This window comes from Hymenobacter sp. 102, from assembly GCF_049949205.1.
Lineage (GTDB): Bacteria > Bacteroidota > Bacteroidia > Cytophagales > Hymenobacteraceae > Hymenobacter.
The window spans coordinates 2,722,433-2,779,157 of record NZ_CP188172.1; the positions used below are offsets into that span (position 1 = coordinate 2,722,433).

A 56,725-nucleotide genomic window follows, 5' to 3' on the forward strand; every position below is an offset into this window, starting at 1 on the left:
CCTCTACCCGCAGTTCCGCGACACGGCCACCATCCGGGAGCGGTTTGTGTGGCGCTGGTACTACGCCTTCCAGCACCTCGGCGACCTGGCCGTGGCCCCGCAGGCGGCCGCCTACGCCACCGGTTTGCAGGCGCGCCACAACCTGGCCGAAAGCTTTAACCTGTTGTCCCCGGCCATCAACGCCCAAACCAGCTTCAACGCCCTGGCCGGCTCCGACCTGCCCACTCACCTCGCGTTCCAGCGCAGCGTCACCCGCTACCACGATGCGCTGCGGGCCTTCTACTACCCGTTCCTGTTCCGCAAAGTCGCCTTCACCCACGATGATTTTGCCCGGGAGCCCCAGCATTCCTTTACCAGCCAACCCGAACTGGCCACCGCCCAACGCGGCTTGCTGAAGCTGCTGCTGAGCGTGGTAGCGGTATTCGGGCTGGGTCTGGCGCTGCTGGGGGTGCGCCCGGTGCTGCCGCGCTAGGGCCGAAAGGTTTGACAAGGAATAAACCTTTCGGCCTTAAAACGGCTTATTCCGGCAGTATGAAGAACTACCTGCTGGCTATCTTTTTGCTGTTTGCGGCGGCGGGCTGCGCGCTGAAGCCGACCAACAAGTACGACGTGTTCACGGAGCGGGCCCAGCTGCCGCAGGAGGAAGCCGTGCACAAGCAGAATTCCCTGGAGTGGTGGTACTTCACCGGCCACCTGCGCGACGTGAAAACTGGTGAGCAGTTCGGGGTGGAGTACGTGTTTTTCCATTTCAACCTGAACGGCAAGCGGGATTGGCAGATGGTCAACTTCGCCCTCACCGATCCGCAAGCCCGGCAGTTCCACTACGACTATAAGGTGGAGCGCCTGCCGCAATTGCTGGAACCCCAGCTACCCATCAGCCTGCAGACCAAGAAGAATGATCAAACCTGGACCCTGGACGGGCAGGAAGGTCGCTACCACTTACAGGGCCGCATGGCCGCCCACCAGGGCCACGCCCTCGACCTGCGTACCACCCCCGCCAAGCCGGTGCTGCTGCACAGCAGCACCGGCTACGAAAACTACGGCGACGTGGCCAAAGCCGGCTATTACAGCTACCCCCGCCTCACAGCTTCCGGCACGCTGGAAGTGAACGGCCAGGTGCACGAGGTGGAAGGTGAGTTATGGTACGACCGGCAATGGAACTGCAACAGCGTCACCAACAAAGGCATCGGCTGGGACTGGTTTTCCTTGCAGCTGAACGAACCCGAACCCGGCGCCGCAGCGCCCACCCGCCACGATATCATGACGTATCTACTGTTCGACCGAAACTCCGACCGGAGCGTGAGCGGCGGCACCTACAGCGCCCCCACCCAGAACGTAGACCTCAAAGCCCAGGATTTCCAGCTCGAAGTTCTCGACTATTGGACCAGCCCGCATTCTAAACTGCGCTACCCCAGCAAGTGGCGCCTGCGCATCCCCAGCCAGGAGTACGACCTCACCATCACTCCGCTGGTAGCCGACCAGGAGCTCACGCTCAAACTATTTGCCGGCATCAAGATGCACTACTGGGAAGGCATGTGCCGGGTAGAAGGCACCCACCACGGCCGCCCCGTGCAGGGCAACAGCTACGTAGAGCTGACTAACCGCGGCAAGTAGCGCGAAACGGCGCGCTACCCGTTCAGAATCACCCGGAAGGTGGTACCGCGGCCTACTTCGCTCCATTTCACGAACAGTTTACCCTTGTGGTAATTCTCGATGATGCGCTTGGCCAGGGCCAGCCCCAGGCCCCAGCCCCGCTTTTTGGTGGTGAAGCCCGGCTGAAACACCCGCTCCATTTTGCTCTTGGAAATGCCCTTGCCGGTATCCGTTATATCAATGGCAATCTGGGACTTGTTGCGGATGGGGCGGCGCAGGTGAATGGTAATGCTGCCCTTGCCATCCATGGCGTCCACCGCGTTTTTGCAGATGTTTTCAATCACCCAGTCGAACAGCGGAATGTTCACCTGGGCGGGCGTATCGGTGGGCAGGTCGGTTTTCACCTCGAAGGTTACTTTCCGGGAAACCCGGCTTTGCAGGTAGGCAATGGCATTCTGGGTTACCCGCAGGATATTTTCGTCCTTGAGCACCGGCACCGAACCAATGTTGCTGAACCGCTCGGTAATGATTTCCAGCCGCCGGATGTCCTTGCCCAGCTCCTCCACAATGGGCTCGTCCCGGAACCGCTCCGACTCCCGCAGGTAGGCCTGCCAGCCCACCAGGCTGCTGAGCGGCGTACCTAGCTGGTGGGCCGTTTCCTTGGCCAGGCCCACCCACACGCGGTTCTGCTCGGCCCGGCGCGAGTAGCTGAAAGCGAAGTAAGCAATAACCCCCAGGCACCCGATAATGGCCAGCTGCACCAACGGGTACAGCCGCAGCTGCGTAAGCAAATCCGACTCCTTATAATAGATGTAGTTGCGCAGCCCGGCCCCGATTTCGATAATGATGGGCGGGTGCTGCTCCTTCATCAGCTCAATTTCCTGGCGCAACAACTTGTTGGAAGCCTGCTCCGATGCGCCTTTGGGCACGTTCACGTTGCGGGCATCCACAATATTGCCCTCCCCATCCGTCACAATTACCGGAATAGTAGTGTTGGCCCCGATAATCTCATCCATCAGAAACGACAGATTGGAGGTTTCCTCGGTGTTGATGATGTAGCGCTGGGTTTTGGCGTACAGGTCAATCTGCTCCTGTTCCCGCTCCGAGAGGCGCTGTACCAGCACGTTGGTGTAGATAACGGTGGCCGCCCCAATCAGCAGGGCCACGGCCACAATAACGAGCTTGATGCGGGACTTTTGGTCGTAGATGGGAATGGGCAGCACGGGCACAAAAATTCGGAAGTCAGCAGGGCCGGATACGGCCGCCGCCCCGGCGAAGATACGTTTCCGGCCTCCGCCAGGACCGGGCCAGCAACGCCGGCCGAATGATTTTCGTCAGTTTCAGCCGGAATAATCGTGTATTAGCCGGTTTAAACCCGGTTTCTGTCCCAATTTCGGCTACCTCCGAACCCCAAGCACGTTCCAACTGTTTTTACCTAGCAATTTGTAACGTATTTTTGCCCCCTGATTTCCGCACTAGCAACTGCTATGCTTCAACCTTTCAAGGCTCTAAGTCTGTCTTTCAAAAAAGCTCCCCTTGAAATTCGGGAGCTGATTGCGTTGGATGAGGCTGCCTGCCGGCGTTTCCTGCACACCCTGCACCACGAGCTTGGCCTGACCGACCTGCTGGTGCTCAGCACCTGTAATCGTACCGAAGTATATTATTCGGCGGAGCGGGACCAGAGCCCGGCCATTATCGAAGCCCTCGGTCAGCTGAAAAACCTGCCTGAGGTAACGGAGTACTTTCCCTACTTTGATGTCCTGAACGAACAGCAGGAGGCCGTGCGCCACCTGTTTGAAGTGGCCATGGGCCTTGACGCCCAGGTTGTTGGCGACCTGCAAATCAGCAATCAGGTAAAGCAGGCCTACCAGTGGTCGGCGGATGAGGACGCCGCCGGTCCCTTCCTGCACCGGCTGCTGCATACGGTGTTCTTCACCAACAAGCGCGTGCAGCAGGAAACCTCCTTCCGCGACGGGGCCGCCTCCACTTCCTACGCCGCCCTGGAGCTGGTAGAGGAGCTGACGGCCGACGTGGCTAACCCCCGCGTGCTGGTAGTGGGCTTGGGTGAAATCGGGGCCGATGTTTGCCGCCACCTCGGCGACAGCAAGGTGTTCACTGATGTCACCATCTGCAACCGCACCCGCTCCAAAGCCGACGAGTTGGCCCAGGAATGCGGCCTGCAGGTGCTGAATTTCGAGAATCTGGTGCAGGGTATGAAGGAGGCCGACGTGATTATCAGCAGCATTTCCCGCCAGGACCCGTTCTTCACCCGCGACATGGTGGAGCGCCTGGAGGTGCTGAGCTATAAGTTCTTCGTTGACCTTTCCGTGCCCCGCAGCATTGCTACCGATGTGGAGCAGGTGCCCGGCGTGCTGGTGTATAACATTGATGCCATCCAGAGCAAGGCTTCGGCCGCCTTGGAGCGCCGCCTAGCCGCCGTACCGCAGGTGCGGGCCATTATTGAGGAAAGCATCCTCGGTTTGCAGGACTGGAGCAAGGAAATGCTGGTGTCGCCCACTATTCAGAAGCTGAAGAATGCCCTGGAGCAGATTCGGTTGGAGGAAATGGACCGCTACCAGAAGAAAATGACCCCCGAGGAAACCAAGCGCATGGACGACATCACCCGCTCCCTGATGCAGAAAATCCTCAAGCAGCCCGTGCTACAGCTGAAAGCCGCCTGCAAGCGTGGCGAGGCCGACCAGCTCATCGACGTACTCACCGATCTGTTCGACCTGGAGCGCCAGCCCAACGTGGCCTAATCCACTGTCATTGCGAGCAGAGCGAAGCAATCCTTCCTTTCTCGAGTGCCGAACCTAGAGTAAACTGAAAGCCCCTGACGTTTGTGCTAACGTCAGGGGCTTTTGGATAAATCGGGGCTTAGCTCTTCGCGAAGAAAAGATTGCTTCGCTTCGCTCGCAATGACCACTTAAATCGTGTCGCAGCAGTCCTCCAAGGAGTCGATGACGTCGAGCAGCTTGGGAATGGAGAGGGAGTAGTAGATTTTGGTGCCCACTTTGAATGACGACAGGATACCCCGGTCTTTCAAGGTGATAAGATGTTGGGAAGCAATGGCCTGAGGCAAATCCAAGGAACGGTAAATTTCCGTGACGGTCATTTTCTCCTCCTTGCCCAGCAGGTCCACGATGGCCAACCGTTTGGGGTGGGCCAGCACTTTCAGCATAGCGGCGGCCTTATCTACTTTTTTGGATTCTACTCGGGAAAGCAAAGGTTTCATATATCGTTACAACGGTGGTGGTACCAGTGAGTGGATATGCAGGAATATGCGTAATACGATATTTCAACCCCGCAAAGTTCCTCCCAGTGTACCAGGGGCAAAAAAAAATTATAAAAGCGGCAAAATTGGATCCGTACGCCCTTTTTACGCCTATGCACCCAGAACAGACAATTTCTGCCGGGTAAGGCTGCGTCGCTCCCGGTTCCAGGTCCAGTTTGAGTTGATTTATACCGGATTTGCTCTGGCCGTATTTAGTAGCTGTTCGCGCTGGGCCAGGTTGGTTGCCGCCGGGGCTGCTTACCTTTGCGCCCCTGAGTTCCACCCCACCCCATCTACTACTTCCTCATGAAAGACCTGCTAGCCAAGTTTGAGAATAAGCGCCCCGAAATCGTGTTTGAATGGAAAGACGCCGAAACCGAAGCGGAGGGCTGGGTGGTCATTAACTCCCTGCGCGGTGGGGCGGCCGGCGGCGGCACCCGCATGCGCAAGGGCCTGGATAAGCGCGAGGTAGAAAGCCTGGCCAAAACCATGGAAGTGAAGTTTACCGTGTCGGGCCCGGCTATTGGCGGGGCCAAATCGGGCATCAACTTCGACCCCCAGGACCCGCGCAAGCGCGGCGTGCTGGAGCGCTGGTACAAGGCTGTTATTCCGCTGCTGAAAAACTACTACGGTACCGGCGGCGACCTGAACGTGGACGAAATTCACGACGTGATTCCGATTACGGAGGACTACGGCCTGTGGCACCCGCAGGAGGGCATCGTAAACGGACACTACCGCGCCACTGAGCCCCAGAAGATTCAGAAGCTCGGCCAGCTGCGCCAGGGCGTGGTGAAGGTGCTGGAAGATGCCACCTTTACCCCCGACCTCAGCCGCAAATACACCGTGGCCGACCTGATTACCGGCTACGGCGTGGCCGAGGCCGTGCGCCATTACTACCAGCTGTGGGGCGGCCGGGCAGTGCAGGGCAAGCGCGCCATCATTCAGGGCTGGGGCAACGTGGGCGCGGCAGCTGCCTACTACCTGGCCAGCCAGGGTGCGCGTATCACCGGCATCATTGACCGGGCCGGCGGCCTGCTCAAAGAAGATGGCTTCACGCTGGAAGAAATCCGGGAGCTCTTTCTGCGCCGCGAAGGCAACGCCCTCACGGCCGACAATTTGCTGTCGTTCGACGAGGTGAATCAGCGCATCTGGTCATCGGGGGCGGAGATTTTTATTCCGGCGGCGGCTTCGCGGCTGGTGACGCGCCAGCAGGTAGAGCAGCTGGTGGCCGGCGGCTTGGAGGTGATTAGCTGCGGGGCCAACGTGCCGTTTCAGGATCCGGAAATCTTCTTCGGCCCTACCGGCGAGTTTGCCGATGCGCACACCAGCGTCATCCCCGATTTTATTGCCAACTGCGGCATGGCCCGGGTGTTTGCCTACCTGATGGAATCCAACGCTGAAATCACCGACCAGGCTATTTTCCAGGATACGTCCCGCATCATCCGGGCGGCGCTGGAGCGCACCCGCCACCAGGGCGACTCCCGCACTGGCATTGCCCAGAAATCATTTGAAATGGCTTTGCGCCAGTTGGTATAGCTAGAATATGGTGAATGTGCCCGTTCGGGTAAAAACTTTTCATTTTTCGCATTCACCACATTCAACCACGTTTCTCACATTCTTTCATGAGCATCCAGGAAATCCTTAACTACCGCTTTCTGGGCAACAATGTGGCGGCGTACCTGTGGTGCGCGGGTATTCTGCTGTTCGGGTACGCGTTCAAAACGCTGCTTTCCCGGCTCCTGTCGAAGCTCGTGTTTCGGTTTATCCGCAAGCGCACGGAGGGCGTATCGGAGCAGCAGTTTCAAGCGCTGCTGATTCAGCCACTGTCCATTGTTATCTTTTTGGTGACGGCCTACTTTGCGTTTCAGGTACTGGACTATCCGGTGCGCAGCTCCGAGCTGGAGCACAACGAGCCCTGGGCCAAGCGCTTGTTGTTCCGGCTGTTTCAGATGGCCGTTATCTGGGGTATTGGCTGGGTATGGCTACGCATCATCGATTTCCTGGTCCTGGTATTTCAACGCCGCTCCGAGAGCAGTTCTTCCCGCCTCAGCAACCAGCTTATTCCCTTTGCTAAGGATTTGCTGAAAGTGCTGGTGCTCACCATTACGTTCCTGGTCATGCTGAGCAAGGTATTCGGCGTGAACGTAACGGCCCTCATTGGCGGCTTGGGCATTGGTGGCCTGGCCGTGGCCTTCGCCGCCAAGGAAAGCCTGGAAAACCTGATTGCCTCGTTCACTATTTTCCTCGACCGGCCCTTCGCCGTGGGTGACCTAGTGGATGTGGGTGGGGTAACCGGCACAGTGGAAAAAGTGGGTTTCCGGAGTACCCGCCTGCGCACCGCCGAGAAAAGCTACGTGACGGTGCCCAACAAGAGCATGATCGACAAGCCGCTGGACAACCTGTCCTTGCGCACGGCCCGGCGCGTGAACTTCACCCTGGCCCTGAGCCACGCGACCACCAGCCAGCAACTTCACCGCATCGTGCAGGACGGCAAGCTGGCCATTGAGGACAACCCCCTGGTGACCAAAGAGGTGCAGATTCAGTTCTCGGCCCTGACCCCGGCGGCGAAGGAAGTCACGGTGCAGTACTTCGTGGAAACTACTAACTACGACGAGTACCTGCAGGTGAAAGAGGAACTGAACTACCGCCTTATTGAAGCTGTGGAGCAGGCCGGCGGCACCTTTGCCAGTACCGGCACCACCATCGTGCAGGTGAACGGGTTGCCGGCCTAGCCACGCCTATGGCTTCATACCCAAAAGAGGCGCTGAACCCACGGGTTCAGCGCCTCTTTTGGGTATACCTGCTTATCGGAACTTCGGGTTAGCCACCCGGCGGGGGCGCTGAAAATCAACGGTTTTATCCTTAGGATATTCTACCGTGAAGGTAAAGCGCAGGCGCTGGCTGGCCCCCGGTGCCAGGCTCACCAGCCAGGTAAGCCGGCCATTGGTCTCATCCAGCTGCGCGCCGCCGGCCTCATCCAGCTTCACGCGCAGGTCGCCTTCCTGCGACACCGGAATCTGATCAAGCACCCGTACCCGCACGGGCTGGGCGTGGCGGTTGCGCAGGTTAATCTCGTACGTTACGCGGCTAATCTGCTGGCCCCCCAGCCCCGCCTTCCCGTTGAAATCCAGCGTTTTGGTCCGGCTCACCAGAATCTGGTCGTCGTGGCCAAGGCTGATTTCCAGGGAATCGTTGAAGGCGCGCGGGTCTATTTCGGTGGTGCCCACGTAGGAGCCCCGGTAAAATACGCTGGCTAGCATCTCCTGCGTAGGCAGGTTCACCTTGTCCCAGCCGGTTACTTTGGCTTGCAGGTACACTTTATCGGAGAGCTTGGGAATGGCCAGGTACTCGGGCCGGGCCGGCAGCACTTGTTCCGGTAGCTGAATCTGGTACGTTTCCCGGGCGGCAATGCTTACCGGCTGCGGCACCACGTACGCACTGCTGGGCTCCACCGGGGCCGCGGCGCTGCCGGTGGCCTTGCCCTTCACCACAAACTTATCTACCCGGCCTTCGCCCCCCAGGCTGCGCTTGAAGTTCATCGACCACGTGGTAAGCTCCGGGCGGGTTACGTCGTTTTCCACCTCCTCGTTTTTGATGGCCAGCTGCACGTTGGTCCAGGGCAGGCCCGAGCCGTTGTACACCTCCGCCCGGGTACGCAGCCGTAGCTCCCGCCCCGATTCCGGCACTCTGATTTCCGGCATAGCCTCCCAGTTGCTGCGGCTTTCAGTGTAGCGCAGGGTGAGCTGCACCGTAGCCGGGCGGGCCAGGCTCAGCGTAACGCGCACTTGGGGCCGCGCCCCCGCGCCGGTGCGCAGCCGCTCCTGCTGGCGGCTAAGCTGCTCGCGCTGAGCCGTGAGGGTTTCCGTCTGGGTCTGAATATCCGGCAGGCGCGTCCGCAGCAGCGTGGCCCCTCTCTGGATTTCCGCGCTCCAGCCGGTCTGCATACCGGCGGGCAAGGTGCGGTTGGCCAGCAGGAAGGCTTTTTCCTCCTCCAGACCTTTCAGCTCGGCTTCCAGCCGCCGCACCCTGGTTGCCAGTAGCGTGACACTGTCACGCACCACGGTGCTTTGCGCGGTGCGCTCGTAGCTACGCTCCACGGCTATGAGCTCCGCGTTGTCCGAAGCTTCTACCTGAATACTCTCCGTTGACATATCGGCCACGTCCTCCACCACTACCACCGTACGGCCCGCCGGCAGGGCTACGGTGCCCTGGTGCTGTAATTCTGCCTGGTTCAGAGCCAGCGTAACGGAACGCAGGGGCAACCGGATTTTGGTAGGTTGCTGAGCCTGTACACTACCGGTCCCAATCAGGCATAGCAGTAATAGAAGTGACTTCATAGATAGTAAGAATAAAAAGCGGCGCAGAGCTGTCCCAATAAAAAACCCTTCAAGATGCACAACTCCGGCGGTACGGCCACAAAAAAAGCCGACTACCCGTAGGGGTAGTCAGCTTTTTCAGAAAAGACAGAATACGGGAAACCTTACCGGCCACCCAACAGGCCGCCCAGCAAACCGCCCATGCCGCCGTTCATCAGGCCACCCAGCCCGCCGCCGCCGTTGCTGCGGGGCTGCGAGTTGGGCTGTCCGCCCAAGCCGCCCAGAATAGACATTAATGAGCCTAAACCGCCGCTGCCCACGTGCGAGCCTTGCTGCGGGTAGTTGCCGTACGCATCGGTTGGTCGGGACTGGCCGCCGCCGAGTACACTGCTGAGCAAACCGCCGCCCAGCAGGCCGCCAAGTAAGCCTCCCATGCCGCTCTGAGCGGCACCACCGAGCAGGCCGCCCATGGTACCCCCACCCATCATACCACCACCTATGCCGGAGCTTTGGCCACGGCCGCCCATTACTTTCGAAATAACCATGGGGGCTACTACGCCGAGTAGTCCGGCCATTAGGGCACCTTTCGGAATGCCCACGCTATCCAGCTTATCGGTGATACCACTGAAGAAGCCCTGCTTGGCGGGGTCGTTGGCATCGTGCGGCACCTGGGCAGCTTGGTCTACTACCTGGTTAAGAGCCTGGGTTTGCTGGGGCGTGATGTTGAGATAAGCGGCTATTTTGTTTACCATCGCCTCCTCATCGTTGGCGTACGAGCCGTCGGCGCGGGCAAAGCTGATCAGGTCGGTAACCAGCGAAAAACGCAGGTCGCTGCCGCGCAACGCGTCCAGGTTGCTTTTGATTGATTCGTTGGTGGCATCTTTGGCCGAGGCCAGCACCTGCTGGGTTGCCCCGCCGCTCAGACCGGCCTGGTGGGCCAGCTGCTGCAAAAATTCAATTTCAGCCGCCGATGCTTCCCGGTCGGCGGAAGCCAAACTGGCTATTACGCTCAGATAAGCGGCTTTTTCCTGGTCAGAGTAATTCTGGAGTAGTTGCGTATCGTTCATGGCGAGAGGAGTTGGAGTGGGATGTAATTCGCCCTTCTTAACGCACTGCCAGCAGTTGAGGTTGACCCGTGCATCGGATGTCCGGCTTTTAAAATTCGAAATACTCTCCTGCCTGGGGTTGAGCCGGTTTTTTTACCGGCTTTTTCAGTTCGAACGAGGGACGCCCAGCCGGCCGGGTACCGGGCGCGGGCTCCGGGGCCGCGGACGAAGCTGGCAGCGGCATACCGGCGGCTACCGGCGGCTCACGGAGCCGGTCCGGGGCCGTTTCGTACCGAACGGTAAACCGGTCTTCGGTTCCCTGAATGGCCAGGCGCAGACCCGGCCCATCGGCGCGGGCGGCGGCCCGGGGCAGCAGGCCCGGCAGCAGCGGAATCTGCACGTGGTAGTCCATCTGCTGATCGAAGGTGTGCGTGCCCGTCACCCGGATGAGGGAAGCCGCCCGCACGTTGGAGCGGATTTCCATTTGCGGAATATACACCGTGCGACTCTGCACATACAGGCTGTTGCGCAGCTCGGCAAAGCGCAGGTGGCGCAGCGTGGCCCGGTCGGCCACCAGGCTCAGCCGCTGCAACGGCTCAAAGCTGAGCAGCTGCCCGTTGTGGATGGTGGCGTGCACTTCGGCTTCCAGCCGCTCCGTCAGTGGCGTAAGGCGGCCGTCGAAGTACGTGTCCGACTCGGCAGTGGCCGTGAGCCGCCCACGCAGGTGGCGGGCCGTGAGGAACTGCTGCCCGAAATCCTCGAACACGTAAAACAAACTATCCAGCGGCAGCTGCTGGCAGCTGGCTACGGTGCTGGCTTTCAACAATGCCGGCCGGCGGGCATCTACCGTGCCCCGCACGCTTACCAGCCCCCCGGCGGCCCGCAACGCCACGCCTGCTGAGCTGAATACCTGCTTGCGAAGCCGCAGATTGCCGCGCAGCTCCCGGCCCCGCAGCCGCCGGAACCGCACGTGCCGCGCCTGAACCTGCAGATTGAGGGCCACGGTAGCCGGCACGTGCAGCCCTGCCGGTCCAGCACCCGTACCAGCGCCGGGGGCAGAGTTGCCCGCCGGCTGATATACATACAGCAATTGGTTGAACTCCAACAGGTTCGACGTCACGGCAGCCTCTACGCTGAGCGGCTGACCGGCGTGGCTGGCCCAGCCGGCCACGTTGCGCAAGGTGCCATTGGCCTGAAAATCAGAGCTACCCAGCCAGCCACGCACATTCTGCAAAGCCACATCGGCCCCGCGCAGTTGCAGTTGGCCGCTCAGCCCGGTGAAGGGCTGCCGGAAGTCGCGCAGGCGCAGACTCACGTTGCGGAACGTGAGCTGCCCCGTTGCCTGCCGGGCGGTGGGCCGCTGCCGGATTTCCTGCCACGGGCCCCTCAGCTGCAAGGCTATCTGGGCCGTTCCCCGCGCCGACTGCACTGCCGCCACTGGGAAAAACTGCACGGCCCGCGCCAGGTCCATATCAGCCCGGACATTCAGGACCAGCTGCGGATTCTGAAAGTTCTCCAGATGCAGCGCTCCGCTGAACGGCCGCCCCGCCAGTTGGCCGTGCACGTTTTGCAGGCTTAGCACCGCCGTCCGGGCCGAGCGGGTAGCTCCGTTGTCAAACGTACCCGTGAGGCTGACCTGCTCAACCGCCTGCCGGTATTGGGGGTGAAAGAACGACGCTTGCCGGCACCCAAACTGCATCTGCACAGCCGGCTGCCGCCTTCCAGACCACTCGCCGCGCACCGTACCCTCGAAATACACCTGCCCCCGGCTACGGTAGCCGGCCACCGCGCGCGTGAGCCGGGGCGGCAGCAGCGCCAGCACCGATTGTACATCGGCCCCGGTAGCCCGGCACCGTAGCTGCAATACTGGTGCGGCCTGGTACGCAATGGTGCCAGCCAGCTCATAGCGAGCTAGCCCGATACCAATAGAGGAAGGCTGAATGGTCAGCTGCTGCCGCGCCCGGTCAATACGGACGGTAGCCTGAAGCTGCACCTGTTTCTGCTGAAAGTAGTCGTCGGTGCCGAGCCGCACGGTGCGTACGAGGGTGGTGCCGGTGGCCGCCACGGTTACCACCGGGCCGATAATGGCTACCTCGGCCCGCACGCCGGGGGTATAAAGGGCTACCTGCTGCTGCCGGCCGGCGTCCTCGTACACCATCGTCACCCGCTCCAGCTGAATGCCTTCCAGTGCCAACGCAAATGGCGCATCGCCGGGCTTGGTAGCGGCCGAATCAGGGCAGAGGATGTGGTAATTGCCCATGCCTTGCCGGTTGCGCCGGATATGCACCCGCGCATCCGACAGGGTAATTTCCCGGATGCGGTACTGTCCGCTGAGCACATCCCAGGCATTGAAGGCGCAGTACAGCCGCTTCGCCCGCGCCAGCTGCACGGTATCCTGGGGTAAGGAACCCTGCATCCGCACGTCGTGCAGCGTTACGGAAAGGCGAGGAAACTGGTCCAGGGCCGATATTTCCAGGCGGCTGGCTTGCACAGGCACGCACAGGTAACGGTTGAGGCCCGTTACGAACAGCTGAATTACCGCATCCTGTCCCAGCCACAAGCCCAACCAGCCCAAGCTTAGCACGGCCAGCACCGTGAAACAGAAAATTTTCAGAAACCGACGCACGCTTTTCCTTCTGCTGAAATTTCTGATTGGCAGTTAGTTGCCGATAAACAAACGAACTACTGCAAAAAATCTTCAGCCAAAGATGGCAGAAAGAGTTGCGTTTTCGAAAACAGCCCCCCATATTTGCCATCCCAAACAGGACACGCCCATTGGGAGATTAGCTCAGCTGGTTCAGAGCATCTGCCTTACAAGCAGAGGGTCACTGGTTCGAACCCAGTATCTCCCACTTTTTTAGAGTACGCTTACCCCCTCGGGAGATTAGCTCAGCTGGTTCAGAGCATCTGCCTTACAAGCAGAGGGTCACTGGTTCGAACCCAGTATCTCCCACAAATTAAAGGACTGCCACAAGTGGCAGTCCTTTTTTGTTTTTCAGCTACTGCCGCGCCCGGTGGTGGCCGGGTAGCCAACCCAGCCGGCCAGCCACCAGCAGCGGAAACAGCAGCAGGGCCGGCTCGGCGAAGAACCGCCACCGGAACCCCACGAAAAACACCAGGCTCAGCAGCCACGCGGCCACCAGCGGCGTGAGCAGCAGCCCATCGGCGGCTTGGAAGCGCAGGCCCCGGTAGCCCAGCACCGTCAGCAGCAGGGCCGCACCGAAGGCCAGCAGCGTGAGGGCCGTAAAGGGGTTCCACGGGGTGCGGGGGGCATCGGCAATGAAGTTTTCGGGGGAGAAGAACAGCAGGGTTTTGCGCAGCAGCAGCCGGGCTTCCGCTCCGGGGTGCCCGGCCACCCACTGCCGGGCCAGCCGGGCCCGGGCCTGGCTTTCCTGGTACTGGTTCAGGGAATCGAGCTGCGGAATATGCCGGCGCACAAACCGGTCGAACGGGCCCTGCCGGTCGTCCCAGTCGAACATAAATCGGCCCTGGGTGACGCTGTTGTGGCCCTGCAGCAGCTCAAACCCGGCCTGGTTGCTGAGCGTGTAGGCCCCAAACATGCGGTAGTTTTTCAGGAAGATGGGCGCGTGCGCCGCTACCAGGGCCAGCAGCAGCCCTAGGCTGAGGGCCCAGGCAGCCACGCGCTGCCGGGCCGATTGCCGCGTCATCAGCCCCAGCCACACGGCAACCAACAGCCCGTACACCGCCAGCAGGTAGCCCCGCAACAGGCACGAGAGTACCACCGCCCCGGTGATGAGCAGAGCATCGGGCCAGCGCAGGGGCCGGCCGCCGTGCAGGCGCAGCAGCTTGTACACCACCAGTAGCAGCAGGGGCAGGGCCAGGTTTTCAAACCACCAGAACGCCCCAATGTAGTACACCACCCCCGGCGACACGGCCCAAAGCAACGCCCCCAGCCAGCCCACCTCCGGCTGCAGCCCCAGGTACTGCAAGGTGCGCTGCACGTACAGCCCGCCCACCAGATACAGTCCCGCGGCGGCGGCGTACACCAGCAGCGTAAGGTAGTGCCGCGGCAGCCCGGCCCGGCTCCAGCCCACGTACACGAACACCGGGAAGCTGGCGTGGAAGGCATCGGGCCGGAGTTGCTGGCGCTCGGGGTCCAGGCTCACGTAGCCGCGGCCGGCCAGGTAGTTATCGGCAATGCGGCCGTTACGGCGCTCATCGTAGTTCCACTCCAGGCCGGGATTCAGGCCCAAATTGAGCGCCAGCCGAAGCATCAGCAGCAAAGCGGCCACCGGCCATACGTATCGAGGAATGGAGCGCAGCACGAGCAGCGGGGTAAGGTTGCGGATGAATTGCCGAATTTAGCGGCGTTTCCTGAGCATACGACGCCGATGGGCTTTTTCCCCACCTTGTGGCGCCCCCGCCGGTTCAGCTGGATGGTGGGCGCATTTTTTGGATTGCTGACGCTGCTGGGCGTGGCCCTGTACCGCGACTATGGCGTAGGCTGGGATGAGCAGTTGGACCGGCTCAACGGCATCATCAACGCCAAGTACGTAGCCCTGCAGCTAGCCCCCGAGCTGGCCCGCCGCCAAGCTACCTTCGCCCAGATACCCGATATGCGCGACAACCAGGACGCCGACCACGGGGTACTGTACCAGCTGCCGCTGGTGGTGCTGGAAAAGGTGGTGGGCGTGGAGGACTCGCGGGACGTGTATTTTTTCCGACACCTGGTTATCTGGCTTACCTGCGTGGCGGGCACCTACGTGGTGTACCGGGTGGCGGCCCGCTACCTGGGCAGCCGGCCCTGGGGGCTGCTGGTGGCCGGGGCGCTGGTCCTGTCGCCGAGGCTGTTTGCCGAGTCGTTCTACAACTACAAGGACGTGGTGTTCATCGGTTTTTTCGCGTTGGGCATTGGCACGCTGTGGTGGTGGTTGCGGCGGCCGGGCTGGGGGCGGGCCGCCGTGCACGGTGCCGTCGTGGGGGCGGCCATTGATGTGCGTACTATGGCGGTGCTGCTGGTGGGCTTCACGGTGGGCTTTGCCGTGCTGGAAGGCTGGGCCCGGCCCGCCATCCGGCGGCAACTGTTCGGTAGCTTTCTGCTGCTGGTGCCGGTGCTGGCGGTGGTTATCGTGATGGGGTGGCCGTATCTGTGGGAAGCCCCGGTGCAGCACTTCGTAGCCGCCTTCACCAGCTTCAGCCGCTACCGGGCCGATATGCTAACGGTGTATCTGGGCCAGGAACAATCGGTGCGGGACCTGCCCTGGCACTACCTGCCCGTGTGGATGCTGGTCACGACGCCCCTGCCCTACGTAGCCCTGCTGCTGGCCGGCCTGGCCGTGGTGGGCCGGCAGGCCATGCGGGGCCTGAGCACCTGGCTGCATACTACCGCCGGCCGACAGGATGCCCTGGTACTGGCGTGGCTGCTGGGGCCGCTGGTAGCCATTGTGGTGCTGCGCTCGGTGGTGTACGATGGGTGGCGACACGTGTACTTCGTGTATCCGGCGCTGCTGCTGCTGGCTGGCCGGGGCGCACAGGCGTTGTGGCGCGACTGGCATGCTACCTCGCGCCCGGCCCTGCGCCGGGGGGGCTACGGGGCCGTGGCGGTGCTTGCTCTGGGCCTGGGCCACACGCTGCTGCGCATGGTGCTCGACCACCCCTACCAGAACATGTATTTCAGCTTCCTGCCGGGCCCGGTGGCGGAGCGCCTGTTTGAGCGCGACTACTGGGGCCTGTCGGGGCGGGAGGGCGTGGAGTGGATACTGGCCCACGACTCCAGCGCCGTGGTGCCGGTGGCTACCGAGCCCCGCACCGCCCTGATGCTGCACAACGCCCAGCTGCTGCTGCCTCCCGCCCAACGGGCCCGGCTGCGCATGGTACCGGTGGCCCAGGCCCGGTATTTCCTCACCACCTACCGCTGGCACCCCGGCCCCTACCCCGACTCCGTGGGCCGGCCCGTGTACGTTCGGCGGGTAAATGGCCTTACCTTGCTGTCGGTGCTACGCCGACCCACGCGGTAACGCTGGCCGCCACGGCTAGCCTTTTCTTTTCCGGCCTGAGCGGCTCTTGTTCCGCCTTTCTGATACTCAGCCTCATGCCCCTGCTCGAAGTAACTTCTCCCGCGCTGGCCCGACAGTTTCTGGACCTGCCCGCCCGCCTCTACCAGAATCAACCCCAGTGGATTTCACCCCTCGACCACGAAATTGAGGCGGTGTTCGACCCAAAGAAGAACCCCAACTTTGCCCACGGCGAGGCCATCCGGTGGGTGCTGACCGATGCGGCCGGTACGGTTATCGGCCGGGTGGCGGCGTTCATCAACCGCCACACGCCCCAGACTGACCCCACCCAGCCGGTGGGCGGCATGGGCTTTTTTGAGTGCATCGACGATCAAGCGGCAGCCAACGACCTGTTTGAAGCCTGCCGCCGGTGGCTGGCCGAACGGGGTATGGCGGCCATGGACGGGCCCATCAACTTTGGCGAGCGAGACCGGTTCTGGGGCCTGCTCACCGATGGCTTCACCGAGCCCAACTACGGCATGTTCTACCACCAGCCCTACTACCAGCGGCTGTTTGAGGCGTACGGGTTTCAGCTCTATTTCAAGCAGTACACCTGTTACCGGGAGGTGGCCACGCCCCTGCACCCGGCCTTCGATAAGGCGGCGGAGCGCTACGCCCGGGAGCACCCCGAGTTCAGCTTCCGCCACGCCAACAAGCGCGACACTGAGAAGCTGGCCCGCGACTTTCACCACGTGTACAACCTGGCCTGGGCCAACCACAGCGGCGTAAATCCCATGAGCTTGGATAAGGCCCGCGACCTGGTGAAGCAGATGAAGCCTGTGTTGGACGAGCGGATTCTGTGGTTTGCCTACGCCGGCGAGGAGCCGGTGGCCTTCTTTGTGAGCCTGCCCGAGCTCAACCAGATTTTCAAGCACGTGGGCCGCAACTTCAACCTGTGGGGTAAGCTGCGTTTCCTGTGGGAGAAGCGTAAGTACGAGCAGCGCACTGATAAGAAGCTGTTCGGGGTGATTTTCGGGGTGGTACCGGCCTGGCAGGGCAAGGGCGTGGAAAGTGCCCTGATGGTGCACGCCCGCCAGGAGTTTCTGCGGGCAGGCTACGCCGATATCGAAATGAACTGGATTGGCGACTTCAACCCCCGCATGCTGGCCCTCACCCGGTCCATCGGGGCGCGCATCTACAAAACCCACGTCACCTACCGCTACCAGTTCGACCGCACCCGCCCCTTCGAGCGGAGCCCCATTATTCGGTAGCAATACGGTCATTGCGAGGAGGCACGACGAAGCAATCCGTCCTTTTCAGCGTGACAAGCCTTAAATAACTGCTAAACCATCATCATTCGGTCGTATAGGTACTTCTAGCGCCCGAAATAATACCAGCCCCCAAGAATGCTTTTCGACACGCAAAAGCCCCGGTCGTTTCGCACGTCCGGGGCTTTTGAGTAGGTCAACGTTCCGCGCACAGAAAAGGAAGGATTAGCTGCGCTGTCCTTCGGGTGCTTCGGCTCTGCCTCGCAATGACCGCTACGCCCGGAACCCCGCATCCAGCCGCAATACCTGCGGGATGAGCAGGTGCGCGTCGTCGTTGTGGACGACGTGCTGGGCGCGAGTCATTTTTTCCTCTTCGCTAAGCTGTTTGCCGATGATGTTCTGCACATCATCGGGGGTGCGGTGCGGGTCGCGGCGCAGCACGCGGGCCTGGCGCAGGGCCTGGGGGGCAAACACGGTAATCACCTCATCGAGCTGCTGGTACGCGCCCGATTCGTAGAGCAGGGCGGCTTCCTTGAGTACGTAGGCGTGGCCCTCGGCCCGGCGGGCAGCGGCCCACTGGGCAAAGTCGCGGCCCACGTGGGGGTGCACCAGGGCGTTGAGGCGGGCCAGCTGGACCGGGTCGGGAAAGGCCACGCGGGCCAGGTACGTGCGGTTAAGCTGGCCCTCGGCAGTGAAGGTTTCGGGGCCGAAGGCGGCCGTCAGCTCGTCGCGCAGCTGCGCATCGTGGGCCATTACCCACTTGGCCCGGGCGTCCGAATCGTACACCGGCACGCCCAGCACCTGAAACAGGCGGCACACTACGCTTTTACCCGAGCCGATTCCGCCCGTAATTCCAATCAGCCGCATGTTTTGTTAAGAGTTGAGTTATGAATGATGCGTTATTAAGCAGGGCATAAGCCTATTATACGGACACTTAGCAGGCAAGAAAGTAGAAAGAATGGTGTAGCGTTGCTAGGTACGCCAACGCGGCACCCCTATTTCATCATTCAGCACTCATCACTCAACTCTCCTTACTCGCTGTGCACCCGTACACCGCGCGTAAGTACAAGGTAGCCGCGGGCCTGGGCGGGCTTCTCGGCCAGGAAGGGTCGCAGGCTGGAATCCTGATTGATGAACTGCCCGAAATGCAGCTGCACCCGCACCTGCTGAGGCCGGAACCCCACCGTGTCTTCCGGAAAAAACTGCAGCCGCACGCGCACTCTGGCCGGCGAAAAACGGTACGCGCGGCCCGGCGGCGCATCCAGCAGCTCGGGCACCACCTCCACGGGCACCGTTATCATGGGCCGGCGCAGCAGCCGCACCCGCACGTCCTGCACGTTGGTTTGGACCAGCTCGGGCCCACCAATGGGCACCCGAATATCCCCGGTGCTGGAACCGGCCGGGGCCTGGGGCAGGTGCACCGGATACGGGCTGGGCAAGGTGCTGATTTTGCTTTCCGGCCCCCGAAACACCACCTGCGCGGGCTCGAAACGGGCATCGTAGGGCAGGGCCAGACCGTTGGTGGCCGGGCTCAGACACAGGGGCAACCGGCGGCTCACCAGCCGGTCCAGTTCCACCCACAGGGTATCGGAGAGCAGGTAGTTGAACTGTAGGCCTTCCATGGCCTGCTGCAGGGCCGGCCGCAGGGTGCGCGCCGTGAGGTAACGGGTGGCGGCGGGCGTGCTCAGCGTCAGCTCGGCGGGCTTCACGTCCAGCAGCAGCTGGCGGCGCAGCAGCTTCCAGCCCCGGCCGGTTACATTTACCGGTACCTCAGTGGGCAACGGTTGCACCGGAATAAACCGGCTTTCATCGTAACGCCAGGCCAGCGGATAGGTAATGCGGGTGGTGTACGTTTTGTTGAGGGCATTAAGCAGCCAGAAGGTGCTGGCAATCAGAAAGCACGCCGTAACAGCCCGCCAATAGCTCCGCTCCTGCCCGAAAAACGGGTCTACGAACCAGCGCAGCCAACGGGTAGGAACAGATGACACAGCAACAGACAGCTTGGTGAGTTGCCGGCAAGGTACTAACCCAGCGGTTAAAGAACGAGTACCCCGGAGCACGGCTTCGGCCTCGCTGCAAAAGGCGGGTAGCCCCGCGCGCGGGCCGGAGCCGCGCTCCGGGGTACTCGTTCTGGGGGCCGGCTAAGCAGGGTTGCTTAGCTGGCAGGCGTAGGGTTTTTGCCCGCCACTTCGCGGGAAATGGCCGAGCGGTCGAAGCGCAGGCGCACGCCTTTATCTACTTCCACCGTCACGGTTTCTTCGCTCAGGTCCACCACTTTGCCGTGCAGGCCTCCAATGGTTACCACGTTGGCCCCTTTGGCCAGAGCGGCCCGAAACTTCTTGGCATCCGCAGCTTTGCGCTGCTGGGGCCGGATCATGAAGAAGTACATCACCACCACCATTCCCACAATGGGCAAGTAGCTGATCAGACTGCTGGTGGGGGCGGGAGCCGCCTGCAGAAATAAGGTTGCGAGCATGAGCTACAAATTCAGGAAAGAACGAAAAAAAAAGAAAGAGCCGACGAGTTGGGGCCAACCGGTTTGCCCAGCCGTGCCTCACCCCGCCAGCTCCTTTCCCGCATACGTCGTTTAACGGGTCGGGCCGTTCTGACCGTCGCCGAGAATGTTGGTCTTAATTACCACTTTGGTAATGCTGGGCTGGGTGTTGGCCTGAATGGCTACCTCCTTGTTCTGGATGCCCATCTTACCGTGCGAGTCGAACTGCACGTCAATGGTGCCTTTGGCGCCGGGGGCAATGGGCTCCTTGGTCCAGTTAGGCGTGGTGCAGCCGCAACTGGCCGTAGCATTCTCAATCAGCAGCGGCGACTTGCCAGTGTTCGTGAACTCAAAGGTGTGCTTTACTACCTCACCTTGCTTGATGTCACCGAAGTCGTGCTCCGCTACGGCGAAGGTCATTACCGGGGCGTTCGGGTTCGGGGCCTCCGTTTCGTTGGTCACGTTGGGGTTGTCAACGGTGGGGTTGGCAGCAGCCTCGTTGGCGGTGGCGGCCGCGGCGTTCATGCCCTCAGCGCCCACCTCGGCAGTTTTGTTGTTGTTGCAGGCCCCCAGCAGCAGCGCGCCGGAAAGCAGAACGGCAGAAAACAGCGTACGTTTCATAAGAATCAGGAAAAGAAGCCCGTCGGTAGTCTTCAGGGCGTTAAAGGTAATATGATGAGCGTTGAATTATGAATGCTGAGGGCTGAATTATGGTTCGCTCCACTTCAGCACTCATCTCTCACAACTCAACTCTCATACAAACTACTTGCCCAGGTTGTCGATGATGGCTTGGGCAAACTCCGAGGTGGAAGCCGAGCCGCCCAGGTCGCCGGTGCACTTGGCTTTGTCCTGCAGCGTCAGCTCCAGGGCTTTCTCAATTTTATCGGCCTGCTCATGCTCGCCAATGTGGTGCAGCATCATCAGGGCCGACCGAAGCAACGCAGTGGGGTTGGCTTTGCCCTGGCCGGCAATGTCGGGGGCCGAGCCGTGCACGGCCTCAAAAATGGCCATGTCGTCGCCAATGTTGGCACCCGCTACCACCCCCAGGCCGCCTACCAGGCCGGCGCACAGGTCGGAGAGGATGTCGCCGAACAGGTTGGTGGTCACAATCACGTCAAACTGCTCGGGCTTGCCCACCAGCTGCATGCACATGTTGTCGATAATTTTCTCCTCGTACTGAATCTGGGGAAACTCGCGGGCGGCCTCCTGAGCGGCATCCAGCATGATTTTGCCGGGCACTTTCAGGATGTTGGCTTTGTGAGCCAGCGTTACCTTTTTGCGGCCGTGCTTGGCGGCGTAGGCAAACGCCGCGCGGCAGATATTGCGGGCACCCTTCACGGTTACGCGGGCAATAGAGTCGCCAATGCCATTCTGCTCATCCCAGATTTCCAGACCGGCGTACAGCCCCTCGGTGTTTTCGCGGAATAGCACCAAATCGATACCCTCATAGCGGGTTTTGATGCCGGCCGTGGTTTTGCTGGGGCGCACGTTCTGATACAGGTCGTACTTCTGACGCAGCGTGACGTTGATGCTGCGGAAGCCCTTGCCCACGGGCGTGGTGATGGGGCCTTTCAGGGCCACTTTGTTTTTCTCCAGCGACGTGAGCAGAGCCTGCGGAATCAACTCGCCCGATTGGTCGAAGGTGGTCTGGCCTGCGTTCTGTTCTTCCCACTGCACGGGCACCTGGGCCGCCGCGAAAATATCGGTTACTGCTTTCGTGATTTCGGGGCCGATGCCGTCGCCGGGGATGAGCGTGATGAGATGCATGCTATTGAGTTGGGTTAATGGGCAAGAGGAAGGCGAGCCGGGCAGCGGAGGAGAGCAGCTCGCGGGGGCACTAGGCGGGGCGGACCGCAACAACCGGCCCAATCCCACAATTTTGCACAAAGGTACCGCCTACCGGCGGGTGCTGAAAATGAAAATGTGCGAACGGGCCCCGATAGTTCAGGAGCACATTCGCACATTCGCACATTTCCCACATCTGGCTATACCGTTTTGCGGGAGTTAATCTGATTGATGAGCTGGTCCACGTCGCCGAGCAGCTGTTCGGCCTTACTCTTGGCGTCCTGAATCACACGCTGGCCCTCGCTCTTGGCGGAACTGGGCCCCTGATCGGCGCGGCTGGTCACCAGGTTCTCGGTGAGGTCGGCCAGGGTTTCGCGGTATTTCTCCAGCTGATAGCTCAGCCAGCTGCGGGTTTCGCGGCCCTTTTCGGGCGCGTACAGAAGTCCGATTACGGCCCCGGTGAGGGCGCCGCCGGCGAAGCACAGAATGCCGGTGGTGGTTTTGCTACTCATATTTCTTGCTCTAGAAGTGAGTACAGGTGGATGATGACGTGAGAATTGGGAGTACCCAATACTACGCAAAAAAGCGCCGGAAGATATAGGTTAGCTGGTAGCTATTGGCTGCTGGCCGTTAACCAAGCTAATAGCCAGCAGCTAACAGCCAATAGCTAAACATACTACTGGTTATCCAGCAGCCCGCGGCCCGATTTGCGGATGGCCCCGCTGGCCGTTAGGTCCTGAGCCAGCTTGTCCAGAATACCGTTTACGAACTGCTTGCTCTTGGGCGTGCTGTACATCTTGCTGATTTCGATGTACTCGTTGATGGTCACTTTCACCGGAATAGCCCGGAACAGGTGCATCTCGCAGAGGGCCATCTTCAGCAGAATCTTGTCGGTAAGGGCCACGCGCTCCACGTCCCAGTTCTGCACCGATTCGGCAATCAGCTGCTCGTACTTCTCGTCGTCGGCCAGGGTTTGCTGGTAGAGGCTTTCGGCAAACTCCTTGTCTTCCTGCCAGTTGGCCGACAGGGACATGAGTACCAGGTTTTCGTCGGCGGCCTCATCAAGCATCTTCACCGTCTTGATTACCAGGTTTTTCACCACGGCGCGGTTTTCCTCCCAGTTCAGGTCGTCCTCCTCAATGTAGGCCGGCAGGCTCTCACCCTTGAACACGTAGGTTTTGTAGAGGTGCTTGAGGATTTCCTGATCTTCCTCGTAGCTGCCAGCGGGAGCAGCCAGGTAGCTCAGCAGCTCCGGGTCCTGCTTCATCTCGTTGCGCCAGGCGGTGCGCAGAGCCTCCAGCTCGTCTTCCCCGTGCCAGCGCATAGCGCGGCGGATAGTGAGGTCCTGCAACTGCAGATTGCCGATGAGCTTTTCGATGGCCTTGTTCTCCAGCAGGCGCGTGGCGTCCAGCAAAGGCTCCTTAGCGGCCGTGAGGCGGCGGGAGTCGCGCACCCGCTCCTCCTCAATCACCTGCAACAGCGCCTCGGGGATGTTGAGCAAATGAATGTACTGGTTATGAATGCTTTCGGCCGCGTACACCATCTGACCGGCGTAGTAGGTAGCATCCTTAGCCGTGGCTTTCTGGTAGTAGTTGATGGCGTCCTTCACCGCGTCGTTTACGTCGGTGTCATCGGTGGCTTCCGGCTGCTCACCGGTTTTGTGCCACTCCTTGAAAATGAGCTCGGCCATTTTGCGCTGGCCCTGCAACAGCTTGCGGTCCTGGGGCTCCGGCGAGTTCAAATCGGGCGCGAAGGCATCCGCAATCCGGTCAATGGCGAGTAGAAAATCGGACCCAACAGCCTGATGATAGGCGTATAGGGCTTGCATGACCTTGATGCGGAGCGTGCGACGGTTGAGCATTCTTTCGAAAGTGAATGAGTAAATGAGTGAATGAGTGATGTAATGAGTGGATGATGTGCCGGAAGCCCCTTCCACTCATTCACTCATTCGCTCATTCACCGTTTAGTATGTTGATTTAACCTTGCCGATGGCGGCAATGCGCTCCTCGGCCTGGCGGGTAGCGGCGGCCTGGGGGTGGCTGCCTTCCTGCTCGGCCTTCTGGAGCACCTGGGTAGTGATGTCGTAGATGCGCTCCGTCTGGGTCATCACCGACTGGCGGTTGCCACCCTGTACTTCGGAGCACACGTTGATGAGGCCGCCGGCGTTGATGAGGAAGTCGGGGGCGTAGATGATGCCGCGGCGCACTAGCTCGGGGCCGTGCACGTCTTCGTTGGCCAGCTGGTTGTTGGCGCAGCCGGCTACTACCCGGGCTTTCAGGCGGGCAATGGTGTCGTCGTTGAGGGTGGCCCCCAGGGCGCAGGGCGAGTAGATGTCCACGTCCTGGTCGTAGATTTCATCCAGGCCCACCATGCGGGCGTTGAAGCGGGCGGCGGCTTCCAGGGCGCGGTCTTCGTAGTAGTCGCAGAGCACCAGCTGGGCACCTTCCTTCTGCAGGTATTCCATCAGGTAGGTACCCACGTGGCCCACGCCCTGCACGGCAATGCGCTTGCCAGCCAATGAGTCGGAGCCGAAGGCTTTGTTAGCGGCAGCCTTCATGCCCATATAAGTGCCGTAGGCCGTTACCGGCGAGGGGTCACCGCTGCCGCCCATGCTCTCGGGCAGGCCCGATACGTGCTTGGTTTCCATGCGGATGTACTCCATGTCCTTGGTGGTCATGTTCACATCCTCGGCCGTGATGTACTTGCCGTTGAGGTTCTGCACGAAGCGGCCGAACTTGCGCAGCAGGGCCTCCGTCTTCATGGTTTTGGCGTCGCCGATGATGACGGCTTTGCCCCCACCCAGGTTCAGGCCCGAAATGGCGGCTTTGTAGGTCATACCGCGGCTCAGGCGCAGCACGTCGTTCAGGGCTTCGGCCTCGGAGGTGTAGTGCCACATGCGGGTACCGCCCAGGGCCGGCCCCAGCACGGTATTGTGAATGCCAATGATGGCCTTCAGTCCGGTTTCGTGGTCGTGGCAGAATACTACCTGCTCATGCTGGTGCTCGGCAATTTGCCCAAAGACCGACGTTTCGGTCAGCACGTTCGTTTCTACCATTGCTGTTGGGGGTGGAAAAAGAGGTGGGTGGGGTGGTTGTTGTACCTTTGGGCGGCGCTTCGGTGGCGGCAGGTGCCGGGTGCTTCGTTAAACGAATGGCAACGCCTCGAGGCTGTTTTCCCGTCGTTCAATGAAACCCACAGCTCCTGCTCCGGTCGGAGTGCTTTCCGCAATGCGGGTGCAAAAATACGCCGATTTTCGGATTTCAGCCATTCACGGGGTGTCTTTCCGGCGGTTTAGACGTTTGGCTGCTAAGTTGTTAACCCCCGCTTTTTCGGCTTACGCAAACCGTTTAGCAGTCTTTTAACTTTCTACTACCCAATCTGCTAGTTTTTATCCGGCCCCGTTGAAAATATGGTAAAAGAGTACCCTTGACTGCTTTGCTTTCTCCCGGAAGCGCAACCGTGCTTCCGGACTTCTTGCCTGACAACCCTACCCTTGCTGGCTGCGTCTTTTCACTTTCTCTCTTTCCATCGTGCGCGCACTTTCCGCTACCAATAAATATCTGCTCCGCTATAAGTGGCACTTCCTTGGGGGCGTACTGTTTGTAGCTCTGAGCACGCTGCTGGCCATTTTCCCGGCCCAGATTGTGCGCTACGCGTTTGATCTGGTGGGCGAGGGTATCGACCTGTACCACCTCTACGCCGGCACCCGGGCCCAAAGCCAAGTGTATGAGCTGTTCGGGCGCAACGTGTTGCTGTACGGGGTGCTCATTCTGGTGATGGCCCTGCTGCGCGGTATCTTCCTGTTCTTCATGCGCCAGACGCTCATTGTGATGAGCCGGCACGTGGAAAACGACCAGAAAAACGAAATCTACCAGCACTACCAGAGCCTGCCGCTGAGCTTCTACCGCCGCCACAGCACCGGTGATTTGATGTCCCGGATTTCGGAGGACGTGGGGCGGGTGCGCATGTACATCGGGCCGGCGCTCATGTACTTTATGCAGCTGGTCATTCTATTCCTGCTCATCGTGCCGCTCATGTTCATGGTGAACGTGAAGCTGACGCTGTACACCCTGCTGCCGCTGCCCATCCTGAGCGTGAGCATCTTCTACGTAAACAACCTCATCGAGAAGAAGTCCGACGAGATTCAACGCTCTTTGGCCGGCATGACCACGTTTGTGCAGGAGGCGTTTTCGGGCATCCGCGTGATTAAGTCGTTTGTGCGGGAGGAAGACTCGCGCCAGCAGTTTGCGGTGGCCTCCGAAGAATACAAGCAGAAAAGCCTGAGCCTGAACTTTGTCAACTCGCTGTTTTTTCCGCTGATTCTGTTCCTGATTGGCCTGAGCACCATCATCACCGTCTGGATTGGCGGGCAGGAAGTTATCCGGGGCACCATCACCACGGGCAGCATTGCCGAATTCCTGATTTACGTAAACCTGCTTACCTGGCCCGTTACGGCCTTGGGCTGGACCAGCTCCCTGGTGCAGCGGGCCGAGGCCTCGCAGGCCCGCATCAACGAGTTCCTGCACCAGCAAACCGATATCGTGTCGCGCCGCAACCTGGAGCTGGACATTCAGGGCGACATCGTGTTCGACCACGTGTCGTTCACCTACCCCGATACCGGCATTCAGGCTTTGCGCGACGTGTCGTTCCGCATCCGGCCGGGCCAGACGCTGGCCGTCATCGGCAACACCGGCTCGGGCAAAAGCACCGTGGCGGCCCTGCTCTCCCGCCTCTACGACGTAACCGAAGGCAGCATTCGGGTGGACGGCGAGGACGTGCGCGACCTGTCGCTGCGCACCCTGCGCGGGCAGATTGGCTACGTGCCCCAGGATGTGTTCCTGTTTTCCGACACCATTCGCAACAACATCAACTTCGGGCTGGATGAGCCCGACGAGGCCCGCATGCTGCAGGCCGCCAAGGATGCCAACGTGTACGAAAACATCCTGCGCTTCCCTCAAGGCTTCGATACCAAGGTGGGCGAGCGGGGCATTACGCTGTCGGGGGGCCAGAAGCAGCGCGTGAGCATTGCCCGCGCCCTAGTGAAAGAGCCCAAAATCCTCATCCTCGACGACGCTCTCTCGGCCGTGGATACCAACACCGAAAACGCCATTCTGGGGGCGCTGCAGCGCATTATGCACAACCGTACCAGCCTCATCATCAGCCACCGGGTCAGCTCGGTGAAGCTGGCCGATGAAATCCTGGTGCTCGACGACGGCCAGATTGTGCAGCACGGCACCCACGAAGCCCTCATGCAGGACCCCAACGGCCTCTACCGCGCATTGTACGAGCGGCAGCTCCAGAGCGAGGAAGCGTAGCCGTCGTTGCCAGGAGGCACGACGAAACAATCCTTCCTTTTCGCAACGCACACCGCTGACTTACTCAAAAGCCCCTGACACCAGTACGGACGTCAGGGGCTTTCTGCTATTCGGGGCTTGGTGCTCCGTGAAGGACAGATTGCTTCGGCTGCGCCTCGCAATGACGGGAAATCAATTACTCATTAGTTGCGCGGCTTGCCAGCCGCTGCCGGCACCCATGGCCACGCCCATGCCGTTGCAGCGCACCGCCACGAACAGTCCCGGCTGCACCTGCTGGATAATCGGTTCCAGTTCCTGCCCGAAGGCCATTACACCACTCCACCGGTAGTCGATGCGGGGGCGGCGGCCGGGCACGATGACGTCGTGCAGTAGCTGCTCCAGGTACTGCTGCACCCGCGGGGTGAGGCCGGGCTCGGTGGTTTCCTCAGCCTGAAAATCGAGGTTGCGGCCGCCGCCCAGCAGCACCCGCTCGCCCACCTGCCGGAAGTAGGTATAGCCTTTATCGTAATGGAAGGTACCGGGCAGGTGCAGGCCGGGAATAGGCTCCGTTACCAGCACCTGCCCGCGGCCGGGCACCACATCCAGCGCCGGCAGCAACTGCTGGCTGAAGGCGTTGGTAGCCACCAGCACTTGCCCGGCCGTTAGCTCCAGCCCGCTCAGCTGCACCCGCACGCCACTGGCTCCCCCCTCCACGCCCAGTACCGGACAGCCGTGCAGCACCATTACACCCGCAGCCCAGGCGCGCCGCAGCAGGGCCTGCATCATCCGGCCGGTATCAAGGCTGCCTTCAGCGTTGTTTTCCAACATTACCGTGGCACCACCCAGGCCCAAGGCCGGTAGTTGGGCCGAGGCGTTGCGGAAAATAGTCTGCCGCCCGACAACGGGGGCCAGCAGTTCATTGTAGTAAGCTATTTGCTCCCGGCAGGCGGCGGCCAGCTCCGCTTCGGCAGCCCGAAACAGCTCGTATCCGCCCTCGGGCCGGTAGCCGATGGCCTCGTCGCCGAGCAGCTCCCGCAGGCGGCGCAGGCCCTCCCAGCGGGCCTGCACCACGCGCAGCAAATCGTGGGGGCCGCCGCGGGCTTCCTGCTCGCGCAGCTCCGAAATGCTCCCAAAGCAGGCAAACCCCGCATTCTTGGTACTGGCTCCGTTAGGCAGCGTATCCCGTTCCAGCACCAGGACCCGGGCCGCGGGCCGCAGCTGCCGGGTATAAATGGCCGCCGTGAGCCCCACCAGCCCCGCCCCAATTATTACCACCTCCGCGCCTTGCAGAAACGTTTGGTGCTCCCAGTACGACAGGTTATTCATGCGTAGTGCCCTATTCTAAATGGCAGCCGGAAGTTCGGGCAAAGCAAAAGCCCCGCAAATAAAATTGCGGGGCCTTTGCAAAGACAATGGCGGAGCCAGTGCTTACTGACCCACCATCACGCGCTTGAGGCCGCGCCGCTCCCCGGAAGTGCACTGTACGATGTAGGAACCGGCGGGCAGATTGCTCACATCCAGCACTGCCGCGGCATCCCCCGAAATCAGGTCCCGGGTCAGCACGGGGCGACCATCGGTGCCGTTGAGCTCCACGCGGGTGGGGCCGGTGGCATCGGTACGCACCGTGAGGCGCTTAGTAAGCGGGTTGGTCTCAGCCCGCACTTTCAGGGCGTTAGTATTGGGTGTGGGGTCCGCCATCTTATCTGTGATGAGGGCTGGAGCGGCCACCGCAACTACCGAAGCGGGAGCGGCATCGGCAACTGGCTTGGGGGCCGGGGCTGCTACTGGTTTGGCAGCCGGAGCAGCAGGTTTAGCAGCGGAGGTAGCCGGTTTAGCAGCCGGCTTGGCGGCGGCCTTGGTTTGTGCCTGCGCAAATTGCCCGGTCAGGAGCAGTGCCAGCAGGCAGCCCAGCAAAGTAGAAGTTTTCATACGCGTTCCTATCAGATTACGTGAACGATACGGGTAGACGAAGATACGAAACTATACCCCCATATCGGATTGGTCGAGCGTAAAGTGTGCGACGAGTACCTGTGACAATAAACGCGCCAGAGTAATTTTTTATTTCGGGCGGGCTGTTTTCCTACGTTTCCAACGTGCACATTCTGAAACAACTACCGCCCATTGGCCCGGCAGCAACGCGACCAGCCAACGCAAAAAGCAGAAAAAAACACCCGCAGAGTTGCGTAGATATCATTTAGCGGGTTACATTTGCATCACAATTCCTCGGGGTGTAGCGTAGCCTGGTATCGCGCCAGCATGGGGTGCTGGAGGTCGTAGGTTCGAATCCTGCCACTCCGACCGAAGAGTTTATCTGATCGAAAAGCCTCTGGGAACCCCACCCGGAGGCTTTTTTCGACAGAACAGTACGAGTACCCGATTTTTCCTTCGGGGTGTAGCGCAGCCCGGTAGCGCGCGTCGTTCGGGACGACGAGGCCGTAGGTTCGAATCCTGCCACCCCGACTCTGGTACTCTCTCCTTTAAAAAGCCCGCTGAACTCCGGTTCGGCGGGCTTTTTTGCTTTGCTATATATTGTTGGTCTGATTTATGCTAAAAAAGTTCCATTGACCATCCTTTTTTTATTCACTCTTCTAATTCACCCCTATGAATCGTTTTTGGTTACTTGCTACCAGCCTCATCCTGTTGACTTTAGCAGCCGAAGCACAAATTACAAAGGGTACCAGGCTGCTGGGTGGTAGCGTGGGATACAACCAATCCAAAAATACGTCGACATCTCGCAACCCAACATTTCCGGCAACGCAGCCTGAATACGAGCAGGCTAACCGTTCTTTCAACGTAAGCCCACGGGTGGGTATATTTATAGCTGATAATCTGGCCGCCGGTCTTTCTATTGGCTATTCTTCCCAGAAAGCCACGGCACCTTATTACGACTATTATTCCAGCGGTAACCCTGTAACTTACCAGCGGATCGACCGCAGTAATACATTATATGCCGCTCCCTTCCTCCGCTATTACTACCTGCCTACAGCTACGTTTGGCGTATACGGGCAACTCACGGCCAGCTACGGAATGGGCAAGAATACATCGGAAAATTCGGCTCCTAACCAGTCAAAAAACGAAGCAAAAAATTCCGGTTTCGGGATTGGCATCAGCCCGGCCTTGGTATTTTTCCCAATAGATAAGTTGGGGTTGGAACTGGCGTTTGGTGGAATTGGCTACGAACGCAATACCGTGAAAACAGATGCGGCTCGGAACCAGCTAGAAGGAAAAACTACTTCCTCCCGCTTCGGCGCTAATTTTGGCTTGGATCAGCTAAGCCTAGGGGCCTCTTATTATTTTGGCCGATAACGCCTCTGCCCCCCATCAACCAGAGCGCCCGCCCGGATATATATTCTGGGCGGGCGCTCTGGTTGATGGGGGGGTTGGAAGTGGTTACTTCACTACGGCCAGTACTTCCGGCTCGCTTTGCTCCGGAAAATGCTCCAGGTACACGTGCTGCAAGGTGAGTTTCTGCGCTTCGGCGGCATCTTTCACGCCGGTGTAGAGCTTGTCGGGGGCAATGAGGTAGCTGGCCTGAATACGGGCATGCAGCACGCGCTGGCCCGCTGGGAAGGTGCGGTACTGGTAGCCGGCGGGCAACTGCTGGGAAGTGGTATCGGCCACGAGCACGCCCACGAACACCCGGGCTGAGTCGCGGGAGCTTTCGGGGCTGTTGTAGAAGATATTGCCGAAGTCGCCGCGCAGCTTACCGGCTTTGCGCAGGTTATAGGCCTCCCGGGTCAGGTCGCCAAAGGCTTCGTCCTGGGCCGGGCCTTCGTAGTAGCGGCCAGCCAGATAGTAGGGCTTGGCAGTAGTTTCGAGGGTTACGGTTGCCGCTTTAAATCCGCCCATACGCCAATACGCCACAGCAAAGCCAGCGGTAAGGAGCAGGGCCAGGGCCAGGAAAATCTTGTTCATTCTAGGGGAAGAAGTAAGGAGGCGGGTGGTTTTTTCGGTTAGGAGATGCAAAGAAACAATAGAACGTCGTGCTGGCTGTTCTCCCTGACCTATTGCAGCACATCCTTGTACTGCATCTGGTAGAGCGTGGCGTAGAAGCCCTGGTGGCGCAGCAGCTCCTCATGGGTACCGGCTTCCTTGATTTCGCCCCGGTCAAGCACGATGATCTGGTCGGCTTTCTGGATGGTGCTCAGGCGGTGGGCAATGACAAGGCTGGTGCGGCCCTGCATCAACTTCTCAATAGCCTGCTGAATCAGCTCCTCGGTTTCACTATCCACCGACGAGGTGGCCTCGTCCAGGATGATGATGCGGGGCTGGTACACCATGGCCCGCACGAAGCTGATAAGCTGGCGCTGCCCCACGGAAAGCGTGGCTCCGCGCTCCATCACCTGGTAATCGAGGCCGCCGGGCAGGCGCTCGATAAAGCGGCGGGCTCCCACTAGGTCGGCGGCGGCCCAGATCTGCTCGTCGCTAATGTCCTGCTTGCCCAGGGTGATGTTGTCCCGAATAGCCCCGGCGAACAGAAACACATCCTGGAGCACCACCCCGATGTGGCGGCGCAGGTCCTTGAGGTCGTACTCGCGCAGGTCGTGACCGTCGATGCGGATGGTACCCCGGTTGATTTCGTAGAAGCGGCTGAGCAGGTTGATGATGCTGGTTTTGCCGGCCCCGGTAGCGCCCACGAAGGCAAACGTCTGGCCGGCCTTCACCGAGAAGTTTACGTCGCGCAGCACCCATTCCTCGTCGTTGTAGGCAAACCACACGTGGTCGAAGTCCACGTCGCCACGCAGGTCGGCGGGGGCGTAGGTGCCGTTGTCGGCAATGAGCTCCTTACTATCCAGCAGCTTCAGCAGGCGCTCCGTGCTTACCAGGCCCAGCTGCAGAGTATTGAACCGGTCGGCAATCTGGCGGATGGGCCGGAAAAACAGCGCGTTGTACATGATGAAGGCAATGAGCGCGCCCTTCGAGATGGTACCCTCAATCTGCCCCTGGGCGGCGTACCACACCAGCAGGCCCACGCCGGCGGCGGCCAGCACCTCGGCCACCGGGAAATAGATGCTGTAGTAGAGCACCGAGCGGATGTTGGCGCGGGTGTGCTCCTGGTTGATGGCCTTAAACTTGCGCAGCTCCCGCTCCTCGTTGTTGAAAATCTGCACCACGTTCATGCCCGTGAGGTGCTCCTGTACAAAGGAGTTGAGGTTGGCTACGGCCGTGCGCACCTCCTGAAACGACTTCTTCACCTTCTCCTTGAACACGTAGGTGCTGAACAGCAACGGCGGAATCACCGAGAGGCTGATGAGCGTCAGTCGCCAATCAATGTAGAACATGAACGACACGATGAACAGCAGTTGCAGAATGTCGCCAATCATGGCCGCCAGCCCCTCGCTGAACACGTCGGAGAGGGTTTCCACGTCGGAGATGTTGCGCGTTACGAGCTGACCGATGGGTGTCTTGTCGAAGAACTTGAGGCGCAGGTCGAGGATGTGTTTGTACAAGTCCACCCGGATGTCGCGCACAATGTACTGGCCCAGCCAGCCCCCGAAGTAGGTTTGCAGGTAGCTGACAATGGCGTGGGCCACCAGCAGCACCAGCAGCAGCCCAAACATGCGGTTAAGCCCCTGCCAGTCGCCCTGCTCAATGGTCACGTCCACCATCCGCTGAATCAGGAAGGGCCGCAGGGTGCCCAGCACGGCAGTGGCAATGGTGAGGAAAATCAGAAAGTAAAATACCCGCTGATAAGGCCGCACATACACCATCAGCCGCCGCAGCACCTGCCAGTCGAAGATATTGCCGCTTTTGGGGGCGGTAGTTGCTTGCTCCATTTCGGTTGTTGGGTGGTAATGGTTAGAAGGTAACCGGCAGATGGGAGAAAAGTAGCGCGCAGCTCCGCTTCGCTCGTGCGCGAAGCGAGTAGCAGGTGTGTGGTTCTCCCACGTGGGAACTCGCTCCGCTCGTGCGCGAAGCGGAGCTGCGCGCTACCTGGCGAAGTACGGCAAACCAGTGGGCAGCGCTGCATCAGCCAAGATTTCAGCTGGGTATTCGACGCGGCACAGGAACAGCCCGTTGGCCAGGGCCGCGCCGCCGGCGTACACGCGGTTGAGGCTGCGGAATATTTCTCCGAACTCCCGGGGGCTCATTTTGCCCCGGCCCACGCTCAGGAGCGTGCCCACCACCAGCCGCACCATGCCCCGCACAAAACGGTTGGCCCGGATGCGGAACACCAGCCCGCCCGGCTCCGCGTGCCAGCCCGCCTCGAAACAGGTGCAGTTGTAGTGCTTCTCGGCCCCTTTCACTTTGGAAAACGTGGTGAAGTCGTGGGTACCAAGCAACATAGCCGCGGCCTCGTTCATGGCCGCTACGTCGGGGGCCCGGTCAAGGTAAAGGCTAAAGTTGGCAGCAAACGGGTCGGGGGTGAGGCGTACGTGGTACTCGTAGGTGCGGGCCGTGGCGCTGAACCGGGCGTGGGCCTCGGGTGGCACCGGGTGCAGCACCTGGCAGCGGATACCCACCGGCAAGGCCCGGTTGAGGCGGTAGAGCAGCGTGGCTTCGTCGAGCCCCGGGGGCAGGTCGGCATCAAAATGCGCTACCTGGTGACTGGCGTGCACGCCCGAGTCGGTGCGGCCGCTGCCCAGGCAGTACACCGGCTGCCGCAGCACCTGCGAGAGGCAGCGGTCCAGCTCCTGCTGCACGGTAATCACGCCCGGCTGAATCTGCCAGCCGTGAAACGCGGTGCCATCATAGGCCAGGTGAAGAAAATAGCGCATTGTTAAGCTTGAGAATTCGGAAAGCTTATATCTAATGACATTTATTCACAATCAGCGTGTCTCGTACTATGAACTCGTATTTATTTTTTTTCAAAAAATAAATACCCCTGACTTTGATATAATTACTATCACACACTCCTATGATCTTGACATAAAAATAAGCGGTATCACCTTCGTTCATATCAGATTTACTGTAGGAAAGTTCCTGCCCTCTGTTCTCTGCTAAATTCTCCATTACAGCGGCATTATTCTCTATATCGTCACGAATAGAAAACAGAAAATCGGGTGTAACAGAATATCCGTAAGCCAATACAACTATTACGCCTATTACTATAATTGATATAATAGTAATTAATAGCGCAGTATGTATTTTTCTTAAAACGGATAAATAATCTTCCAGCCTCATACCACCAGCGCGTAGAGCAGGGAATCCAGCATCTGGCCGTCTTTCACGATGCTGCGGAGCATACGGGCTTCTAGCTCGTAACCGGCTTTTTCGAGCACGCGGCCGGAAGCGGGGTTGGTGGCGAAGACGGCCGCGTAGAGCCGGCACACGTCAAAATTAGCCAGCACATAAGCACTGAGCGTACGTACGGCCTCCGTGACGATGCCCCGCCCCCAGCAGGCCGGCGTGAGCCAGTAGCCGATTTCGGCGGAGCGGCGGCGCACATCCGACTTGAAGTGTACCCCAATGCCACCCACGGCTTCCCCATCTACCTCAATGGCCAGAAACAGGTCCCGGGAGCTATCCGCCACCAGGCTTAGAAAAAATTCCGCGTCCTGGGGCGTGTAGGGATGCGGGAATGTGTCGCGCAGGTTGCGGGCAATCCGCTCGTCGTTGGCGTGGCGGGCCAGGGCGGCAGCATCCGAAAAGCGCCAGGGCCGCAGCCGCGCTCCGGCCACTGGCAGGGCAAGCGTCGGGGTCAGCAGGGAGTCGGCCATTAGGTGAATGCGGGAAATGGGGTGACAAAGCGGTGAATGTGAAAAATGGGGTGGGGTGACGTTGAGCATCCCACCCCATTTTTCACATTCATCACATTGTCAACTTACATCTTTTCGTAAATCACGGCGGCACCCTGTCCGACGCCCACGCACATGGTGGCCAGGCCGTAGCGTACTCCTTCGCGGCGCTGCATCTCGTGGAGCAGCGTGGCCGAGATGCGCGAGCCGCTGGCTCCCAGCGGGTGGCCAATGGCAATGGAGCCACCGTTCACGTTCACTTTAGCGGGGTCCAGGTCCAGGTCGCGCATGCAGGCAATGCTCTGGGCGGCGAAGGCCTCGTTCAGCTCAATCAGGTCCATATCCTGCAGGGTGAGGCCGGCGCGCTGCAGCACTTTCTGAGTGGCGGGCACCGGACCGATGCCCATAAACGCGGGGTCAACGCCGGCTACGGCCGAAGCCACCACCCGGGCCATCGGCTTCAGGTTATAGCGCGTGAGAGCCTCCTCGCTCACCAGCAGCAGCGCGGCGGCACCGTCGTTGATGCCGGCCGAGTTGCCGGCCGTTACGGTGCCATCTACCTGGAAAGCCGGCTTCAGCGTAGCCAGCTTTTCGAGGCTGGACAGGCGGGGCGGCTCGTCCTGGTCGAACAGCGCCGTGTTGCCTTTGGGCTGCGGAATGAATACCGGCACAATTTCCTTGCGGAAGCGGCCTTTCTCGAAGGCCCGCTGGTATTTGCGCTGGCTCTCAAAGGCAAACTGGTCCTGCTCCTCCCGGGTGATACCGTAGCGGCGAGCCACATTCTCGGCGGTTTCGCCCATGGCGTAGGGGTGGTGCAGCTTGGAGAGCTTGGGATTCACGAAGCGCCAGCCCAGGGTGGTGTCGTGGGCGGTGAAGTCGCGGGCGAAGGCCGTGGCCGACTTGGCCATTACGAAGGGCGCGCGCGTCATGCTCTCGGCCCCGCCGGCCAGGTACACGTCGCCTTCCCCGGCCCGGATGGCCCGGGAAGCATCCATGATGCTTTGCAGGCCGGAGGCGCAGAGGCGGTTGACGGTGTTGCCGGGCACCGTAATGGGCAGGCCGGCCAGCAGCGCCGCCATGCGGGCCACGTTGCGGTTGTCCTCGCCGGCCTGGTTGGCGGCCCCGATAATGACGTCCTCAATGGCGGCTTTATCCAGGGAAGGGTTGCGGCGCAGCAGCTCCCGGAGCACGTGGGCGGCCATATCATCGGGGCGGACGCTGCTCAGCTCGCCGCCAAATTTACCAATGGGGGTGCGGACGGCGTCCACAATGTATGCAGTTGGCATCGGGTTAAATGCGTTATTCCGGTCGTAGTTGGCTACTTTTGCCGGCCCCGCAGGGCGGTCATTTCCTAAGTAGAACTGTCAAAACACAAAGATGATACAAAGAATCCAAAGCGTATTCCTGCTGCTGCTGGCCCTGGGCATGCTGAGCCTGCTGTTTCTGCCCCTGTGGAGCAAAACCGACCCCGCCAGCCAGCAAACCGTGGTGCTCACGGCCACGCATTTAGGCTACCAGCACGCCGATGCCGGTATGTCGGTACCCCCGGCCAGCCCCTGGCCTATTGCGGCGCTGGCCGTAGCTTCGGCGGCCGTGGCGCTGCTGGAAATCTTCCAGTTCCGCAACCGCTTCAACCAGCTCAAGCTGGGCATGCTCAACATTTTGCTGATTACGGCTACCATCGGGGCGGCCTTTTACTACTCGGGCATCGGGGAGCAGATGCTCAACATCAAGATTCCCGGCACGTTTGAGGCTGGTTTCTACATTGCCACTCTCTGCCTGCTGCTGAACCTGCTGGCCTCCCGTTTCATCCGCCAGGATGAGAAGCTGGTGCGCAGCATGGACCGCCTGCGGTAGCGAGCTGTTTTTAGCACAAGCCTGAAAACGCAACGGCCGGACTTTATGAAAGTCCGGCCGCTGCGTTTTCAGGCTTGTGCGGATGATTACTGTTTAGCGCCGAATAGGATACCACCGGTAATGGTAAATCCTTGATGCCGCAGGGTATAGTCGGTACCGTTGTAGCTGCGCACAAAAAAATCTCCCAGATCGGGCGAATAGCGGCCAGTTAGGCTGAAGGCAAGCCGCTCCGACTGCTTCCACAGCAGTCCACCGCCCAGGGCCACTCCGGGCACAATATTGTTGTTGGTATAAGTATTTCCCGAAGAGTAGTAGTTCGGATTCGTTTTCCGCTCATTCAGGGCAAAATTCAATACGCCCCCACCCTGCACGAACATAGCCAACTGTCCGGTTTCCGGCACCTGCAGATGCAGCAACAGCGGAATTTGCAAGTAGTGCATACTAATCGGGTCCTGGTCACTGAAGACCCCGCCGGCCATCTGTCCGCCTTTGCGGACGTAGTTTAGCTCCTCCTGCAGCCACAGAACGCCGTGCAGCTGTTGGCGGGCCAGTACGCCAACTGTTACAGCTTCAGCCGGTCGGTTTTCGGCGGAATAGTTGCCATAGTAGCCCGTAGATTGCCTGGTAAAGTAGTCTACTTCTGAGCCGGACAGATGGTGGTTGCTGTAGCCAATCTGCACGCCCCAATAATGCGGCTTGGCGGGAGTTGCCGCTCCAACAGCGGGAGTTGACTCCGTGGTTTGAGCCGCAGCAACGCTGCCAGCTAATAAAAAGACCGTGCTACAGAATAAAAATGAGCGCATATACAAGAAAAAAGTGAGCATACACCCTGTATGCTCACTTCAAAACTACTGCGCAGGCCTCGGCTTTCCTTGCAGCACCAGCAGCTACAACGCCTGCACAATGTGCAGCAGCTCCTGCTGAGTACTCAGGGTTTTGTCCTTGGCGTACCAGCCGTGAATTTTCTCGGCGTACTCTTCATGAGTGGCCCCGGCGGCTTTCAGCTCCAGCAGCAGGTTCTGAGCCTCGTTGGGGCGGGGGCCCCAGATGGTGGCCTCCGTAAGGGTATCGGCGTGCAAAATGAGCAGCTTGGGAATGGAGCGGCTGCCGTTGGTGAGGTAGCGGTCCATCAGGTCCAGGTTTTCGTCGCGCAGCAGGTAGTGGGTGCGCAGGCGGCCGTGGCTGGCCCGGGCTATTTTCTCCAATACCGGCACTATCTGGGCCGCGTCGCCGCACCAGCCTTCCGTGATGATTACCCACTCGTAGCTGCGGGTGAGCTTGTCCAATGCAGCCTGCATTTCCGGGGTCAGCTCGGCCTTTTTATCCAGCCGCTCCATGCGCTGAATGTTGAGGCGGGCGTAAGCCGTCAGCTCGTCCGATTGGTTTTCGCCGGTGGTTTTGCCCTCAGCCATCAGCGTATCAATCAGCGCACGGTACGCATCGTAGGAATACGCCTGGGCCAGGCGTTCGGGACTGATAACGGGGGGTTGCGCGGGAGGATTCATACAGAGTTGCGGCTCAAAAAACGGTGGAGAAAGTGTTTGCTGAAGATAACAAACGAAAAACCCCTACGGTTGGCCGAAGCTCCACCGCAGGGGTTTTCAAAAACTGCTGACTCGGGTATCCTTACAGGCTGGGCACATCGGCCATTTCGGCCTTCGCCGACAGCTCCCGGCAGTAGGTGATAAAGTCAGTATTGATGGGCTCCAGGCCGGCCGCGCGCAGCTCCTTGGCCACTTGCGCCCGGTGGTAGTTGCCGTGTACCGGCACGTGGGTCAGAATATCCGACACCTGGCTGGTATAGCCTTCCCCGACGGAGTTGGTGTAGGTGATGAGGCGCTCCAGTTCAGCCCGATTAGTGGTGGTAGCCTCCACGCCGTACTGGTGGAACCGCTCAGAGGTTTGCGCGTGCCAGTGGTGCAGGCCAGCCAAATCGTGCTCCTGCCACACTTTTACGGGGCTGGGCGTGCTGGTGAGGCGGCCCAGCCAGATGGCCTGGGCATTGAGTACGTGGCTGAAGATGCGCAGGGCACCCTGCGGCAGGGTGGCACCCTCGGCCACGAGGCCGTCGAGGTGGCGCAGCAGGGTAGCATTAGCCCACACAGAGTAGGCCCCCAGCTTTTCGATGGTATTGATCATGGTACTAGAAGTGAGTACAGAGACATGAGAATGGAGACTCTGCCGGGCAAAAGGGAAAAAGGAAGCGGTACAGAATCTCACTTCTCATGTCTCTGTACACGCTTCTAGCTTGGGTAGCTTACCGGGGGTCCTGCCAAACCAGCCGTTCCTCGGTGCGCTTTTTTGTGAAATCCGGACACTGGCCGTCGCCTTTGCCCGTCAGGCCGCCTTCGGGGTGGCAGAGCATTTTCCCGTCGGCAGCGTAGAGGTTGGTGTACTGGTCGCAGCAGGGGCTGGTTTCGTAGTACACCGTGGCTCCATTGAACTGGTAGCTGTAGATGTGAATGGGCGGGTTAGCCTTTTTCTCGCTGAGGTGGCGCTGAATCCGGTCCTCCAGCCACTTCGGCCGCTTCTTATCATCAAAAGCCGGCGTATTATCGGGGGTGGGCTCAATGGTGTTCACGCTGGTCGGGGCCGGGGTGGATACGCTGCCGGCCAACCCGGTCTGGGGGGCATCGGTGGGCGTGGTAACGGCCACGTTGCGCTGGCAGGCAGTGGTGGTGAGCAGGGCCGCTGCCGTAGCAGCCACCAGAAACAGGGAAGAACGCATAAGTCGAAGGGTCGGGGGTAGGCGGGAAACCGCTGCATCCGCACGCGCAATGGGGCGGCAAAGATGCACACAAACCTGCGTTACGCAGTTATCCATCCAGTGTTCAGTAGCGCAAGCCTTTCTTACGGCCCCAGCAACGCCCACACCCGCGGCCCGAAAATCAGCAGGCCCACCACCAGGGCCGCCAGGGCCATTACCAGCACCGCCCCGGCCGCCACGTCCTTGGCCCGGCCGGCTAGCGGGTGGTAGTCCGGCGACACCAGATTTACCACGGCTTCAATAGCCGTATTCACCAGCTCGGCGCACCACACGGCCCCCACCGCCAGGGCCACGGCCGCCCACTCCCAGCGGGCCAGCCCAAAGCACAGCCCCAGGGCCACCACTACCACCGTAGCCGCCGCGTGAAACCACAGGTGTATCTCGGTGCGCAACGCCGCGCCCACGCCCCGGAAGGCGTAGCCGAAGCTGGCTGCCCGCTGGCGCAGCACCGCCGGAAACCGGCGCGGCGAGGGTTCATTGGGCTCAGCCACGGGTATCAAACTGTTGAAAGACCGTCTGGCGCAGGCGGTTCCACTCGGGCCGGATGATGCTGAAGATAACCGTGTCGCGGCGGCGCTGCCCCTGGGTAACGCGGTGGCTGCGCAGCGTGCCCTCCTCCGTGGCTCCCATGCGGCGCATGGCATTCTGCGACTTGTGGTTGCGCGCGTCGGTTTCCAGCTCCACCCGCTCACAGCCCAGCCCGTCGAAGGCGTAGCGCAGCAGGGCGTGCTTGGCGGCCCGATTCAGGCCGCTGCGCTGAAACTCCTCTCCTACCCAGGTGTAGCCAATGCTCAGGCGGGCATCGGCCGCATCCACGTTGTAGTAGCTGGTGCTGCCGGCCACGCGGCCGGTGGCTTTGTCGATAATCAGAAAAGGATAGCGGCGCTGCTGCTGCCGGGCCTGCAGGGCATCCGTGAGGTACTTCGCCAGGCTGATGGGGTCGTCGGCGCGGCTGAGGGTATAGGTCCACAGAGCCGGCGTGGCTGCCACCGGGCGCAGCGCTTCAAAGTCGGCCGTTTGCAGGGGGCGCAGCAATACGCGGTTGTTTTCGAGCTGAATATCCTGGGCGAAATCCATGCGGGCGAAGGGAGTTGGGAAGTGGGATGTAAAGATGCCAAAAAAACAAACCGCCGCGGCCCTGCTTCGGACCGCGGCGGTTTGCGTAGTGCTTGGTTGTTAGCGCCTAGTGCTTGGGTCGTTTGGATAGACTAGTACCATCAACTAAGCCCCAGGCCCTATCAACCAAGCACTATTTCTTGATTTCGCCCACCATATCCTCGGGCTTCAGCCACTCGTTGAACTGCTCCTCGGTGAGGTAGCCGAGTTGCAGGGCAGTTTCCTTCAGGGTTGAGCCGTTCTTGTGGGCCGTTTGCGCAATTTCGGCGGCTTTGTAATAGCCGATGTGGGGGTTGAGGGCCGTTACCAGCATCAATGACGAATCGACGTGCTTCTTGATGTTGGCTTCCAGCGGCTCGATGCCCACGGCGCACTTATCGTTGAACGATACGCACACGTCGCCGATGAGGCGGGCTGAATGCAGGAAGTTGTAGATCATCACCGGCTTGAACACGTTCAGCTCAAAGTGGCCGTTCATGCCGCCGATGTTGATTGCCACGTCGTTGCCCATTACCTGGGCGGCTACCATGGTCATGGCCTCGCACTGGGTGGGGTTCACCTTGCCGGGCATGATGCTGGAGCCGGGCTCGTTGTCGGGAATGTGCAGCTCGCCGATGCCGGCGCGGGGGCCCGAGGCCAGCAAGCGGATGTCGTTGCCGATTTTCATCAGCGAAGCGGCCACCGTTTTCAGGGCACCGTGGGCCTCCACAATGGCATCGTGGGCAGCCAGAGCCTCAAACTTGTTTTCGGCCGTCACGAAGGGCAGACCGGTCAGCTCGGCAATGTATCTGGCCACGTTCTCCGAGTAGCCGGCAGGCGTGTTGATGCCCGTACCCACGGCGGTGCCGCCCAGGGCCAGCTCCGAGAGGTGGGCCAGCGTGTTCTTGATGGCACGCAGGCCGTGGTCGAGCTGCGACACGTAGCCGCTGAACTCCTGCCCCACCGTCAGCGGCGTGGCATCCATGAGGTGGGTGCGGCCGATTTTGACGATGTGCATGAACTGCTCCGATTTCTGCTTCAGCGTGTCGCGCAGCTTCTCAATGCCCGGAATCGTCACCTCCATCAGGATTTTGTAGGCGGCAATGTGCATGGCCGTCGGGAACGTGTCGTTAGAGCTTTGGCTCTTATTCACGTCGTCGTTGGGAGCCAGCACCTTCTTCTCGTCCGAGAGGCTGCCGCCCTGCAGCACGTGGCCGCGGTAGGCCACTACCTCGTTCACGTTCATGTTGCTCTGGGTGCCCGAGCCGGTCTGCCACACCACCAGCGGAAACTCCTTGTCGAGCTTGCCTTCCAGAATTTCGTCGCACACGCGGCCAATCAGCTCAGCCTTATCGGCGGGCAGCACGCCCGCGTCGCGGTTGGTGAGGGCCGCGGCTTTCTTGAGATAAGCGAAGGCGCGGATGATTTCTTTGGGCATCCGGTTGATGTCCTGGGCAATCTGGAAGTTATCGATGCTGCGCTGGGTCTGGGCGCCGTAGTAGGCGTCGGCCGGCACCTGCACGGTGCCCATGGTATCTTTCTCGGTGCGGAACTGCGTCATACTTCTGGTAGGGTGAGAAGAGAATGAGGTAACAGATGACAGGCCACGGCCGAAGCCGCGCCGCAAAAGTACGCAACGCCACCCCGCCCCCTACCGAAACGCCAAAATTCTGCCGCTTCCTGGCCCGGCTGCCGGGCTTCCGTCTGCGTACACCGGTGCAGCCGACTATTCCGGCTCATCATTCAGCTCTTTCAGCCATGAAAAAGACCTTCGAAGACGAATCCGACGCCCTGTCCACTTCGCCCACCACGCCAACTGCTCACCAAAGCGCCGCCGTCACGCCGCCCAACCACGAAAACCAGGAGTCTACCAGCACCCGAATATCTGGTGCCTCCGCTACTACTGACACACCGGTAGCCGTAGCCGGCAATGGGGCACCCGACTATAGCCAGGTAGAATTGAAAACGGAACCCGAGCTACCCACCCCCGATAAAGCCGGCGGCAGCGCTACCGAGCCCGAGAGTGGCGGCGGTTACAGCGGGTAGCGGTGAACTGATGCAGTGTCATTGCGAGGCCAAGCCGAAGCAACCCTTCCTTTTCACTGCTCAACGCCCTGAAAAGCAGAAAGTCCCTGATGCCTGGTTCTGGCGTCAGGGACTTTCTGCGTGAGGCTGGGTTAGGAACTGCGTGAAGGACGAATTGCGTCGGCTTCGCTTCGCAATGACACTGCACCAGTTCACCATTCGTTACCGTTGCTCTATTTTGAACGGAACACCCACCACTACCTTACGGGCCATACGGCGGCCGTTTTGCACGGCCGGGAACCAAGTGGGGCCCTCTTTTAGCAAGCGCAACGCCTCCTCGTCGCACTCCGGCGACACGGATTTTACCACTTTGAAGTCGCTAAGTTTGCCGTCGGCCCCTACTGTGAATTGTACCCGCACGGTGCCTTCGCGGCGGTCTGTCAGGGCTTTTTCAGGATAGTCGAGGCTGTCGGCCAGGTACTGGCGCAGCTTGCCGTAGCCCCCGGCCGGCGTAGCCGAAATACTGGGCAGCATGGGCGGGGCCTCGCGGCGCACCACCACTACTTCGCTGAGTTGCCTGGTATCGGGAGCCAGGGCCAAGGCCAGCGTGGAATCGGAGGGGCGCAGGGACTGGGTTTTGCTGGTGTAGCCGATAGAGGTAATCAGCAGCTGCCCAGTAGCGGCGGGTACACGCATCTGAAATCTACCATCGGCGTCGGTGCTGGTTCCGTTCTGCGTGCCGGGCACCAGCACAGTAGCACCCGGCAGCGGTACGCCGGCAGCATCCGTTACGCGGCCCTGAATAGTCCGGGTAGCGTCAGGCACCGCCGCCGGCACTGCAGCTGCAACGCCGGCCACCCGCGCCATTTTGGCTTTTGCCGCCGCTGGTTGGGGAGCCACCGCAACTTCCGCGTCACCAGCTGTCGGCTCAGCTTTCGACATCACCGCCGCTGTCGGCTCCGATACCACTGCCGCTACATCGGCCGCCGCAGCTGCCCGCTCGGCCTGGTCGGCAGACTGGTTAAGGGTTGTTTCCGCGTCGGCTACCACAACCGGGCGGCGGAAACGAGAGGCCAGTAGTGGCCGCCGTACCGGTGAGGTGGGAGCTACTGGCGTTACAGCGGCTACTTCCGGAGCCACTGTAGCGGCGGCTGGTTCGGCCGGCTGCACCGAAGCGGCCCCAGGGCTTTCAGGAGGAGTTACTACCGGGATAGATCGGGTAGCCAGCCCAACCGGACTGCTGAAGCGGCTGATGGCCAGCCACCCTACTATACTAAATGAAAGCAGCAGTACGGCAGCCGCAGCCAGAGGCCGCCACGCCCACAGTGGCAGCACGGCAGGCTCAGGGGCAGCCTCATTCGCCAGCTCTGCCACGCGGGTGCGCAGGCGTTGGCGTACCTTCTCCATGCTGGCATCATGCGCAGCGGCGGATTGCAGTTCCAGGCCCTCCAACACGTCGGCGCACACCGCACAATCCAAGGCGTGGGCTTCCACGCGGTGCTCCTCGGCAGGCGGCAGCTCCCCCGCCACGTACCGGCGCAGCAGCTCCACGGGCAGGTGGGCACCAGCCGGAGTAGAAAATGCGGACGTGGACTCAGGGCGAGGCATCGGAGGCGGAGGCTTGCAGCAGGCGGCGCAGGTTGCGCTTGCCATTTTGCAGGTGACTTTTTACGGCATTCAGGTCGAAACCCGTAAGGGCAGCTACTTCGCGGTAGCTTTTCTTTTCTAAATAAAACAGTTCCAGGCACTGGCGCTGACCGGGGGGTAGTTCGGCGAGGGTGTGTTCCAGCTGTTGCAGGTGCTGCTCGTGCAGCTCAGCTTCGGCGGGGTCGTCGGCCGTTAGATGCCGGGCCGCCACCAATTCCATACCGGCCTCGTCGGAAAAATGCACCACCGCAGGGCCGGCCCGCTGCCGGGCCCGCAGCACCATCAGGCAGTGGTTGCGGGCGGTGGCGTGCAGCCAGGGCGGAAAGGTTTCCACTTCGTGCTGCCGAAGCTTAACCACTAGCTGCTCAAACAGCTGCATCACGGCATCCTGGGCATCTTCCTCGCTGTGGAGGTAGCGCCGGCAGATAGCCAGTACACCGCTCATGTGCCGCTCGTAAAGCACGCCTACATCGGCTACGTCGCCCTGGGCACGGTAGCGCCGGAGCAAATCCTCATCGGACAGCTGGGCAGCGGGCGTAGGGCGGGAGCGGCGGAACAGCATGGCGGTGGCAAGCTAAAGCATTCAGCGCGAAAATGCCGTGCTCTACACAACCGAAACGCCGCCCAACTAAGTTAAGCGGCGCTTCAAACGAAAAATCAGTAGTGCGGCGTTTACCGCCCCGCCGGTAGGGTACTGCTGTACGTGTTGGCCTTACCAAACGACTCCTTGATTTCATCGTAGGCGGCGCGGCTGCTCAGACGCTTAGGCTTGGTGTTGAGAAAAGTACCGTCTTCGGCCAGCAAAAAGTAGCTGGGAACATCCTGAATGGCGTAGGCCCGGGCCACAGTTGAGCGCATACCGCCGGGCGTGCGCACATGCAAACCAGGGAGTTTCTTGCTGATTACCAACTGTTTCCAGGCGCCATCATTTTCATCAAGCGCAATGTTCAGGAACACAATGTTGCGACCTTCAAACTTCTTAGCCAACTCCGACTCGTACGGCAGGTCGCGCAAAGCTAGCCCGCTGGTAGTGCGCCAGAAGTTGATATATACCAGCTTGCCGGCAAAGCTTTTCAGGCTTACCGTGTCGCCTTTCGAGGAAACCAGCTGAAAATCGGGCGCCGGGGAGCCGATGGCGAAGGCTTTGTGAGTATCAAAATCCTGCTTCAGAACCGGGTAATACTGGTTTTTTTCATCAACGATGCGGAAGTCCTCCAGCATAGCCGCCGACTGCTTTACGTGCCCAAACCGGAATGACTCCTTGAGTACGCGCCCCATTACAATTGGCTTAGCTGGCCCCTCCAGCTGTTTCTTGGCCAAATCGTAGCATACTTGGTAAAAATCGGGGTCAGTACGCTGCTTGCCGCTGGCCAAGGCCAGGTAGTGAATGTAGTTGAGCAGAAACTCATGATACATTTCACTCTGCACTGCCCCGCCGTTGTTGATCAGGCTTTTATCATCCAGAAAACCATAATAGCCCGGCGACATTTTCAACCGTGATTCGGTGGCTACCACCTGTTCGCGCAGGTCCTGGAAGGTGAGGCGGTCATTGGCGTAGCTATAGTCAATTTCGGCCTTCACGTAGTTGCGGAAAGCTGGGCTGAGACCCTCGCCACCATCTTCCAGAAACTTATTCTCCTCTTTACGGCGGTACTCCAGGAACGAGAGGAAGGGGGCTTCGTAGAGCATGATATTATCAGGAAGCACCTGAAAACCATCATTTTCCACAAACTTATCATCCATTTCGGTCAAGAAGGTGTTGGCTTCGGCCCCTTTGCCCTTGTATCGAACGGAGGTAGCCAGATCAGAGCCTTTGAAGCGGACATCCAGCTGATCACCAGGCTCCAGAAACATATCGGCTACGTCGTCACCGTACACCAAATCGGCCCGGGTAGGACCGTTAACGGTCAGTGCCAGCCGGAATTCACCTTTACTATCAAGGCGAGCGTAGGTAATCTGCTCCTTCGCATCCAGCGGATTCTCGCGCACGGATACGGCCACAGTATCGGCGGTACGGCCACTCACTTTACCCGTGAGAATAACGGTTCCTTGCGCCCGCCCCAGCAACGGGGCGGCCAGCAACCCAGCCCAGAACAGGGCAGTAGAAAGAGTAAATCTATAGGCCATTGGTTGGTTGCGGTTGCGGAGAAGAGAATCGGACCCTACACAGCCGCAGGGCAGTTTCTGCCCCACGAAACCAGTTGGTTCGCGGTAAAAGCCAATTCCTTATCCGAAGATACGAGAGAACTGTCGAGAAAGTCCAATCCGGCGAGTCACTTTTTTCGTAACCCGCTGACCGATACCAAAGTTTTGAACGCCGGCGTAACGACACAAGGTACCACGCAGGTAAAAAACAGGATTTAAACCAGTCCGAACGCGGTGCAAAGGATACGGGTGGTTGATTGTACTGCCCAGCCGATTATCCAAACAAACCAGTCAGTACTTCATCCAACCGCCCCGATGGGTGCACCCGAATACCGTAGCGGGCCAAGTCCAGACCCTTTGCATTAAACTGCGAAATGTACATTTCCGCAAATCCCAGCTTCTCGGCCTCGCTCAGACGCTGGTCGAGGCGGCTTACGGCCCGGATTTCCCCGCTTAGCCCTACTTCTGCCGCCAGGCAAATTTCGTTGCGGATGGGTACATCGTTCAGGGAGCTAACCACGGCCGCGCACACGGCCAGGTCCAGGGCGGGGTCTTCAAGACGCAGCCCCCCGGCAATGTTCAGAAACACATCATGCTGGCCCAGGCGCAGGCCGCTGCGCTTTTCCAGCACCGCCAGCAGCATCTGCAGGCGCTTGGCATCGAAGCCGGTGGCGCTACGCTGGGGCGTACCGTAGGTGGAGGGCGTTACGAGGGCCTGCACTTCTACCAGCAGCGGGCGGTTGCCTTCCAGCGTGGCCCCGATAGCCATACCGCTCAAACTTTCGGTGCGCTGGCTGAGCAGGATTTCGGAGGGGTTGCTCACCTGCCGCAGGCCGGCACCCTGCATCTCGTAAATGCCCAGCTCGGAGGTGGAGCCGAAGCGGTTTTTCACGGTGCGCAGGATGCGGTAGGTAAGGTGCCGGTCGCCCTCAAACTGCAGCACGGTATCCACCATGTGCTCCAGAATTTTGGGGCCGGCAATGGAGCCATCCTTGGTGATATGGCCGATGAGCAGCACTGGTACGCCAGTATCTTTGGCATACTTCAGCAGCTCGGTAGTACACTCGCGCACCTGGCTTACCGAACCCGGACCGGCCTCCACAATAGTACTGTGCAGCGTCTGGATGGAATCAACTACTACCACGTTGGGCTGCAGCTGGTCAATCTGCCGGAAAATATTCTGGGTGTTGGTTTCAGTGAGGATGTACAGGCCGGGGTGCTGGCGGCCCAGGCGCTCCGCCCGCATCTTGATCTGCTGCTCACTCTCTTCCCCGCTCACGTACAGAATGCGTAACCCATTGAGCTGCATGGCAATCTGAAGCATCAGGGTACTTTTGCCAATACCCGGCTCGCCCCCGATCAGCACCAGAGAGCCGGGCACCAGCCCCCCACCCAGCACCCGGTTCAGCTCCCCATCGTGGGTGTTCAGGCGAGATTCCTCTTCGTAGAGAATGTCGCCCAGGGGCTTGGGCTTGGCCGCTTTGGTGGTAGTGCCTACCGAGGTGGAGGCCTTCCAGGCGTTGGCGGCAGTGTTGGTGTCGGGCTTTTCTACCACCTCCTCCACGTAGGTGTTCCACTCGCCGCAGCTGGGGCAGCGGCCGATCCACTTGGCGGATTGAGCCCCGCAGTTCTGGCAGAAAAAGAGCGTTTTGACTTTGGCCATGCCGATGAGTTCAGAAGCAACAGGAAAAACTAAAGAATGCAGCGCGGAGCTAAAAAGTTTGGCAAGAAACAGGTTTTTCGGCTTGCATACGCACTACCGGGCGTAAGTCCTGATTAAGAGTAGATCAGGAAAAAAAGCGGGAACGATGCTGCGCTATGGAGGGAAGAAGGCTGGAAGTCGGTTATACTTTATTAATATATTACTCTAAATTAATATATTACTCTAAAATTTTCCTCTGGCGCTACATCAGGCCGGTGGCAGAAACTACGGTGTTGGAGTTACTCAGAGAGGAGTTACTCAGCAAACAGGACATTAAAAGAATCTATTTAGGAAGAGTAGCCTGGTTCAGCAGCGTTACGATGCCAAGCCTGATTGGTCATGGTCTTTTCGTTAGCGAGCGAATAATTGTACTTATCTACTATACGTGTTGATACATATTTATCATTGATACTTTTGCGCGCACACTGCTCATTGTCAAATACCTTTCCTCCAGGCTGCTATACAATTTGTTGCCATGCGCTCTTCGTCCGAACACACCTTGCCTTACGCAGTAGGTCAGCTATTGCCCGTCACAGTGCCCCGTACCTGGCCGCACCGCCTGCTGGTGTTGGCGGGCCTAACCGTCAGCTTGTCAGCCGTGCGGCCGGGCAGCGCCCACGCGCAGGCTCAGTACAAGACCAACGGAGCAGCGGCGGCCAGCACCACCTGTACCAACGGATTTACCTTAACACCGGAAGCCGGCCAGACGTCGGGCTCCGTGTGGCGGCTGCAACAGCTTACACTGGCCAAGTCATTTGTCTTCAATTTCTCGGTGTACCTCGGCACCCTCGATGGCAATGGGGGCGACGGAATGGTTTTCGCCCTGCAGCGTAACTCCAACGGCACAACAGCCTTGGGTGGCGGGGGGCAGAACATGGGCATGGCTGCCATTTCTCCTTCCGTCAGCATTGAGTTTGACACGTATGATAACGGGAACACCATTGGGGATATAGCCGCCGACCATATTGCCATTGTCAGAAATGGTCAGTTTGGCAGCCCGGTTACGTTTACCACGCCCACCGGCGGCACAGCCCAGGCCATTCCGGCGGCAGTTGATGCCAACGGTGCGGCCCTCAACATTGAAAATGGCGCGTATTATCCAGTGAAGGTTACCTGGAACGTGAAGACCAAAACGCTGCAGGTGTATTTCAACAACGCGCTGCGGGCTACGTACGCCGAAGACTTTGTCAGCACCGTATTCAGCAATAATCCGTTGGCTTACTGGGGTTTCACGGCCTCGACCGGCGGCGCGTACAACAAAATGGAAGCCTGCAGCCTGGCCTTCGACTACGACCAGGATACCGATGGCCTGACCGACACGCAGGATGCCGACGATGATAATGACGGTATTGCCGACACCTCGGAAGCGGGCAACGTGGATGCTACCGCCGACGCCGATGCTGACGGCGTACTGAATTACCAGGATGCTGATTTCGGAACGCTTAACGCCAGAGGAGTAGTGAGCAGCCTGGATGCTGATGGTGACGGAATCATCAATCAGTTTGACCTGGACTCTGATGCCGACGGTATTGCGGACGTAGTGGAAGGCACTGATGGCAAAATGAGCAACGGATTCCGCGCTATATACAGCGCCGCCGATGGGCAATATACACCCGCGGTAGATGCCTCCGGCCGGCCTCAGAACACCAGTTCCTACACCTCGCTGCCTGATACCGACGGGGACGGCAAACCCGATTACCTGGATACCAACGCCGACAACGACGCCGTGCCCGACTGGATGGAAGCGTTTGATGACAATACGAGCGGCTACTCCTCCGATGACCTGGTTGCCCGCGCGGCAGCCTTTGTAGCGGCCGGCGGCAACAGCACCTACTACCCCAGCACCGACGCCAACAACAACGGCTCCCGCGACTGGCTGGACGACGGCAACGCTAACGGCATTCCGAACTTTCTGGACGTGAGCAGCACGTATTTCCACGACACGGATGGTGACGGGCTGGTGGATTTGCTGGATGCTTCTAACCTGGGCAAAGGCTACGCCGATGTAACCACCTACCCTGACCGAAACGGCAATACTATTCCAGATTACCGGGATGCCGCCGTGGTAACCCCGCTGCCAGTGGAGCTGGTGTCGTTTACGGCGCGGGGGGTGGGCCACCAGGTACTCCTGACGTGGGTTACAGCCTCCGAGCTCACGAATGCCGCCTTCGTGGTAGAAGCCAGCCCCGACGGCCAGACATTTTTCGACCTGACCAAAGTACCCGGGGCCGGCACCACCAATCAGCGCCATGAGTACCAGTACACCGACGCTACCCCGGCCCGCTACGCCTCGGTGGCCGTGTACTATCGTCTGCGGCAGGTAGATACCGATGGACAGGTGCGGCTGTCAGCAGTGCGGGTGGTGGCGGTGAGGGTGCCAAACGGCCCGATGCTCGCCCTACCGACCCCTTTCAGCACGCAACTCACACTGCAGCTTTCTGCAACGGCAGCTGGCCCTGCCCACCTGGAAGTGCTGACGGCCACTGGTAAACGCCAGTTGGTGCAAGAGGTAGTGTTACAGACGGGCAGCACGACGCTGCTGGTTCCTCAGGCAGCAGCCTGGCCGGCCGGTCTGTACACCGTGCGCATTACGCAAGGCCAGCAGGTGTACCGCACAAAAGCCGTGCGGTACTAATTATTCCGGCCCTTCACCAGCAACAACCGCCAGCCTTTTACCGGGGCTGGCGGTTGTTGCTGGTGAAGGGCCGTCAGCCGGGGCTGCAGCCCCGCCGTTGGACGATAGTTCGGCAGTTTCTGCCCTGTACTATGGCTACAGAAGCAGGAAAAAGTAACTTGACCCCTTCACCACCGGCCGGTGGATTGTTACTGATTTTTCCCGGTCTGTCCCACCATCTGCCATGCCTGCTCCCGACTTAACCCGCATTCCGACCTTCGCCGGCTTACCCCCCGAAACCCTGGACTGGCTACTGGCCAATGGGGAGCAGCGGTGTTATGAGCCTGGTGAAATAGTAGCCCGCCCCGGCGACGAAGCCGAATACCTGATGGCCATTCTGGCGGGCGGCCTGCAGTTCTACACCCTGCACAACGGCAGCCGGGAGCCGGCTTTCCGGGTAGAAGAGGGCCAGGTGAGCGGCGTGTTGCCGTATTCCCGGCTCCGCGTTATCCGGGGTGAAAGTGTGGCGGTGGGCGAAACCTGGCTGTACCTGCTGCACCGCAGTAAGTTTCCGGACCTGGAGCAAACCAGCCCCGAGCTGGTGCAGCGGCTGGTGAGCCTGATGAGCGACCGGGCCCGGCAGGAAGCCCGCACCCAGGAGCGCGACGACAAGCTGCGGGCCTTGGGGAAGCTCTCCGCCGGCCTGGCCCACGAGCTCAACAACCCGGCCGCGGCCATCATGCGGGCCTCTGAGCGACTCACGAGCAACCTGCAGGCCCGGCCCGCGCTGTTGCAGGCACTGGTGCGCCACTGCCCCAGCCCCGAAGCCCTGACGGAGCTGACGCGGCTGGCGGCCTCACCGGTTATACCCGCCTTCACCTCGGCCCTGGACCGCGCCGATGCCGAGGATGAGCTGGCCGACTGGCTGGAGGTGCAGGGCGTGCCCGATGGCTACCAACTGGCGGCCGGGCTGCTGGATGCGGGCCTTACTTTGTCGGGCCTGTCTCCGGCCCTGGCGGCGTGGGCCGCCGAGGCCCGGCCCGCCGCCCTGGCCTGGCTGGAAGGCCAGCTCACGGCCCTGCGCTTGGTTCACGATGTGCAGGAAGCCGGCTCCCGCATTACCACGCTGGTAGCCAACGTAAAAACCTACAGCCACATGGACCGCGGGCAGGATTTCGCCCCGCTGGATATTCATACTGGCCTGGAAAGCACCCTCAATATGCTCGGCTATTCTTTGCGGGCCAAAAACCTGCGGGTAGTGCGCGACCTGTCCCCCGACCTGCCCCAGGTGCGCGGGCAGGTCAGCAGCCTCAATCAAGTATGGACCAACCTGCTCGACAACGCCATTGATGCCCTGCCCCCCGGCGGTGAAATCACCCTGCGCACCCGCCGGGAAGACGATTTTGTACGGGTCTTCATTATCGACAACGGCCCCGGCATTCCGCCGGAGGTGCTGCCCCGGGTACTGGAGCCCTTCTTCACCACCAAGCCGGCCGGCGAGGGTTCCGGCCTGGGTCTCGATATTGCCCTGCGTATTGTGGAGCAGCACGGCGGCCACCTGGAAATCCAGTCGGAGCCCGGCCACACGGAGTTTGGCGTGTGGCTGCCGGTACGGTGAAATGGTGAGTTTACCGCTTATCAAAACCAAAGTGCTTGACCCGCGCTGGCAGCATCACTAAAACAGCAGCTCACTCTCTTACAAATTCACCACTCCATGAAAAAGCCGGTTCTCCTCTGCGTAGATGATGATCCGCAGGTACTCAGTGCCATTGACCGGGACCTGCGCCAGGAATTCCGGCGCGACTACCGGGTGCTGCGGGCCGGCTCGGGCACCGAGGCCCTGAGCATTGTGCAGGAGCTGCACGACCGGGACGAGCCGCTGGCCCTGGTGCTGGCCGACCAGCGCATGCCCGATCTGGAAGGCGTGGAGGTACTCACGCGCACCCGGGAGCTGTTCCCAGAGGCCAAACGGGTATTGCTCACGGCCTACGCCGATACCGAAGCAGCCATCCGGGCCATTAACTCCGCCCGCCTCGACCATTACCTGATGAAGCCCTGGGACCCGCCTGAGCAGTTGCTGTACCCCACTCTGCGGGACCTGCTCACGGCCTGGGAAGCGGCCTACAAGCCGCCTTACCGCGGCGTGCGCCTTATCGGGTTTCAATGGTCGCCCCGCTCCCACGAGCTGAAGGACTTCCTGGCCGGTTACATGATTGGCTACCAATGGCTTGATTTTGAAACTGATGCGGAGGCTCAGGCGCTGCTGGCCCGCAAGCAGCTCACCTCCCACCAGTTGCCCGTCGTGATTCTGGAAGACGGCACGGCCCTGCCCAACCCCACGCCCACGGAGGTAGCCACCCGCATCGGCCTCACGGTGCAGGCCTCGCAGGAACTGTACGACGTAGTGGTAATTGGGGGCGGCCCGGCCGGGCTGGCGGCCGGCGTGTACGGCGCTTCGGAAGGCCTCAAAACCCTGGTGATTGAGCGCCAGACGCCCGGTGGGCAGGCCGGTACCAGCTCCCGCATCGAAAACTATTTGGGCTTCCCTACCGGACTGAGCGGCAGCGAGTTGGCTCACCGCGCCTGGACCCAGGCCGTACGTCTGGGGGCCGAAATTCTGGCTCCCCAGGAAGTGGTGGACCTCTGCGTGCAGGATGGCTACAAAGTGCTCAGGCTCAGCGACGGCAGCGAGGTAAAAACCCGGGCCGTAATCCTGACCACGGGCGTGAGCTACCGCACGCTGGAGGTGCCCGGCATCGACCGGCTGAGCGGGGCGGGCGTGTACTATGGCGCGGCCCGCACCGAGGCCCGGTTCTGCCAGGAGCAGGACGTGTACATTGTGGGCGGGGGTAACTCGGCGGGGCAGGCGGCTATGTACCTGGCCACCTACGCCCGTCGGGTATTCATCCTGATTCGGGGTGAAAGCCTGGCTGCCAGCATGTCGGCGTACCTGATTGAGCAGATTGGACAGACGGAAAACATTGAGCTGCTGCCATTTACTGAAGTAGCCGAAGTATGCGGGGCCGACCACCTGGAGGAAGTCGTGATTCGGCGGCAAGGCCAGCTGGAGCGCCGCCCGGCCCGGGCGCTGTTCGTATTCATCGGGGCCCGGCCCAGCACCGAGTGGGTATGCAATACCATTGTGTGCGACGGCAAAGGTTTCGTGCTGACCGGCCGCGACCTGGTAACGGACGCGCGCTACGCCACCTCCTGGAAGCACCCGCGCCGGGAGCCTTACCTACTGGAAACCTGCGTGCCCGGCGTATTCGCCGCCGGTGATAGTCGTTCGGGAGCCATGGCTCGGGTGGCTTCGGCCGTAGGCGAGGGCAGCATGGCTATCAAGTTCGTGCACCAGTACCTGGATGAGTAGCAATCAATGGCTCCAAATGCCGGTTTCGACGGGTGTTCGGAGTTTTTTTACTGGAAACGCGGGCTCTCTGCCCGGTAGTGCAGAACCTGATTTTCCGGCCCTGATGAGCTGTAAAGCTACTTCTTGCCGGAAACGCGGCTGCGCAGGCAGCCCCCCAGACCACCCGAGCCCTCGGTTGGGGGCAAACTCTGCGTATGCCTCGCTAGTATATAGCGCCAGGCCTATCCCGTCGGACAGGCCGGTTGTTGTATTCAGTGCCGAGGCGTATGCGCTCATCTTTCCAAACTTTCTCCCTGCGGACTTTGCTGCCCGCAGCGGCTTCTCTCTTACTTGGCAGCTGTGACCTGCTTGAGTTCAGCCCCAACGACCACCGCGCCCCCGATTCGGAGCGCGACCTGACGGCCAAAAACCTGGCCCTGCTGGCCCAGCGCCCACTGCCGGCCGGTGATACGCTGCGGTTTGTGTTCACCGGCGACTCCCAGCGGTTCTACGATGATGCGGAGGACCTGGTAAAAAGCGTGAACCAGCAGCCGGGCATCCAGTTTATGCTGGTGGCCGGCGACATTTCCGACTTTGGCTTTGCCCGGGAAATGCGCTGGGTAAATGATGACCTGCGCAAGCTGAAAGTACCCTACCTCACGGTGGTGGGCAACCACGACCTGGTGGGCAACGGCCGCAAAGCCTACGAAGCCATTTTTGGGCCGCGTAACTATTCCTTCGTGTACGCCGACACCAAGTTCATCTTCGTGGACACCAACGGCCGCGAGTATAACTTCGACGGTACGGCCCCGGACATGGCGTTTGTGAAACGGGAGCTGGCCGATAACTCAGTGCGCCGCCACGTCATTATCAGCCACGTACCGCCCCAGGATGAGGACTTCGACCCCGCTCTGCCGGAGCAATACACCCAGGCACTGCGCGAAGACCCACGGCTGGTATTTGAGTTGAACGGCCACCGCCACTCCTTCAGCATCGGGGAGCCTTTCAACGACGGTGTGACCTATATCAACTCCTCCTCGTTCGAGTCGCGCCAGTACGTTATCCTGACGGTGTGGGGTGACAAGCAATTCCGCCTGAAAAAAGTAACCTTCTGATTCCGATGCTGTACCGCCTGATTCTGGCTGCCCTGGTGGCGGCCCCGCTGACCGCGTCGGCCTCTTCTTTTGCTGTTGCAGCCCCTGCCCCCGATACCACCGGTGCTGCTCCCGCGGCCGGCTCAGCCCGCCGCTGGTATCAGCCGGCCCACGTGGTGCTGCAAACCGGCGGCGGCCTGGGCATGGTAGCCGGGGGCGTCGGCTTCAGCCTCAAAGACCGCCTCGACCTGGATATTCTGGTGGGCTACGTTCCCGAGAAGTACGCCGGATCGGCTTTGTCGCTGGCCTCTGCCAAATTGTTGTTCTCGCCCTGGACCCTGCCGCTGAGCCCTAAACTTTCGGTGAAGCCCTTGTCGGTGGGCGGCTATTTCAGCTACACCCACGGCACCCTCAACGACGAGGAACCCAACCAGTATCAGCCCGGCTACTACTGGTTCTCGACGGATACCCGGATTGGCCCCCTGCTGGGCAGCCGCCTGAGCTACGCCCTGCCCCCCACGGCTTCCGGCCGCCACCGCAACCTGTCGGCCTACTACGAATTCAGTACCAACGACCTGTATCTGGTCAGCTACGTGCAGAATACCAAAAGCCTTTCCCCGGCTGATATCCTGACGCTGAGCCTGGGCCTGAAGCTGGACATTTAGCGTTGCGGGCTGATTGCGGTGAGTTGCCAGAACCTTGGCCCAGGCCCCCCGGCTACGTACCCGCTACTTCGCCAGGTACGTAGCCCGGGCCTCGCGCAGCAGCCGTATCAACTCAGTGCGCTGGCGGAGCAGTGCTTCCAGCCGCTGAGGATGTTGCCGGAACAGGCGTTGCACCCGCAGGCGGCGCAGGCGACTACGCAGGTTGCCAGCGTAGCTCAGGGCGTAAAACCCGGTGAGCGGCAGACTGATAAAGTACAGCAGTGCCCAGAGCCAGCTGCCGGTGAAATGGTGCACCAGGGCGGTTTGGCCCAGGTAGAACCCGGTAAAGGCTATCATACCTACTACCAGCATGATGGGAGCTACAAACTCCACATCCTTGGTGGCCCTGCGGGCTACCAACGACGGGAGCTTGTAGGGCAAATAGTTGTTGATGAGCCCGTACAGATACAGCGGCGCCCCCAGCACCAGCCGCACCCCGGCCGATACGGCCCGGTGCAGCCGCCCCCCCGACGGCCCCCGCATTTCCAGGGCGTCATCGGTGAGGCGCAGGCGGTGCAGCTCCTCGTGGTAGGCCTGTAGCTTCTCCCGGGCCTCGCCCAGGCGGCCGGCATCGTGCTGCTCAAAATAGCGCACGGCCTTGAGCAGGGTGCGGCTGAGCTGAAAGTTGTCGTAGAGGGTTTCTTCGTCGTCTTGGATAAGGTGCTGGCCGAAGGTGCGCTCCACCTGCGTTACCAACTCATCTTCCTCATCGGTGCGCGTAATTACCAGCCGTTGCTCCATGCGGCGGCGAATTTCCTCCGTGAGGGCATCGGCGGCGGCTTCGGGGTCCTGGCGGTACTGGTCGGCGTACTCGGCCACGGCAATGGGCTCGGCCACATCCACAAACACGTCGGAGCGGAACCGACTGGGGTCGAAGTAGTTGATACCCATGGGCAGAATGCGCAGGCCCAGCCGGAAATCGTGGCGGGCCTCGGCCCCCAGGGCAATGCGGGCCGCTCCGGTTTTCAGGGGCCGCAGCCGCCGCTCCTGCACGCTGGTACCCTCCGGAAAAATCATAATGGT

Annotated in this window: 50 protein-coding genes and 4 tRNA genes (2 of these 54 cut by a window edge); 20 read left to right on the plus strand and 34 right to left on the minus strand. The window is 60.5% G+C overall.

The window, feature by feature from the left end; all coding sequences use genetic code 11:
- Nucleotides 1-472, plus strand: the 3' end of a protein-coding gene (locus ACN19L_RS11625) for an ABC transporter permease (protein WP_426489677.1). The gene continues 911 nt to the left of window position 1, outside the view; the window shows 472 of its 1,383 coding nt (coding positions 912-1,383); its start codon lies off the left edge, out of view; the stop codon is at nt 470-472.
- Nucleotides 473-531: 59 nt separating this feature from the next.
- Nucleotides 532-1,614, plus strand: a complete 1,083-nt coding sequence (locus tag ACN19L_RS11630; protein ID WP_426489678.1) for a lipocalin-like domain-containing protein — start codon at nt 532-534, stop codon at nt 1,612-1,614.
- 14 nt (nt 1,615-1,628) lie between these two features.
- Here ACN19L_RS11630 and ACN19L_RS11635 read toward each other — a convergent pair whose 3' ends face one another.
- A complete protein-coding gene (locus tag ACN19L_RS11635; protein ID WP_426489679.1) occupies nt 1,629-2,816 on the minus strand; it encodes an ATP-binding protein in 1,188 nt (395 codons plus the stop codon).
- A gap of 264 nt (nt 2,817-3,080) precedes the next feature.
- On the opposite strand from ACN19L_RS11635, the gene hemA reads away from it, so the two are divergent.
- Nucleotides 3,081-4,352 (plus strand): glutamyl-tRNA reductase, encoded by a 1,272-nt coding sequence (gene hemA, locus ACN19L_RS11640; protein ID WP_426489680.1) that lies wholly within the window; start codon nt 3,081-3,083, stop codon nt 4,350-4,352.
- Nucleotides 4,353-4,519: 167 nt separating this feature from the next.
- Here hemA and ACN19L_RS11645 read toward each other — a convergent pair whose 3' ends face one another.
- Complete coding sequence (locus tag ACN19L_RS11645; RefSeq protein WP_125420772.1) at nt 4,520-4,828, minus strand: ArsR/SmtB family transcription factor; 309 nt, start codon at nt 4,826-4,828, stop codon at nt 4,520-4,522.
- A 345-nt stretch (nt 4,829-5,173) separates the two neighbouring features.
- On the opposite strand from ACN19L_RS11645, the gene ACN19L_RS11650 reads away from it, so the two are divergent.
- Nucleotides 5,174-6,403 (plus strand): Glu/Leu/Phe/Val dehydrogenase dimerization domain-containing protein, encoded by a 1,230-nt coding sequence (locus ACN19L_RS11650; RefSeq protein ID WP_426489681.1) that lies wholly within the window; start codon nt 5,174-5,176, stop codon nt 6,401-6,403.
- A gap of 86 nt (nt 6,404-6,489) precedes the next feature.
- On the plus strand, nt 6,490-7,599 hold the full coding sequence (locus ACN19L_RS11655; RefSeq protein WP_426489682.1) for a mechanosensitive ion channel family protein: 1,110 nt from the start codon (nt 6,490-6,492) through the stop codon (nt 7,597-7,599).
- Between the two features lie 72 nt (nt 7,600-7,671).
- Here ACN19L_RS11655 and ACN19L_RS11660 read toward each other — a convergent pair whose 3' ends face one another.
- From ACN19L_RS11660 to ACN19L_RS11670, 3 genes are all read right to left on the minus strand, one after another.
- Nucleotides 7,672-9,204, minus strand: a complete 1,533-nt coding sequence (locus ACN19L_RS11660; RefSeq protein ID WP_426489683.1) for a DUF4139 domain-containing protein — start codon at nt 9,202-9,204, stop codon at nt 7,672-7,674.
- 143 nt (nt 9,205-9,347) lie between these two features.
- Entirely contained in the window at nt 9,348-10,250 is a 903-nt protein-coding gene (locus ACN19L_RS11665) for a TerB family tellurite resistance protein (protein ID WP_426489684.1), read from the minus strand.
- 88 nt (nt 10,251-10,338) lie between these two features.
- The gene (locus ACN19L_RS11670; RefSeq protein ID WP_426489685.1) at nt 10,339-12,822 is read right to left on the minus strand and encodes an AsmA-like C-terminal region-containing protein; all 2,484 of its coding nucleotides are present in this window, start codon (nt 12,820-12,822) and stop codon (nt 10,339-10,341) included.
- Nucleotides 12,823-13,006: 184 nt separating this feature from the next.
- Between ACN19L_RS11670 and ACN19L_RS11675 the strand changes: the two genes are divergently transcribed.
- Both ACN19L_RS11675 and ACN19L_RS11680 read left to right on the plus strand, forming a co-directional pair.
- Nucleotides 13,007-13,081: transfer RNA gene (locus ACN19L_RS11675), tRNA-Val, on the plus strand.
- 26 nt (nt 13,082-13,107) lie between these two features.
- Nucleotides 13,108-13,182 (plus strand) — tRNA-Val (locus tag ACN19L_RS11680).
- A 46-nt stretch (nt 13,183-13,228) separates the two neighbouring features.
- Here the strand turns inward: ACN19L_RS11680 and ACN19L_RS11685 are convergent.
- On the minus strand, nt 13,229-14,515 hold the full coding sequence (locus tag ACN19L_RS11685; RefSeq protein ID WP_426489686.1) for a hypothetical protein: 1,287 nt from the start codon (nt 14,513-14,515) through the stop codon (nt 13,229-13,231).
- A gap of 66 nt (nt 14,516-14,581) precedes the next feature.
- Between ACN19L_RS11685 and ACN19L_RS11690 the strand changes: the two genes are divergently transcribed.
- Both ACN19L_RS11690 and ACN19L_RS11695 read left to right on the plus strand, forming a co-directional pair.
- On the plus strand, nt 14,582-16,207 hold the full coding sequence (locus ACN19L_RS11690; RefSeq protein WP_426489687.1) for a hypothetical protein: 1,626 nt from the start codon (nt 14,582-14,584) through the stop codon (nt 16,205-16,207).
- 74 nt (nt 16,208-16,281) lie between these two features.
- Complete coding sequence (locus ACN19L_RS11695) at nt 16,282-17,454, plus strand: N-acetyltransferase family protein (RefSeq protein WP_426489688.1); 1,173 nt, start codon at nt 16,282-16,284, stop codon at nt 17,452-17,454.
- 270 nt (nt 17,455-17,724) lie between these two features.
- Here the strand turns inward: ACN19L_RS11695 and coaE are convergent, their stop codons facing one another.
- The 8 genes from coaE to ACN19L_RS11735 all read right to left on the minus strand — a co-directional run bounded on the left by coaE (nt 17,725) and on the right by ACN19L_RS11735 (nt 24,785).
- Complete coding sequence (coaE, locus tag ACN19L_RS11700) at nt 17,725-18,318, minus strand: dephospho-CoA kinase (protein ID WP_426489689.1); 594 nt, start codon at nt 18,316-18,318, stop codon at nt 17,725-17,727.
- Between the two features lie 164 nt (nt 18,319-18,482).
- Entirely contained in the window at nt 18,483-19,439 is a 957-nt protein-coding gene (locus tag ACN19L_RS11705) for a hypothetical protein (protein WP_426489690.1), read from the minus strand.
- 167 nt (nt 19,440-19,606) lie between these two features.
- Nucleotides 19,607-19,927, minus strand: a complete 321-nt coding sequence (yajC, locus tag ACN19L_RS11710; RefSeq protein WP_426489691.1) for a preprotein translocase subunit YajC — start codon at nt 19,925-19,927, stop codon at nt 19,607-19,609.
- A 111-nt stretch (nt 19,928-20,038) separates the two neighbouring features.
- The gene (locus ACN19L_RS11715) at nt 20,039-20,566 is read right to left on the minus strand and encodes a DUF1573 domain-containing protein (RefSeq protein WP_426489692.1); all 528 of its coding nucleotides are present in this window, start codon (nt 20,564-20,566) and stop codon (nt 20,039-20,041) included.
- 141 nt (nt 20,567-20,707) lie between these two features.
- Nucleotides 20,708-21,712, minus strand: a complete 1,005-nt coding sequence (locus tag ACN19L_RS11720) for an isocitrate/isopropylmalate dehydrogenase family protein (RefSeq protein ID WP_426489693.1) — start codon at nt 21,710-21,712, stop codon at nt 20,708-20,710.
- A gap of 218 nt (nt 21,713-21,930) precedes the next feature.
- A complete protein-coding gene (locus ACN19L_RS11725) occupies nt 21,931-22,242 on the minus strand; it encodes a YtxH domain-containing protein (protein WP_125420744.1) in 312 nt (103 codons plus the stop codon).
- Nucleotides 22,243-22,406: 164 nt separating this feature from the next.
- On the minus strand, nt 22,407-23,591 hold the full coding sequence (gene nusB / locus ACN19L_RS11730; RefSeq protein WP_426489694.1) for a transcription antitermination factor NusB: 1,185 nt from the start codon (nt 23,589-23,591) through the stop codon (nt 22,407-22,409).
- A 102-nt stretch (nt 23,592-23,693) separates the two neighbouring features.
- Nucleotides 23,694-24,785, minus strand: a complete 1,092-nt coding sequence (locus ACN19L_RS11735) for a Glu/Leu/Phe/Val dehydrogenase dimerization domain-containing protein (protein ID WP_426489695.1) — start codon at nt 24,783-24,785, stop codon at nt 23,694-23,696.
- Between the two features lie 475 nt (nt 24,786-25,260).
- On the opposite strand from ACN19L_RS11735, the gene ACN19L_RS11740 reads away from it, so the two are divergent.
- Nucleotides 25,261-27,045, plus strand: coding sequence for an ABC transporter ATP-binding protein (locus tag ACN19L_RS11740; RefSeq protein WP_426489696.1), 1,785 nt, complete (start codon nt 25,261-25,263; stop codon nt 27,043-27,045).
- 171 nt (nt 27,046-27,216) lie between these two features.
- Here the strand turns inward: ACN19L_RS11740 and ACN19L_RS11745 are convergent, their stop codons facing one another.
- Together ACN19L_RS11745 and ACN19L_RS11750 are read right to left on the minus strand one after the other, a co-directional pair.
- Nucleotides 27,217-28,350 (minus strand): NAD(P)/FAD-dependent oxidoreductase, encoded by a 1,134-nt coding sequence (locus tag ACN19L_RS11745; RefSeq protein ID WP_426489697.1) that lies wholly within the window; start codon nt 28,348-28,350, stop codon nt 27,217-27,219.
- A 102-nt stretch (nt 28,351-28,452) separates the two neighbouring features.
- Entirely contained in the window at nt 28,453-28,953 is a 501-nt protein-coding gene (locus ACN19L_RS11750; RefSeq protein WP_426489698.1) for a T9SS type A sorting domain-containing protein, read from the minus strand.
- Nucleotides 28,954-29,248: 295 nt separating this feature from the next.
- On the opposite strand from ACN19L_RS11750, the gene ACN19L_RS11755 reads away from it, so the two are divergent.
- From ACN19L_RS11755 to ACN19L_RS11765, 3 genes are all read left to right on the plus strand, one after another.
- Nucleotides 29,249-29,322: transfer RNA gene (locus ACN19L_RS11755), tRNA-Pro, on the plus strand.
- A gap of 88 nt (nt 29,323-29,410) precedes the next feature.
- Nucleotides 29,411-29,484, plus strand: a tRNA-Pro gene (locus ACN19L_RS11760).
- 141 nt (nt 29,485-29,625) lie between these two features.
- The gene (locus ACN19L_RS11765) at nt 29,626-30,330 is read left to right on the plus strand and encodes a hypothetical protein (RefSeq protein ID WP_426489699.1); all 705 of its coding nucleotides are present in this window, start codon (nt 29,626-29,628) and stop codon (nt 30,328-30,330) included.
- An 84-nt stretch (nt 30,331-30,414) separates the two neighbouring features.
- Here ACN19L_RS11765 and ACN19L_RS11770 read toward each other — a convergent pair whose 3' ends face one another.
- From ACN19L_RS11770 to ACN19L_RS11795, 6 genes are all read right to left on the minus strand, one after another.
- On the minus strand, nt 30,415-30,939 hold the full coding sequence (locus ACN19L_RS11770) for a hypothetical protein (RefSeq protein WP_426489700.1): 525 nt from the start codon (nt 30,937-30,939) through the stop codon (nt 30,415-30,417).
- An 89-nt stretch (nt 30,940-31,028) separates the two neighbouring features.
- Complete coding sequence (locus tag ACN19L_RS11775) at nt 31,029-32,801, minus strand: ABC transporter ATP-binding protein (RefSeq protein ID WP_426489701.1); 1,773 nt, start codon at nt 32,799-32,801, stop codon at nt 31,029-31,031.
- Between the two features lie 153 nt (nt 32,802-32,954).
- Complete coding sequence (truA, locus tag ACN19L_RS11780) at nt 32,955-33,743, minus strand: tRNA pseudouridine(38-40) synthase TruA (RefSeq protein ID WP_426489702.1); 789 nt, start codon at nt 33,741-33,743, stop codon at nt 32,955-32,957.
- Nucleotides 33,744-33,774: 31 nt separating this feature from the next.
- Nucleotides 33,775-34,149, minus strand: a complete 375-nt coding sequence (locus tag ACN19L_RS11785; RefSeq protein ID WP_426489703.1) for a hypothetical protein — start codon at nt 34,147-34,149, stop codon at nt 33,775-33,777.
- The gene (locus tag ACN19L_RS11790; protein ID WP_426489704.1) at nt 34,146-34,685 is read right to left on the minus strand and encodes a GNAT family N-acetyltransferase; all 540 of its coding nucleotides are present in this window, start codon (nt 34,683-34,685) and stop codon (nt 34,146-34,148) included. Before ACN19L_RS11790 ends, ACN19L_RS11785 begins: the two co-directional genes overlap by 4 nt.
- 104 nt (nt 34,686-34,789) lie before the next feature.
- Nucleotides 34,790-35,989 carry a thiolase family protein gene (locus tag ACN19L_RS11795; protein WP_426489705.1) on the minus strand — a complete coding sequence of 400 codons (1,200 nt, stop codon included), beginning with the start codon at nt 35,987-35,989 and terminating at the stop codon, nt 34,790-34,792.
- A gap of 91 nt (nt 35,990-36,080) precedes the next feature.
- On the opposite strand from ACN19L_RS11795, the gene ACN19L_RS11800 reads away from it, so the two are divergent.
- Nucleotides 36,081-36,560, plus strand: coding sequence for a DUF4293 domain-containing protein (locus ACN19L_RS11800; RefSeq protein ID WP_426489706.1), 480 nt, complete (start codon nt 36,081-36,083; stop codon nt 36,558-36,560).
- A gap of 86 nt (nt 36,561-36,646) precedes the next feature.
- Here the strand turns inward: ACN19L_RS11800 and ACN19L_RS11805 are convergent, their stop codons facing one another.
- From ACN19L_RS11805 to fumC, 7 genes are all read right to left on the minus strand, one after another.
- A complete protein-coding gene (locus ACN19L_RS11805) occupies nt 36,647-37,363 on the minus strand; it encodes a porin family protein (protein WP_426489707.1) in 717 nt (238 codons plus the stop codon).
- A gap of 84 nt (nt 37,364-37,447) precedes the next feature.
- The gene (locus tag ACN19L_RS11810; protein ID WP_426489708.1) at nt 37,448-38,065 is read right to left on the minus strand and encodes a thioredoxin family protein; all 618 of its coding nucleotides are present in this window, start codon (nt 38,063-38,065) and stop codon (nt 37,448-37,450) included.
- A 121-nt stretch (nt 38,066-38,186) separates the two neighbouring features.
- Nucleotides 38,187-38,699 carry a DinB family protein gene (locus ACN19L_RS11815; RefSeq protein WP_426489709.1) on the minus strand — a complete coding sequence of 171 codons (513 nt, stop codon included), beginning with the start codon at nt 38,697-38,699 and terminating at the stop codon, nt 38,187-38,189.
- Between the two features lie 118 nt (nt 38,700-38,817).
- Nucleotides 38,818-39,288: a DUF6970 domain-containing protein gene (locus ACN19L_RS11820; RefSeq protein WP_426489710.1), complete on the minus strand. Its 471-nt coding sequence runs from the start codon at nt 39,286-39,288 to the stop codon at nt 38,818-38,820.
- 122 nt (nt 39,289-39,410) lie between these two features.
- Entirely contained in the window at nt 39,411-39,818 is a 408-nt protein-coding gene (locus tag ACN19L_RS11825) for a diacylglycerol kinase family protein (RefSeq protein WP_426489711.1), read from the minus strand.
- Entirely contained in the window at nt 39,811-40,404 is a 594-nt protein-coding gene (locus ACN19L_RS11830) for a GNAT family N-acetyltransferase (protein ID WP_426489712.1), read from the minus strand. The genes ACN19L_RS11825 and ACN19L_RS11830 overlap by 8 nt, the downstream gene beginning before the upstream one ends.
- A 172-nt stretch (nt 40,405-40,576) precedes the next feature.
- Nucleotides 40,577-41,983 (minus strand): class II fumarate hydratase, encoded by a 1,407-nt coding sequence (gene fumC, locus ACN19L_RS11835; RefSeq protein ID WP_426489713.1) that lies wholly within the window; start codon nt 41,981-41,983, stop codon nt 40,577-40,579.
- A 197-nt stretch (nt 41,984-42,180) separates the two neighbouring features.
- Between fumC and ACN19L_RS11840 the strand changes: the two genes are divergently transcribed.
- Nucleotides 42,181-42,468: a hypothetical protein gene (locus tag ACN19L_RS11840; protein WP_426489714.1), complete on the plus strand. Its 288-nt coding sequence runs from the start codon at nt 42,181-42,183 to the stop codon at nt 42,466-42,468.
- A gap of 201 nt (nt 42,469-42,669) precedes the next feature.
- On the opposite strand, the gene ACN19L_RS11845 is transcribed toward ACN19L_RS11840, so the two are convergent.
- The 4 genes from ACN19L_RS11845 to radA form a co-directional block, all read right to left on the minus strand.
- Entirely contained in the window at nt 42,670-44,055 is a 1,386-nt protein-coding gene (locus tag ACN19L_RS11845; protein ID WP_426489715.1) for a TonB family protein, read from the minus strand.
- Entirely contained in the window at nt 44,042-44,656 is a 615-nt protein-coding gene (locus tag ACN19L_RS11850; RefSeq protein WP_426489716.1) for an RNA polymerase sigma factor, read from the minus strand. Before ACN19L_RS11850 ends, ACN19L_RS11845 begins: the two co-directional genes overlap by 14 nt.
- 110 nt (nt 44,657-44,766) lie before the next feature.
- Entirely contained in the window at nt 44,767-46,221 is a 1,455-nt protein-coding gene (locus ACN19L_RS11855) for a TlpA family protein disulfide reductase (protein WP_426489717.1), read from the minus strand.
- A 292-nt stretch (nt 46,222-46,513) separates the two neighbouring features.
- Complete coding sequence (radA, locus tag ACN19L_RS11860) at nt 46,514-47,902, minus strand: DNA repair protein RadA (protein ID WP_426489718.1); 1,389 nt, start codon at nt 47,900-47,902, stop codon at nt 46,514-46,516.
- 514 nt (nt 47,903-48,416) lie between these two features.
- On the opposite strand from radA, the gene ACN19L_RS11865 reads away from it, so the two are divergent.
- The 5 genes from ACN19L_RS11865 (at nt 48,417) to ACN19L_RS11885 (ending at nt 55,663) form a co-directional block, all read left to right on the plus strand.
- On the plus strand, nt 48,417-50,576 hold the full coding sequence (locus ACN19L_RS11865; RefSeq protein WP_426489719.1) for a lectin-like domain-containing protein: 2,160 nt from the start codon (nt 48,417-48,419) through the stop codon (nt 50,574-50,576).
- Between the two features lie 223 nt (nt 50,577-50,799).
- Nucleotides 50,800-52,173, plus strand: coding sequence for a sensor histidine kinase (locus ACN19L_RS11870; RefSeq protein ID WP_426489720.1), 1,374 nt, complete (start codon nt 50,800-50,802; stop codon nt 52,171-52,173).
- A 96-nt stretch (nt 52,174-52,269) separates the two neighbouring features.
- On the plus strand, nt 52,270-53,925 hold the full coding sequence (locus ACN19L_RS11875) for an FAD-dependent oxidoreductase (RefSeq protein WP_426489721.1): 1,656 nt from the start codon (nt 52,270-52,272) through the stop codon (nt 53,923-53,925).
- 266 nt (nt 53,926-54,191) lie between these two features.
- Nucleotides 54,192-55,019, plus strand: a complete 828-nt coding sequence (locus ACN19L_RS11880; protein ID WP_426489722.1) for a metallophosphoesterase family protein — start codon at nt 54,192-54,194, stop codon at nt 55,017-55,019.
- A 5-nt stretch (nt 55,020-55,024) separates the two neighbouring features.
- A complete protein-coding gene (locus ACN19L_RS11885; RefSeq protein WP_426489723.1) occupies nt 55,025-55,663 on the plus strand; it encodes a hypothetical protein in 639 nt (212 codons plus the stop codon).
- A gap of 63 nt (nt 55,664-55,726) precedes the next feature.
- On the opposite strand, the gene ACN19L_RS11890 is transcribed toward ACN19L_RS11885, so the two are convergent.
- Nucleotides 55,727-56,725: the 3' portion of a lysophospholipid acyltransferase family protein gene (locus ACN19L_RS11890; RefSeq protein WP_426489724.1), read on the minus strand. Its footprint extends 369 nt past the window's final position; 999 of the gene's 1,368 nt are visible here — the last part of the coding sequence; its start codon lies beyond the right edge, outside the window; the stop codon is at nt 55,727-55,729.

Coding starts and splice junctions, on each gene's coding strand:
- ACN19L_RS11815 (WP_426489709.1), bottom strand. CDS start 38,699: ATGATCAATACCATCGAAAAGCTGGGGGCCTACTCTGTGTGGGCTAAT.
- ACN19L_RS11870 (WP_426489720.1), top strand. CDS start 50,800: ATGCCTGCTCCCGACTTAACCCGCATTCCGACCTTCGCCGGCTTACCC.
- ACN19L_RS11695 (WP_426489688.1), top strand. CDS start 16,282: ATGCCCCTGCTCGAAGTAACTTCTCCCGCGCTGGCCCGACAGTTTCTG.
- ACN19L_RS11650 (WP_426489681.1), top strand. CDS start 5,174: ATGAAAGACCTGCTAGCCAAGTTTGAGAATAAGCGCCCCGAAATCGTG.
- coaE (WP_426489689.1), bottom strand. CDS start 18,318: ATGCGGCTGATTGGAATTACGGGCGGAATCGGCTCGGGTAAAAGCGTA.
- ACN19L_RS11855 (WP_426489717.1), bottom strand. CDS start 46,221: ATGGCCTATAGATTTACTCTTTCTACTGCCCTGTTCTGGGCTGGGTTG.
- hemA (WP_426489680.1), top strand. CDS start 3,081: ATGCTTCAACCTTTCAAGGCTCTAAGTCTGTCTTTCAAAAAAGCTCCC.
- ACN19L_RS11770 (WP_426489700.1), bottom strand. CDS start 30,939: ATGAACAAGATTTTCCTGGCCCTGGCCCTGCTCCTTACCGCTGGCTTT.
- ACN19L_RS11690 (WP_426489687.1), top strand. CDS start 14,582: ATGGGCTTTTTCCCCACCTTGTGGCGCCCCCGCCGGTTCAGCTGGATG.
- ACN19L_RS11660 (WP_426489683.1), bottom strand. CDS start 9,204: ATGAAGTCACTTCTATTACTGCTATGCCTGATTGGGACCGGTAGTGTA.
- ACN19L_RS11810 (WP_426489708.1), bottom strand. CDS start 38,065: ATGAATCCTCCCGCGCAACCCCCCGTTATCAGTCCCGAACGCCTGGCC.
- ACN19L_RS11840 (WP_426489714.1), top strand. CDS start 42,181: ATGAAAAAGACCTTCGAAGACGAATCCGACGCCCTGTCCACTTCGCCC.
- ACN19L_RS11790 (WP_426489704.1), bottom strand. CDS start 34,685: ATGGCCGACTCCCTGCTGACCCCGACGCTTGCCCTGCCAGTGGCCGGA.
- ACN19L_RS11865 (WP_426489719.1), top strand. CDS start 48,417: ATGCGCTCTTCGTCCGAACACACCTTGCCTTACGCAGTAGGTCAGCTA.
- ACN19L_RS11785 (WP_426489703.1), bottom strand. CDS start 34,149: ATGAGGCTGGAAGATTATTTATCCGTTTTAAGAAAAATACATACTGCG.
- yajC (WP_426489691.1), bottom strand. CDS start 19,927: ATGCTCGCAACCTTATTTCTGCAGGCGGCTCCCGCCCCCACCAGCAGT.
- ACN19L_RS11880 (WP_426489722.1), top strand. CDS start 54,192: ATGCGCTCATCTTTCCAAACTTTCTCCCTGCGGACTTTGCTGCCCGCA.
- ACN19L_RS11805 (WP_426489707.1), bottom strand. CDS start 37,363: ATGCGCTCATTTTTATTCTGTAGCACGGTCTTTTTATTAGCTGGCAGC.
- ACN19L_RS11830 (WP_426489712.1), bottom strand. CDS start 40,404: ATGGATTTCGCCCAGGATATTCAGCTCGAAAACAACCGCGTATTGCTG.
- fumC (WP_426489713.1), bottom strand. CDS start 41,983: ATGACGCAGTTCCGCACCGAGAAAGATACCATGGGCACCGTGCAGGTG.
- truA (WP_426489702.1), bottom strand. CDS start 33,743: ATGCGCTATTTTCTTCACCTGGCCTATGATGGCACCGCGTTTCACGGC.
- ACN19L_RS11715 (WP_426489692.1), bottom strand. CDS start 20,566: ATGAAACGTACGCTGTTTTCTGCCGTTCTGCTTTCCGGCGCGCTGCTG.
- ACN19L_RS11775 (WP_426489701.1), bottom strand. CDS start 32,801: ATGGAGCAAGCAACTACCGCCCCCAAAAGCGGCAATATCTTCGACTGG.
- ACN19L_RS11745 (WP_426489697.1), bottom strand. CDS start 28,350: ATGAATAACCTGTCGTACTGGGAGCACCAAACGTTTCTGCAAGGCGCG.
- ACN19L_RS11725 (WP_125420744.1), bottom strand. CDS start 22,242: ATGAGTAGCAAAACCACCACCGGCATTCTGTGCTTCGCCGGCGGCGCC.
- ACN19L_RS11735 (WP_426489695.1), bottom strand. CDS start 24,785: ATGGTAGAAACGAACGTGCTGACCGAAACGTCGGTCTTTGGGCAAATT.
- ACN19L_RS11850 (WP_426489716.1), bottom strand. CDS start 44,656: ATGCTGTTCCGCCGCTCCCGCCCTACGCCCGCTGCCCAGCTGTCCGAT.
- ACN19L_RS11655 (WP_426489682.1), top strand. CDS start 6,490: ATGAGCATCCAGGAAATCCTTAACTACCGCTTTCTGGGCAACAATGTG.
- ACN19L_RS11820 (WP_426489710.1), bottom strand. CDS start 39,288: ATGCGTTCTTCCCTGTTTCTGGTGGCTGCTACGGCAGCGGCCCTGCTC.
- radA (WP_426489718.1), bottom strand. CDS start 47,902: ATGGCCAAAGTCAAAACGCTCTTTTTCTGCCAGAACTGCGGGGCTCAA.
- ACN19L_RS11720 (WP_426489693.1), bottom strand. CDS start 21,712: ATGCATCTCATCACGCTCATCCCCGGCGACGGCATCGGCCCCGAAATC.
- ACN19L_RS11875 (WP_426489721.1), top strand. CDS start 52,270: ATGAAAAAGCCGGTTCTCCTCTGCGTAGATGATGATCCGCAGGTACTC.
- ACN19L_RS11665 (WP_426489684.1), bottom strand. CDS start 10,250: ATGAACGATACGCAACTACTCCAGAATTACTCTGACCAGGAAAAAGCC.
- ACN19L_RS11845 (WP_426489715.1), bottom strand. CDS start 44,055: ATGCCTCGCCCTGAGTCCACGTCCGCATTTTCTACTCCGGCTGGTGCC.
- ACN19L_RS11750 (WP_426489698.1), bottom strand. CDS start 28,953: ATGAAAACTTCTACTTTGCTGGGCTGCCTGCTGGCACTGCTCCTGACC.
- ACN19L_RS11885 (WP_426489723.1), top strand. CDS start 55,025: ATGCTGTACCGCCTGATTCTGGCTGCCCTGGTGGCGGCCCCGCTGACC.
- ACN19L_RS11795 (WP_426489705.1), bottom strand. CDS start 35,989: ATGCCAACTGCATACATTGTGGACGCCGTCCGCACCCCCATTGGTAAA.
- nusB (WP_426489694.1), bottom strand. CDS start 23,591: ATGCTCAACCGTCGCACGCTCCGCATCAAGGTCATGCAAGCCCTATAC.
- ACN19L_RS11630 (WP_426489678.1), top strand. CDS start 532: ATGAAGAACTACCTGCTGGCTATCTTTTTGCTGTTTGCGGCGGCGGGC.
- ACN19L_RS11645 (WP_125420772.1), bottom strand. CDS start 4,828: ATGAAACCTTTGCTTTCCCGAGTAGAATCCAAAAAAGTAGATAAGGCC.
- ACN19L_RS11800 (WP_426489706.1), top strand. CDS start 36,081: ATGATACAAAGAATCCAAAGCGTATTCCTGCTGCTGCTGGCCCTGGGC.
- ACN19L_RS11765 (WP_426489699.1), top strand. CDS start 29,626: ATGAATCGTTTTTGGTTACTTGCTACCAGCCTCATCCTGTTGACTTTA.